This window comes from Yersinia enterocolitica, assembly GCA_002082245.2.
In the GTDB taxonomy this organism is placed as follows: Bacteria; Pseudomonadota; Gammaproteobacteria; order Enterobacterales; family Enterobacteriaceae; genus Yersinia; species Yersinia enterocolitica_E.
This window is the reverse complement of sequence record NBTC02000002.1, coordinates 3,402,613-3,460,283: the sequence shown is the minus strand read 5'-3', so window position 1 is coordinate 3,460,283 and position 57,671 is coordinate 3,402,613. Positions and strand designations below refer to the sequence as shown.

Here is a 57,671-nt window from a genome sequence, read left to right as displayed (position 1 = left end):
GTACAAATCAATGTAACAATATAAAAAATATGATGTTTTTTTATTTTTTCCATGCTTACCTTTCTTCTTATGCCACAATTTGAGAGCAGAAAGGGCATTTAATATGTTTATGACTACTATCTAATATCAGGTATGAAGAAATTACACATATACTTTATTGGTTGGTCGGTCTAGACAGGGTCGTTTTATAAGGGCCAGAATTACCACCATCACAGGGTAAGCCAGAAATAGCGTTGCTTAAATTTTCTGGCTAAGGTAAGTAAAAGACACATATACACTTTTAGGGGATCGCGTATGTTCGAAGACCAAAACACATCGATCCTTGATACCTATTTTGGTACCCATAGCCCTTTTTGGCGACTGGCTTTTGATAGTCAAGCTTTAGAGTTGTCAGCGATTAAAGGGACTACAAATATTGCTATTCCCCTTAATTCAGTTCAAACAATGAAAATTCGGGGCTTAACCGGCATTACTGCCAGTTTAGATATTGAAATCGAGATTTATGGTAATCCACTTCATTTACATCTGGTGGGCCGTAAAGTTAATGACAAAGAATGGGGCGGAACGGCTTCCGCGTACGCGGATACTGAATCAGTAGCGCGCGATTTAGTAATGGGGCTTTCCTTTGCAGAACAAGTGGTTTCTGAAGCTAACTCAGTCATTGTGATTCTCGATAAAGATGGTTATGTACAGCGTTTCAATCACCTTAGCGAAGAATATACCGGTAAAAAAGAACAAGATGTCATTGGTAAAAATGTTTACGACTTGTTTATGACAGCCAAAGAGGGAGCCTCATCACGTAAAAATATTGAGGGCTTCTTCCAGCGCGGTGCATCTTACGAAGTTGAGCGTTGGGTTAATACCGTAAAAGGAAAACGTCTCTTTTTATTCCGCAATAAGTTTGTTCACAGTGGCAGTGGCAAAAACGAGCGTTACCTTATCTGTTCTGGTACCGATATTACTAAAGAAAGGCGTGCTCAAGAGCGTTTGCGGATTTTGGCTAATACCGACATGATTACTGGCCTGCCTAATCGCCACGCTATTCATGAACGTATTAATAGCGCGATCCTAACTCGTGGTGATTCTTCGGTGGGGATTATTTACCTCGATCTCGATAATTTTAAAAAAGTGAACGACCATTACGGTCATATGTTTGGTGATCGCTTACTGAAAGATGTCTCACTCGCCATTTTAAGTTGTTTGGGTGAAAGTGAAATGCTTGCCCGGTTAGGCGGTGATGAGTTTATTGTTCTGGTCGAGAATGCCTCGATGAGCTTATTGGAGGCAACTACACAGCGTATTCTCAACCGCATGAAATTGCCCTTCCGAGTAGGATTGATTGAAGTATATACTGGGTGCTCTATCGGGATAGCACTGTGCCCTGAACATGGCGATACACTAGAGAATATTATCCGTAGCGCAGATACTGCCATGTACACCGCAAAAGAACATGGAAAACAGACCTATTCGATTTTTTCACAAGAGATGAATAAGAAAGTATCTGAATACGTCTGGCTAGATACCAATTTACGTAAGGGTTTAGAACAACATCAATTACAAGTTTTTTACCAACCCAAGATATCTGCCAAAACGGGTAAAGTTCATAGTGTCGAAGCATTAGTCCGATGGTTATCACCTGAGCGTGGTTTAATCGCCCCACTTGAATTTATCTCCTATGCCGAAGAATCCGGGTTGATCGGACCATTGGGAAAATGGGTACTGCAAACCTCAATGCAACAAGCGGTAAATTGGAAAAAACGTGGAATTAACTTGCGGGTGGCAGTCAATGTGTCAGCCAGGCAATTAATTGATGAAGCTATCGTAACCAGTTTTATTGAGTCTCTTGAATCCAGCGAATTAGAATCAAGTTTGGTTGATGTTGAATTAACCGAAAGTTGCTTAATTGATGATGAAGATGCAGCTATCAATATCATGAAACAACTACGTCACTTGGGTGCTCAGGTTCATTTGGATGACTTCGGCACTGGCTATTCTTCACTTTCTCAATTGGCCCGTATCCCTATTGATGCCATTAAATTGGATCAAAGTTTTGTTCGTAATATTGATAATAATCCTATTTCACAATCTCTGGTTAAAGCCATTATCGTTGTCGCTGAGGCACTTAAAATGCGGGTGATTGCAGAAGGTGTGGAAACTAAAGGGGAAGAAGAATTCCTAGATTCTATTGGCATTGATGAAAAGCAGGGATTTCTTTACGCCAAACCAATGCCCGCAGATGAACTGGAGCATTGGCTGGTAACACAACACCCTCACCTTTCATTGGATTAGGTGCATAACGTTATATTGCTTTTGGCATTGCCGAAGTATGCCGGTCTTGTAACGTAACCAACCGTTCGATATAGGCAATATCTTTCGGCTCAATAGAAAATGCAGAATCAACCCAATCCTCAGTGATATCCATCAGTTCTGAACGAGTTAATTGTAAAACACGTTGCCGGACCCTAATCATCGCTCTCATACCATTTAACTTCGGCCTGATCGTATCTATAAAGGTGCGAGTAGCAAGATAAGCATCTCCCGGCTGAAATAACTTATCAACTAAGCCACGACTCTCATACCATTCCGCTGCATGAGACTCACCCGTCCAAATCAATTGTTCAGCTACCCTCATTCCTGCTTTTCTGGCAACAAGCGAATACCCCCCCATGCCAGGAAATAGATTAAATGCAATTTCTGGGAATCCCATTCTGGCTGTAGTTTGTGCCAGAACAAAATGATGGGCTAATGCTGCCTCAAAGCCGCCACCTAACGCGCTGCCCTCAATCATCGCAATAGAGATAGCACCAGTATCAAAGCCACGGGAAGCCGCATGAACACAATCTACGCATGCACGCGCATATGCCATTAACGCTTCTCGTTTGCGGTTTTTGATCATATGCGCGAAAAAGTTTAAGTCCCCCCCTACATTAAACATATTGGGCACCACCGAACCCGTCACCCAAAAATCAAAAGGTAACTTTGATTCTTTAGCAGCTTGCGCGAGTGTCATAATATTTTCAATTAACTCCAGATTAAAACAAGGGCGCGGATGAGCGCGCAACAACATCCACATGGTATTACGCTCTTCTTCGTAATAGGCCGATATTTGAGATAAGTGGCCAGCCTCAGTAAAAGGGCGGCAGCTAGGAAGATTAATCATATTCATATTCCATCCAATGAGTTAGTTAAACACAAATAGTGCTATTTCTGCCGGATCCTCCTTGAGGACGCGCTAAACTTGCCGGAGTGATGGCAACTTAAGCTGGCAGATAAATAGTGAGTCACTCAATGGATAAATGATGAGAAAAGCAGTAAAAATTTTAACAATACGCATGTTTAGAGCTGTGTTAAGGCGCTAAATAGAATATATATTGCCAAGGCGGTAGAATTTCAGATGAAAAAAGCCTGCCGTTATGGATAAAATACTGGCTGAACTTTATCCCTGACGGATTTTTTATGCTGCAAATTCTGCACTTTCTTTTAGCGTTGATGACTATTGCAATACTGGCGTTGTTAGCCAGTCGTGACCGAAAAAATATTAGACTGCGCTATATTTTTCAGTTATTGGTTTTAGAAATTGCACTGGCTTATTTCTTTTTACACTCAGAAAATGGCCTGGGTGCGATAAAGTATTTTGCTGGATTATTCGAAACACTGATGAAATTTGCCTCAGTCGGTACTAGTTTTGTTTTTGGGGGAATGAACGAACAAGGCTTAGCATTTATATTCATGAACGTTCTTTGCCCGATCATTTTCGTTTCGGCACTGATTGGGATTTTACAGCACTTTCGTATATTGCCACTCATCATACGGGTGGTGGGCACGTTGTTATCCAAAGTAAATGGCATGGGGAAACTGGAGTCTTTCAATGCCGTAAGTACATTGATTTTAGGACAATCAGAGAATTTTATTGCTTACAAAGGGATTATTGCTGATATATCACCACGTAGAATGTACACCATGGCAGCAACGGCGATGTCAACAGTGTCCATGTCGATTGTAAGCGCTTATATGACTATGCTTGAGCCAAAATTTGTAGTAACTGCATTAATATTGAATATGTTTAGTACTTTTATTGTTCTTTCTATTATTAATCCTTACCCTGTTACTGAAGAACCCGAATTAAAGCTAAACAAACTTCATGAAGACCAAAGTTTTTTTGAGATGTTGGGGGAATATATTCTGGCTGGTTTTAAAATCGCTATGATTATAGCCGCGATGTTAATCGGGTTTATTGCCATAATTTCTGCTATTAATGCTTTATTTAGTAGCTTATTCAACATCAGTTTCCAAGAAGTGCTGGGATATCTATTTTATCCGCTTGCTCTGCTGATTGGCATTCCTACTCAGGATGCGTTACAGGCGGGGAGTATTATGGCTACCAAACTGGTGGCAAATGAGTTCGTTGCCATGATTGAATTAAAGAAAGTAGCAGCCGAAATGTCTCCACGTGGCTTAGGCATTCTTTCTGTCTTTTTAGTATCTTTTGCTAACTTTGCCTCAATTGGTATTGTTGCTGGTGCCATCAAAGGGCTGAATGAGCAACAAGGGAATATCGTTTCACGATTCGGATTAAAATTAGTCTATGGTTCAACCTTGGTCAGTTTACTTTCTGCCGCCGTTGCAGGACTTATTTTGTAATAAGGCAAGCTTTCATTCTAAGCCAAAAATAGGGCTATCAGCCTTTTATCTCTCGTAAATTGGAGATAAAAGGCTTGAAATGAATGTTAGAAATCTACGCACACAGTAGTATCAACTCGCATGACAGATTCTTGTGAAAACTGCTGTTTATAGCGGGAGCGTAGAGCTTCAATGGCGTATTCTTTGCCATCTTTATGAATAAGGACTAATGCCTTACTGCTTTCTTTGGCAACTTTCCCATCATTTCCCAACCATTGCCCCTTGGCATCAATTACGGTCAAGCCTTCATCGAAGCGGCTAGTCACATCATTATCGACAAAAGACTGCCATTCAGTGATAGAAATAGCGGGGCCATGAGGCCGATTCAAACCGAAGTAGAGTGTGGTTTGTGTCATTGACTCACCTTTAATACAGGTCGGAGGTACAACTTTCACCGCTACAGTGTTTGCATGACCAGCGTTATCAACACAACCGCCCAGTAATACCCCGATAGCAACCATACCGGCAAACAATGCCCCACGATAACGCAACGGATTAACACGATTGTCCATGAACAAATCTCACTGAAATAAAAGATAAAAACTACCATCCCCTGAATGACTCTGCAATCACGCAAGAGGATCATACAAGCGTACTAATGTACTCTCACAGAGCTTTAACCTACTATTTTTACCCTACAATTATTCATGCCTAATTATTAATACATTCTTTTTTTATTTATATTTATTAGATATATAATTAATAAATTGATTAGTTAAAGTAATCTTAAATATATGACTTAGAAAATCTCAGTCGCGACAACCAGCCTTAGTCACTACTCTGCGGCCTTTACTGCCCTTAAGAAATTTGATTCATTATGCTACTCAGTGTTCTTTATATTATTGGTATTACAGCTGAAGCCATGACCGGGGCACTGGCTGCGGGCCGCCGTCAAATGGATATGTTTGGTGTCATTATTATTGCATCTGCAACGGCAATTGGTGGTGGTTCAGTCCGAGATATGCTGCTGGGCCATTATCCGCTGGGTTGGGTTAAACACCCGGAATACATTGTTATTGTCGCCGTTGCTGCAATCGTCACAACTTGGATGGCACCACTAATGAAGCATTTACGCCATTTGTTTTTGGTGCTTGATGCAATTGGGCTGATTGTTTTCTCTATTATTGGGGCACAAATCGCTCTTGATATGGGCCACAGTACGATAATTGCCGCCATTGCGGCCGTCATTACCGGCGTTTTTGGCGGCGTCCTGCGCGATATGTTCTGTAACAGTATCCCCTTGGTATTCCAGAAAGAAATCTATGCTGGTATCTCATTCGCTGCCGCCTGGATCTACATTGCTCTGCAATACACACAACTGTCACATAATTGGGTTGTTATCATTACACTCGTCACCGGGCTAAGTGCACGACTGTTAGCATTACGATTCCGGCTGGGCCTGCCAATCTTCAAATATGACCATTCAGAGCATTAAGTCAGGTACGTGAAGGTTTACTCCTCAAGTTGGAACCCGCTAATATTCTGTTGCGATAAAAAGTCAGCCATAGCTTGCACCTCTGGGTGGTGTAAGAAATGAGTAATCTGTTTTGCTCGAATCGGCCCAATACCCGGTATTAAACTCCACTCGGCGATACTGCGTTGTTGTAGTGACCGCCATTGAGAATTGACAAGTGTACCCTGCGCAAAACCCAATGCCTGTAGCCATTGGGAAAAGGGTTTTTCCCTTGTGCTTTGAAATTGCTAATAAATATTTTCAGCACGGGCTATCCCTATGCCAGGAACATCCGCTATTTGGTCTTTCGTGAGAGATAGCCACCCCACCAAATCATTGATCAGCCCATGATGGATCAGCTCTCGCCAATATCCACTACTAACACTTTGTATATCTAGTCCTTTTTGGCCACTAAGCCATGTCAAACGAGAGAGAAGTTGCGGCTCACATTCAGGAGGGATAAGGCGAAAACAGCTCAATTGATGAAATTGATCCTCTGCTGGAGGAGTGAACGTCTGCCGTTGGCTTACCCGCCAAACAACACTATCCAACCGTGGAATACCATGCCCGGCCAGTGCGATAACGATTTGATCGCCAGATGTAATATCCCACTGCCGCCAACGCGCGACCGAGCCAACATTCACTCGCCGAATCCATTTGTCATCAATTTTTACTGGTGAAACCTGTAAAACGACTGTCACTCTACCAGTGCGGCCTATCGTGAAATGTATATCTTTAATTTCAGCAAGTTGCTGCTGTGGTGGATATTTCCACGCCACAACCCAGTGCCCCGGAACGGCCTGCCAGTAGCGTCCGGCTGGCTCCTGTTCCTGACGGATAACAACGCCATCAGTTACAAAAGGCAGCGGTGTTTGCAACCAGTGTTTGCGAAAGTGTGCAACATCGCGACTTGATACTATTGGTTTGCTGTATTTAGCGGTCAAGGGGAAGCCCATCGCTTGCAATAGTGTCCCTTTCTCCACCATGCTGCTTGGTCCATCAGGCCATGCCCATATAAAAATGCCCAATTGGGGTAGTAATGCCGCTGGAGACTTACGCATAAGTGCGCCAGCAACTGTCGCCCTGGCATTGGCACCACCAGACGATGCTTGTTGATGGTCGTCCATTTGCAGGAATAGCTCCCCTTGCAGCGTTAACCAGGGAGGAGCGGTAGCAATATATTGAGGAATAGCAGTAATAAATGGTGCTTTGTCAGTCCAGTTCTGGCCTTTCAAACCATTTCCTCGACTGAGAAGTTGCATCAGTTTTCCATCCTGATACACCAGTGTTACTGCAACGCCATCTATTTTAGGCTGCACCCAGAGATTTTTCCGCCCCACCATCCAATCAGCCAGTGCAACTTCATTTTTAAGTTTTTTTAGTCCGGTATGCGCAACCGGATGAAGAAACTTCCCATTACCAGGAGTAAGTCTGTTTTCCTGTTTGTCCGGCAATAAATGGCATGACTGCCATAACTGCAATTTTTCCTGCAATTGATCGTAAACATCATCGGCATGCACGCTAATACCTTGCTGATGGTAAGCCACATTCCACTTATCCAGTTGTTTCTTGAGTGAGTTAATTTCAACCGACATTCTTTCTGGCGGCCATTCAGGGCAGATAGCTTCCGCTCTGGAGGACCAATGTATAAAACTGACTATCAACAGAACAAATATTTTTAAATTCAGCATGCTCATAAGTCCCTTTCCTTGGTGGCCGGAAGTAAAACCTGAAATGTCTTATCCGTCGAAGACCAAAAAAATTAAATGCGGGCGCTACCGAAAAATAGTTTTCTGCTTACAGCAACAAATGAAAATTACGCAATCTTCGCCGCAAAATCAGAAAATCGAGCTGTTTACAGACGAAACATTCAGGTGAAATGTGTTGTAACGCTGCATGACGCGTAGCAGCCGTGTATACTGTGCGGAGATTCACACTTCTGCTTTCTATATACACCCAAAGTAATTGGTGTTGCGGATAGGTAGCAAGCGAGCAAATCCTGATGCGCTGACTAAAGTCAGTGTTTTTGGAGAGAGGGCTGCTAGCGCCGTTGCAACGTCAAGTAAGAAGGGTATATCAACCTAATCAACTGAAACGTCATCATGGTCCAAGGCACGCTATACATCGTTTCCGCGCCCAGTGGGGCAGGGAAATCAAGCCTGATTCAGGCTTTGTTAAAAACACAACCGCTGTACGACACGCAGGTTTCTATTTCCCATACCACGCGTGCAATACGTCCGGGTGAGAATCACGGTGAACATTACTTCTTCATTTCTAAAGAAGAGTTTTGCCAGATGATTGATGACGATGCTTTCCTTGAGCATGCCAAAGTATTTGAAAATTACTATGGCACCTCACGTTTGGCGATTGAGCAGGTTCTTGCAACCGGTGTCGATGTATTTTTAGATATTGATTGGCAAGGTGCGCAGCAAATTCGCGCAAAAATGCCCACGGCACGCAGTATTTTTATTTTGCCGCCATCCAAGGAAGAATTGGATCGCCGCTTGCGAGGCCGTGGGCAAGATAGCGAAGAGGTTATCGCTAAGCGAATGGCGCAAGCTGTCGCCGAGATGACCCATTACGCTGAATATGATTATTTAATCGTAAATGATGATTTCAATCTGGCTTTATCTGATCTGAAAACCATTATTCGCGCAGAACGACTGCGTTTAGGCCGCCAGAAACAGCGGCATGACGCTTTAATCACCAAATTATTGGCAGACTGAACCGAGTTTCAGTATCATGCCCCGTCATTTCGTCACCTGTGGAGTAGCAGAATTATGGCACGCGTAACTGTTCAAGACGCTGTAGAGAAAATTGGTAACCGTTTTGACCTGGTGTTGGTCGCTGCTCGTCGGGCACGTCAAATCCAGTCCGGCGGTAAAGACGCACTGGTTCCAGAAGAAAACGATAAAGTTACTGTGATTGCGCTGCGCGAGATTGAAGAAGGCCTGATTACTAATCAGATTCTCGATGTTCGTGAACGCCAAGAACAGCAAGAGCAGGAAGCCGCAGAGATCCAAGCGGTAACCGCGATTGCTGAAGGTCGTCGTTAATTAGACAGCGAGTCTGCCTTGTACCTGTTTGAAAGCCTGAATCTGCTGATTCAACGTTACCTGCCAGAGGAGCAGATTAAGCGCCTCAAACAGGCATATCTTGTTGCACGTGATGCTCACGAGGGTCAGACACGCTCCAGTGGTGAGCCTTATATCACTCATCCTGTTGCTGTGGCCTGTATTCTCGCGGAGATGCGGCTCGATTACGAAACCTTAATGGCGGCGTTATTACATGACGTCATTGAAGATACTCCTGCTACATATCAAGATATGGAGCAGTTGTTTGGGAAAAGCGTAGCCGAGCTGGTCGAGGGTGTTTCTAAACTCGATAAACTGAATTTTCGTGACAAGAAAGAAGCTCAGGCGGAAAATTTCCGCAAAATGATCATGGCGATGGTGCAGGATATCCGCGTTATTTTGATCAAACTGGCTGACCGCACACATAACATGCGAACGCTGGGTTCCTTACGCCCAGATAAACGTCGCCGCATTGCACGTGAAACCCTTGAAATATACAGCCCACTGGCCCATCGGCTGGGTATCCATCATTTAAAAACCGAGCTGGAAGAGCTGGGTTTTGAAGCGCTCTACCCCAATCGCTATCGCGTAATTAAAGAAGTGGTGAAAGCCGCACGTGGTAACCGCAAAGAGATGATTCAGAAAATCTTGGCGGAGATTGAAGGGCGTCTGACTGAGGCCGGTATTCCTTGCCGAGTCAGTGGTCGTGAAAAGCATCTCTATTCCATTTATTGCAAAATGAACCTGAAAGAGCAGCGTTTTCACTCCATCATGGATATCTATGCTTTTCGGGTAATAGTCAAAGAAGTCGATACTTGCTACCGCGTGTTGGGTCAGGCTCACAGCCTGTATAAGCCACGCCCCGGTAGAGTGAAAGACTATATTGCCATCCCTAAGGCTAACGGCTATCAATCGTTACATACCTCATTAATCGGCCCTCATGGGGTTCCGGTCGAGGTACAGATTCGTACTGAAGATATGGATCAGATGGCCGAAATGGGGGTTGCTGCACACTGGGCTTATAAAGAGCAGGGTGAGTCTGGCACCACCGCACAAATTCGCGCTCAGCGCTGGATGCAAAGCTTGCTGGAGTTACAGCAAAGTGCAGGCAGCTCATTTGAATTTATTGAAAGCGTAAAATCTGATTTATTCCCTGATGAGATTTACGTTTTCACCCCAGAAGGGCGCATCGTTGAATTACCTGCCGGTGCGACACCTGTCGACTTTGCCTATGCCGTGCATACCGATATTGGCCATGCCTGTGTAGGTGCGCGTGTTGACCGTCAGCCCTACCCGCTTTCTCAGTCACTGAACAGTGGCCAGACCGTTGAGATTATTACCGCTCCGGGTGCTCGGCCAAATGCGGCCTGGCTGAACTTTGTTGTCAGCTCGAAAGCGCGAGCCAAAATTCGCCAGTTGCTGAAAAACCTGAAACGTGATGAATCGGTGAGCCTTGGCCGCCGGTTACTGAATCATGCGTTAGGAAATGGTCGAAAACTGTCTGATATTTCTGAAGATAATATCAAACATGAACTGGACCGTATGAAACTGGCGACGCTAGATGATTTGCTAGCAGAAATTGGCTTGGGTAATGCGATGAGTGTGGTAGTGGCCAAAAACCTGTTGGGTGACCTATCAACGCTGGCGACCTCTGGCACCCGTAATCTGGCAATCAAGGGTGCCGATGGTGTCCTAATTACCTTTGCCAAGTGCTGCCGTCCTATCCCCGGTGACCCGATTATTGCTCATATCAGCCCAGGCAAAGGTTTGGTTATCCATCATGAGTCTTGCCGTAATATCCGTGGCTACCAGAAAGAGCCTGAGAAATTTATGGCGGTTGAGTGGGATCAAGAGACTGAACAAGAGTTCATTGCTGAAATTAAAGTCGATATGTTCAATCAGCAAGGTGCTTTGGCAAATCTGACTGCGGCAATCAATGCAGCCGAATCTAATATTCAGAGCCTGAATACTGAAGAGAAAGATGGCCGGGTATACAGTGCCTTTATTCGCCTGACTACCCGTGACAGGGTCCATCTGGCTAACATAATGCGTAAGATTCGTATCATGCCAGATGTGGTTAAAGTCAGCCGTAATCGTAACTAACGCCTATGAATCCTCAACGCTATGCGCGGATTTGTGAAATGCTGGCTACCAGGCAGCCGGACCTAACGGTTTGCCTGGAGCAAGTACATAAACCTCATAATGTATCCGCTATCATTCGTACAGCTGATGCTGTCGGTATCCATCAAGTACATGCAATTTGGCCAACGACTCAGATGTATACACGACTCTCTTCCGCGGCCGGCAGCAACAGTTGGGTACAAGTCAAAACACACACTCATATTAGCGATGCCATTGCTCATCTGAAATCACAGAACATGCAAGTTCTGGCAACGCATCTGTCTGATAATGCTGTCGATTTTCGTGAAATAGACTATACCCGCCCAACCTGTATTTTGATGGGACAAGAGAAGACCGGTATATCTGAGGAAGCGTTAGCACTCGCGGACCAAGACATCATTATTCCGATGATCGGCATGGTGCAATCACTCAATGTTTCTGTCGCGTCTGCGTTGATTTTATATGAAGCCCAACGGCAGCGGCAAAATGCAGGTATGTATCAGCGAGCAAAAAGTGTCTTGCCCGAAGATGAGCAGCAACGATTACTGTTTGAGGGGGGGTATCCGGTATTGGCACAAGTCGCCAAACGGAAAGGGCTACCTCAACCACATATTGATGAGCAGGGTCAGGTTATTGCCGATGCACAATGGTGGTCTGCCATGCAAGCCACGGAGTCTTAAATGAAAGGCCGCCTGCTGGATGCAGTACCCCTCAGTACACTTTCCGGTGTTGGCTCAAGTCAGGCTGGGAAGCTGGCTAAAATGGGGTTGGAAACCATCCAAGACCTACTGCTTCACCTCCCACTGCGTTATGAAGATCGTACTCGCCTGTATCGTATTGGCGATTTAATGCCTGGCCTCTCGGTTAATGTTGAGGGCGAGGTTCTACGTTCTGATATCACCTTTGGCCGCCGCCGCATGATGACCTGCCAAATCAGCGACGGTAGTGGTATTCTCACTCTGCGTTTCTTTAACTTCAACGCTGCGATGAAAAACAGTTTGTCTCCGGGCAAGCATGTTATCGCCTACGGCGAAGTCAAACGGGGCAATACCGGGGCGGAAATCATTCACCCTGAATATCGGGTGCATGGCGAGAACATTGGCGTTGAATTACAAGAGTCCCTGACACCCGTTTATCCCACCACCGAAGGGATTCGTCAGGCGACCTTGCGCAAACTTATCGATCAAGCGCTGGCGATGCTGGATACTTGTGTTATTGCCGAATTATTGCCGATTGAGTTAAGCCGCTCACTCATTAGCTTGCCAGAAGCTATTCATACCCTGCATCGCCCACCAGCAAATATTCAGTTGACTGATTTAGATCAAGGCAAGCATCCTGCACAGCGGCGATTAATCATGGAAGAGCTAGTCGCTCATAACCTCAGTATGTTGGCTGTCCGGGCCGGCGCGCAAAGCTATCGGGCATTACCGCTATTGGCAGAGCAACAACTCAAACAACGTTTTCTGGCCGCGCTACCTTTCAGCCCCACGCATGCCCAGCAACGGGTAGTGGCGGAGATTGAGCAGGATATGACCCATAACTTCCCGATGATGCGATTGATTCAAGGGGACGTTGGCTCAGGAAAAACATTGGTTGCAGCCCTGGCCGCGCTACGGGCAATTGCTCACGGCAAGCAGGTTGCTTTGATGGCACCCACCGAATTACTGGCAGAACAACATGCCTCCACTTTTCGCCAATGGCTAGAACCGTTGGGGCTGCAAGTGGGCTGGCTGGCTGGCAAGCAAAAAGGTAAAGCCCGTATAGCACAGCAAGAAGCTGTCGCCAGCGGTCAGGTTGCAATGGTTGTTGGCACCCATGCGATGTTTCAAGAACAGGTGCAGTTCTCTGGACTGGCGCTGGTTATTATTGATGAACAACATCGTTTTGGTGTTCATCAACGGCTCGCTTTATGGGAAAAGGGCGAGGAGCAAGGTTTCCATCCACATCAACTCATTATGACCGCGACCCCAATTCCAAGAACGCTGGCCATGACTGCCTATGCAGATCTTGATACCTCAGTGATTGATGAGCTTCCGCCAGGTAGAACACCGGTGACTACAGTGGCAATCCCTGATACCCGCCGCAGTGATGTTATCCAGCGAGTTAAAAATGCCTGTCTGGAAGAGGGTCGGCAAGCTTATTGGGTCTGCACACTGATTGAGGAATCGGAAGTCCTGGAAGCGCAGGCCGCCGAAGTAACTTGTGAAGAACTGAAAATTGCTTTGCCGGAAATTAAAGTCGGTTTAGTTCATGGGCGCATGAAAGGACCAGAAAAACAGGCAGTTATGCAGGCATTTAAACAGGGTGAGTTGCAGCTATTGGTGGCAACCACAGTGATCGAGGTTGGGGTCGATGTGCCTAACGCCAGCCTGATGATAATCGATAACCCGGAACGCTTGGGGTTAGCGCAATTACATCAGTTACGAGGCCGTGTCGGCCGTGGTGCTGTCGCCTCTCATTGTGTATTACTCTATAAAACGCCGTTGAGTAAAACCGCCCAGATGCGTTTGCAAGTGTTGCGTGATAGTAATGATGGCTTTGTCATTGCCCAGCGAGATTTAGAAATCCGTGGACCGGGCGAATTGTTGGGAACACGGCAAACTGGAAGTGCGGAGTTCAAAGTGGCTGATTTACTGCGCGATCAGGCGATGATTCCCGAAGTCCAACGGGTAGCTCGCCATCTGCACCAGCAATATCCTGAACATGCACGCGCATTGATTGAGCGCTGGCTACCAGAGCGAGCGCGTTACACTAACGCTTAATAAATAAGGGGCAGGTAAACCCACCCCTAAGTGCAGTTACCCTACCACCGCTGGGAATATTGGCAGTAAAAGATACAGCTTAATCACGATCGCATTAGCGATATCAATAAAGAATGCGCCAACCATTGGTACCACTAAGAACGCCAGATGAGATGGGCCAAAACGGTCAGTAATCGCTTGCATATTGGCGATTGCAGTCGGTGTTGCACCCAGACCAAAACCACAGTGCCCCGCCGCCAGTACCGCTGCATCATAGTTTTTTCCCATGATGCGATAAGTGACAAAGATAGCGTACAACGCCATCGCCAGTGCCTGAACTGACAAAATTACCAGCATCGGTAATGCCAGTGAAGCCAGCTCCCAGAGCTTCAAACTCATCAGTGCCATTGCCAAAAACAGTGACAGACTGACATTGCCCAGCACTGATACCGCACGATCAAAGACTTTATAGAAGCCGATTGCCGACAACGTGTTACTGAGGATAACCCCGACAAACAGCACACAAACAAAGATTGGCAGTTCAAACATCGTGCCCTGCAACCAACCCGCAATCACATTGCCTGCCATCAGGCAGATAGCTATCATGGCGATGGTTTCAACTAACACCAACGAGGTGATCATGCGCCCCGCCGAAGGCTTTTCAAATGCGGAAGGGACTTCGCTGTCCTCCGGCGTACCATCGGGTGTGGAAGAGCGCTTCACCAGGTAGCGGGCTACCGGGCCACCAATCAATCCCCCCAGCACCAAACCAAATGTTGCACAAGCCATAGCAACTTCTGTTGCATTTTCAAAGCCATAGCGTTCAGAAAAGAGTTTACTCCACGCAGCACCAGTACCGTGCCCACCTGATAAGGTAATTGAGCCAGCTAGTAACCCCATCAACGGGTCTAGCCCCATCAATTTAGCAAGCGCAATACCAATTGCGTTCTGCATGAGCAACAAACCAATGACCACAAACACAAATACGCTCAAAGCTTTGCCGCCAGCACGTAAGCTAGCCAGATTGGCATTCAAACCAATAGTTGCAAAGAATGCCAGCATCAAGGGATCTTTGAGCGACATATCAAAACTGATTTCCCAGCCAAGAGTCTTTTGCATCAGCAACATCAAGAAGGCAACCAACAAACCGCCGGCTACTGGTTCAGGAATAGTGTATTTTTTCAGGAATGGGACAGTTTGTACGAGTTTTCGGCCTAATAATAAAACCAAGCAGGCCGCGACTAGCGTGCCATAGGTATCGAGATGAAACATCTTGGTACTCCATGCGATTGAAATATCGATTAAAAATATGACGTTAGACAGTTCCTTAAAAACGCCAAAACAGTTAAGGAAGGGATTAGAAGAAAAAACGCCGCCCATTACAAGTTTAGTAATAGAAAAATGCAGGTGAGCACCGAATAGAATTATTTTTAAAAACGCAGCGCAACCGATTGCTTTTGTGAGCCGGATCATTAAAATGCCCTCTTTGCCGATCCGGGAATGCCACTCCATGTCTACGCAATCCGCCGAGCTTGATACTCCACAGCAAGCAGCCACTCGCCCCAGCGAATTGATTTACCGTTTAGAAGACCGCCCCCCACTCGCCCAAACATTGTTCGCTGCTTGCCAGCATTTATTGGCGATGTTTGTCGCAGTGATAACCCCTGGCTTATTGATTTGTCAGGCGCTGGGACTACCAGCGGAAGATACCCAACGCATTATTAGCATGTCGCTATTTGCCTCCGGCTTGGCATCGTTACTGCAAATTAAAACCTGGGGGCCAGTTGGCTCTGGCCTATTATCGATTCAGGGCACCAGTTTTAACTTTGTTTCGCCATTGATTATGGGTGGCCTGGCGCTAAAAAACGGCGGCGCAGATATCCCAACCATGATGGCGGCACTGTTTGGTACGCTAATGGTGGCGTCCTGCACCGAAATTATACTTTCCCGCTTCCTGCATCTGGCGCGCCGCATTATCACCCCACTGGTATCTGGTATCGTGGTGATGATCATCGGTTTGTCATTGATTCAGGTTGGGCTGACATCAATTGGCGGCGGTTATGGTGCAATGAGTGACCATACCTTTGGCGCACCGAAAAACCTGCTATTAGCGGGTGCCGTATTAGTCGTGATTATTCTACTGAACCGCCAGCGCAACCCGTATTTGCGTGTGGCCTCTTTAGTCATTGCGATGGCCGTGGGTTACTTGCTGGCCTGGTCGTTGGGTATGTTGCCAGAGAGCCGCCCGGTGGTAGATACCGCGCTGATCACTATCCCAACACCACTCTATTATGGCCTCTCCTTTGATTGGAATCTGCTGGTACCACTGATGTTAATCTTCATGGTGACCTCACTGGAGACCATTGGTGATATCACCGCGACCTCGGATGTCTCTGAACAACCTGTTCATGGCCCGTTGTATATGAAACGCCTGAAAGGTGGTGTGCTGGCGAATGGTTTGAACTCCATGCTGTCGGCAGTGTTCAACACCTTCCCTAACTCCTGCTTCGGCCAGAACAATGGCGTGATCCAGTTGACCGGTGTTGCCAGTCGTTATGTCGGTTTCGTTGTCGCACTGATGCTGATTGTTCTGGGCTTGTTCCCGGCGGTTGCAGGTTTCGTGCAACATATTCCTGAACCAGTGCTGGGGGGCGCCACGCTGGTGATGTTCGGTACCATTGCAGCTTCCGGCGTGCGTATTGTCTCTCGTGAAACACTCAATCGGCGCGCTATTATGATTATGGCTCTGTCATTGGCAGTTGGTATGGGTGTGGCACAACAGCCATTGATTCTACAATTCGCGCCAGATTGGGTAAAAACGCTGCTTTCTTCCGGGATTGCTGCCGGTGGTATTACTGCCATTGTGCTTAACTTACTCTTCCCACAAGAAAAATAATCTTTACATCAACACGTCAATGAAATGGCCGGTCGTAAACGATCCCGGCCATTTTTTTATCGCCGGATAACTGATTGTCTATTGAGCTCATGGACAAATTACGGCATAAACAGGGTTCCGTATCACCGACAGGCGTGGAAAGACCGGATGAAATTTCTCGGGAAAGTGCTGCTAACGTTATTACTACTACTGGTGCTGTCCGTAGTGCTGTGTTACGTATTGCTCCAAACCAGTTGGGCTGCCGGTTGGCTGAGCCGTTGGGTTAGTGATAATAGTGAATATCGCCTCTCTCTGGGTAAAATAGACCACTCATGGTCCCAACCGGGACAAGTCAGTTTCAGTGATATCACTCTGGGCCGGGCCAATCAGCCTCCGTTTCTTGTTGCCCAACAAGCGCTGTTTGGCCTGAGTTGGCGGCAACTGACCGAGCCTCGTCACCTTCTCAGTCTCAATCTGCAAAATGGTCGTTTAATCCTCAGTAACAGCCCATCACCGCTGCCATTACAGGCTGATACCTTGCAGTTGACTAATATGGCCCTCGATACCACTCTTGAGGCGAAAAACTCAGCAACTCAGTGGAAGATTGCGGGTCAGCAAGTGACTGGCGGTTTGGTGCCTTGGCAGCCACAACCGGGTAATAGCCTTGGCGAAAATGCTCAATTTCAGTTTAGTGCCGGTTCTTTAACCATTAACGGTATTACCGCGCAACAACTTTATCTGCAAGGCTCGATACAGAAAAATGCCCTGACCCTAACCAATTTTGGGGCAGATATCGCGCAGGGTGAATTGACCGGTAACGCCAGCCAAGCGGCTGATGGCAGTTGGCTGGTCGATCGCCTGCGGCTCAGCAATATTCGCCTACAAACACCAGCATCGATAGATGATGTTTGGAATACATTCTTACAACTCCCGCCGATTACGCTAAAACGGTTTGATTTAATTGATGCGCGAGTAGAAGGGAAAAGTTGGGCATTTAATGACCTGGATTTGACGCTAAAAAATATCACGTTTAAACAAGGCGATTGGCAAACAGAGGATGGCGAACTGTCCTTCAATGCCGGTGATATTATCAAGGGTAATATTCATCTGATTGACCCAATAGCAACATTTGCTTTATCTCCGGCTGGCGTCGCAATTAATCAGTTCTCAACCCGCTGGCAGGATGGTCTATTAAGAACTCAGGGGAATTGGGCGCGCGATACTCATCGCCTGCAATTGGATGAACTGACACTGGTCGCGCTGGTTTACACTCTGCCTGCCGATTGGAAGCAACAATGGCAACAAACATTGCCAAACTGGCTATCCGAGGTGTACGTCGGCAAGCTTAGTGCTAATCGTAACTTGTTGATTGATATCAGCCCTGACTTCCCCTTCCAGATTACATCGCTGGACGCCGCAGGCACTAACTTACTGTTGGCAAAAAACCATCAGTGGGGTGTATGGTCTGGCTCATTAATGTTGAATGCAGGTAATGCGACATTTAATAAAAATGATATTCGCCGTCCGTCACTGGCCCTCAATGCCAATGAACAACAGATTACATTTAGTGAGTTAAGCGCATTCACCAAAGAGGGCTTACTGGAGTCCACCGCCAGTATTGACCAAACGCCTGCCCGCGCCTTATCACTGGCGCTGACCGGCCGTTCTGTCAATCTGGATATCTTGCAAAACTGGGGTTGGCCAGCATTACCGTTGCATGGCCTGGGCAACCTAAAATTACAGATAAAAGGAAGTCTGGCTGCCGATACACCATTGAAACCTACTGTTAGCGGCTCTCTACAAGCTACTGACGGCAATGGGCAACAAGTCAATCAAACTATGCAGCATGGTGAAGTGCATAGCGTAGCGGGGCAATAAGGGCGTTTTACACTGCCCTACCAGATTGCTGCTGGGTGACAACGCCGATTACATGATATTTTTCATGTAATCGGCACAGAAGTTTGTCCTACATAAGAGGGAACGAACCCGAATATTCAAAGAAACTCTGCGGCACATAATTATTAATCTTATTTTCATAACAATACTCTATAACCTGCCGTTTACTGGTTACACCGGCTTTTCTATAGATGCTTTGGATTATATTGCAGACTGACTTGGTTGATAAATGGATTTTTTTAGCAATCTCTTTACTTGAGAAAGCATGTAAAATATAAAACAATACCTCCCATTCTCTTTTGGTGAATAATGCAGATGGAGGTGTAAAGATAAGTGATATCGGAACTTTTATTTTATTTAAACGCGTTAACATTATATCTTGTACGGGCCGCCCATGACAAATAACTCCTTGGGATATGCCATGTTCATCTATTAGTGGGTATTTGTCACTAAAATAAGGTGTGAAATATGAACGGCCATCATATAGCTGAATATCAACTGATGCTACGCGGTCCTGTGATAATTCTACCTGACGATCCTGCTGCTGAAATTCGTCCTGAAAATCTGCTGATGGCGTAGGAATCTCACCATCTAACCGACCTTCAAGGTTGTATTTTTCAGGTAAATTGAATAATTTATAAACTCGTCTATTGGCATAAATAAATCTTGATTGATTATCTTTTACCGCCCAAGGTTCAGAACTGTGTTCCCAGAACCGGATTAATATCTCAAGCGATTGCTTTAGGTTTTTTTCCATTTCAATCCTCCCATTATATTTAGTTTTACTTACCCAGCCAGTGGGAAGGAACCCGAGTATTCAAAGAAGCTCTGCGGAACATAATTATTTATCTTATTTTCATAACAATACTCAACAACCTGTTTTTTACTGGTCACACTGGCCTTTCGATAGATTTTTTGAGTTATATTACAAACTGTTCTGGTGGATAAATGGATTTTTTTAGCAATCTCTTTACTTGAGAAAGCATGTAAAATATAAAACAACACCTCCCATTCTCTTTTAGTAAATAATTCTGATGGCGGGGTAAAGATAAGTGAGGTGGGGACTTTTATTTTACCTAAATTTGTTAACAACATATCATGCACAGGTCTTACATGGAAAATAACACCTTGCGATATCCCATCGCTATCTATTAACGGATATTTGTCACAGAAATTAGGCTTAAAATAGGAAAGGCCATCCCACTCATGTATTTCAACCGCTGTTATACGATCCTGCAATAGCTCTACCTTACGGTCATGCTCTTGAAACTCAACCTCAAAATCTGATATTGGAGTGGGAAGTTCGCCATCAGACCGCCCCTCTACACAGTATTTATCCGGTAAAGCTAATAATTTATTGAATCTGTTATTTGCATAAATAAATCTTGATTGATTATCTTTAACCCCCCAAGGTTCTGAACTATGCTCCCAAAACCGTATTAATACCTCAAGCGAGTTTAGTAATGTCTTATCCATCATTACTTTCCCCTTAAATTTACGTTACCTTTCCCCGCAAGCGGAAAAGAACCTGAGTATTCAAAGAAACTTTGTGGTACATAGTTATTAATTTTCTTCTCATAACAATATTCTATAACCTGTTTTTTACTGGTCACACCGGCCTTTCGATAGATATTTTGAATTATATTGCAGACTGATCTGGTTGATAAATTAAGCTTTTTAGCAATGTCAGGGCTTGAAAAAGCATGTAAAATATAAAATAACACCTCCCACTCTCTTTTGGTAAATGACTCTGATGGCGGGGTAAAGATAAGTGAGGTGGGGACTTTTATTTTATTTAAATGCGTTAATATTATATCTTCTACTGGCCTTGCATGAAAAATAAGCCCCTGTGAAATGCCGTTTTTATCTATTAATGGATACTTATCACAAAAGTAAGGTTGAAAATAGGAACGTCGCTCAAATGCATGGATTTCAATCGTTGTCGCACGTTCTTTCGATAATATCGCCTGACGGTCATGTTCCTGAAATTCAGTCTGAAACTCTGCCGTTGGCGCAGGAAGTTCGCCATCTAATCGCCCTTCCACACTAAATTTATCAGGTAAGCCTAATAATGTACCAAACCTATTATTTGCATAAATAAACACTGACTTGTTATCCTTAACCCCCCAAGCTTCCGAACTATTTTCCCAAAATGGTATTAACATTTTAAGCGAGTTTAGTAGTTTTTTATCCATTTGAACCACCCTCTTAACGTTAGTTTTGCCTTACTCTTCGAATAATCATCCGCCCTCGATAATCGATGAACCTACTGGGCCATATCTCTCGAGGGGAAACACCGATAGCGTCTGCAATAATTACTTCTCCCTTGGGCCACGGGCGTGTTAGCGCGTTAGCTAATGTACTTGGCGAAAGCCCGCTCTCTCTTGATAATGCTGCTAGTGAGCCTTTTGCTTTCCGTATTGCAGCTAAAATATCTTGTCTATGCCAATCTCTATCCATTTTAATTCACTCCCATTAAAAAATTTATTATAAATTCCTTAATTAAATGACTCAGACTAGTTTAGATTTATCTATAGTTAGCTATTTAATAAATAATATTAAGGGTTGATTTATATTTATAAATAGCAAACAGCAGATGTTAATTTATTAAATAACGATTACGCTGTATGATCCAGTGCATTAGTTACTCTTTTTTAAAAAAAACCAAATAAAACAACCCTGCATTATTTAGCTAAACATAGATTATAGATAATTTAACGATGATAAATTAAAGAAAAGGTTAAGAAAGGAGGTTTATAAAATCACACTAAAAAATATTGAAGTAAACCGATAAACAACTCGATAGCACCGTTTATCGGTTTACTATTTCAAATTACTCATTAATTAACTAATAACTAGCCATAAACCAACAAATTCATAGCCACTGAGTTGTTCAAAGAGTTCAGCTGTTGGATTACCCCAATCATTATCACGAACTCCGGTGGCGGGATCGTAATAAAGTCCGTCGGAACCACGAGCTAACATGTGAAGAGCTTGCGGGCCGGAAGCCACACAAATCAATTGTACTTGCCCATGAGCCGGCTCTACATAAACAGCATCCGTATGTACATTTGGCTCCCCTACCACCGCCACACAGGCAGCTTGCTCAGCTGGATACAACGCCCCCAAGGCATATAAGCCAGCAGCGGTGATATTCACCGATACCACCCGTGCGAAATCTATCGCCACAGCAGCCATTGCCGCAGGTGAGTTATATCCGCCACCCGCAACGTTTGCCCCACCATCGGGGTTAAGTATCCCAGTCAGACCATAGATCTTATCCTTAGCGTTAATAAAATCATCGTCTTGTTGAATGACATTATTATTTTCTCCATAAGTGATAATGGTACTTTCCGGCCACAGTGCAAATGCAGCCAATGTGGCAGTTAATGCATAAGCACCACACTCATTACTGAGCGGTGGCTGAGTCAGTTGACTAACAGGATTCGGAAATTGGCCCAATAATAGATTTAGCGAAATACTGGTTGTTAGATTAGGCATATAGCCTCCTCATAGAAATAATAAATAGGGGAGTACAGGTACGGCACTGTTGATCAGGCAGGCCGTACACGCGTGTTTTTATCAAGCAGCGCTAACCGTCCAGGTGCCCTGAGGGTTATAAGTAACATTGAATGCGGTCACACCTTGGGTGGTATCACATATCGCGGACCCAACTGAAGACGTAGAGAAGTTAATAACCGTCCCCGCCTGATAGGTACCCGTTTGGACATAAAAACTCAGCACTGGCTGACAATCGATATTTTTGCTTGGTTCTGCATTGATGAAACTCGACAGTACGCTACTGCCACTGGCACTTTGCACCGCCAACCCCGCGTTAAATACATCTGTGACGGGGTTAAATGCAGGAGTGACAATACGATAAGCACCAGGTTGCACCCCCTCGGTATAAGTCGCAGGAGACAGACCAAGAGAAGGATCAACCGACATTACCGTGGTGTTTGCTGTTTGTACTCCAGCGGTAATAGAGGTCAAATCGACAGGCTGGCTTGAGGTGATATATCCTGAATCTTGCCCAACCAACAAGCTTGGTAGTTGAGATTGCGCTCCAGCATAAAATTGCATTAAACATTCAAAGGTCAGTACAGAACCCGAGCTGGCAAAAGGTGATAACACTTCCTGATAAATACTGTTGGAGTAAACTTTAGCGCCACCGGTATAAATCGCCGGTTTTTGGAAGAAAAAGAAATCCTGCGCTGTCGGGCTGTTATTGATTACGTTAATTGTATATAGAGTACTCATAGTGTGTTCCTTATAAATAAGAGGGAGACATCATTAGGTAGTACATCCGATATTCGCTCTACCCACAGTACAAATTGCAACCTGTGTGCCAACTAGATAATCAATTGATTTTTAATAATTAATTAAAATCTAAGGGGTTTAAAAACACCTAGGATGGACGATACTGTCCAAGTGAGAGACGGTGATTGGTCGAAAACGTCCATGCCCCAGAATGCCGCTTCACTCCGGCTTATCCAGTTCAGCCAGCAACTGAATTGCCCGGCTGACAAAAGGTGGAACATGGTGAGAGTCGATGCTTTTCAGAATGGAAGACAGCAAGGCAACCGCTTCAGCTTTTCGTCGCGATTGCCCTAACAAACGAGCCAGTTCACTGGTAGCAATAATTTGTGCGGGAATAATACCCAACGTTTGCGCACTCGCGATGGCGCAGCGAAAGCCTTGTTCAGCGCCAACAATGTCATTCAATGCCAGTCTGGCACGGGCTTTGACGACCATCAACTCACTAAGATAGGCGCGTTCTTGATACTTAAATGCCAAGTCCAATGCCTGTGACATCAGTACATCACATTGTTGCGGCTCACCTGATTGCAGCAATAACTCGCCACGTTTCCATGCCTGGAAGGAGTGAAAAAGCTTTCCTCCTTGGCACAACAGATGGCTATCATAACCCTCAATCATATGCTGTTCAGCCTGAACATAGTCATGCTGCATGAGCAAATAACACCCCTTCAGTACCTTCCCTAACCCCTGATAAAAAGTAAATCCATATTGCTGCGCCTGCACTGCTAATTCGTGGGTCAAGCGACCTAAACTGTCACGGTCTTCGAACAAGCAAGCAAGCCACGCCGCGCCCCGTAAGGAGATAACCCGATGAAAAGCAATAATGTCTTCCCCCATAGCACGTGAGGCCAGTTTTTGGGCTACCTCTCTGGATTTTTTAAATTCACCTAGTTGAAATAAAGCCAGCCCTTTCAGGGTCAGTGCCATGCCAACCAAATCCAATCCTTGTTGATCAGCATACTCGCAAGGGGTAGTCAGTAACTTACTGCGAGCTAAACATGTTAAGACTTCTTGATTATCCCCCAACCAAAATAGGGTACTGGCAAGAGCGATATGTGCTTCACTCCATATTGACGCGGTTTTTTCAGTCAGGCCCCATTGCAGTAACTCCTGAGCCAGAGTGCGGACATGCGGTAAATCAAGGGTCACCAACTGGGCCGACCAACGCCAAAAGAGTAATCCTGCCAGCTCAGACTCATCACCTGCTTTTTTACCTAGCGCGATGGCATCATTATGATATTTAAGCGCATCATGGCTTAACCAACCATAAAGTATTTGATAGCTGATACTGAGTTGGCGATAGAGCTTGTAATGAAGCTGTCGAACCTCTTCATCCAAGGTGATTCCCAGCAGTAGTTGTAACCCTTTCTGTAAATCAACGATGGCTTCATGGTAGGCGGAGCAATTCATTAACCGCATACCTTCCTGCAAGTGTTGTAATGCTATTGGCCGTTTATCCATCCGGCCATGAATTCGCCGTTCCACTGACTTACGACTAATCCCTAATAGTTGTGCCGCTGCTGTTTTATTACCGGTAGTACGCTGCAACGCTCGGTCTATCAATAACTGCTCCACCGCAACGAGCTTATCAGCCCCCGGCAATGCCAGCATGGCATCAGCAAGCAGGTCAGATGACACTTTCACTTCGAGTTGTGAGGTTGGCATAAAGGTATCCAACACCTCACGCGTAATTAAATGGCTATCAGATAATGCCGCAAGCCTGTCGACCAGATTGCGCAACTCCCGCACATTACCCGGCCAAGGATACTGCTGTAAGTAAGACATAGCCTGGGAATTGAAAACTAACGGGTGAGTTTGTAACCCTGAGAAATAGTCAATTAATGCGGGGATATCCTCCCTTCGCTGGCTGAGAGCAGGAATATCCAGAGTAATGACACCTAAGCGGTAATAAAGGTCTTCCCTAAAAACACCACTTTTTACCTGAGCAAGTAAATTTCGGTGAGTGGCAGCGACCACTCGCCCATTAAAGTGGCGAATGTCGCTGCTGCCGATAGGCCGGAAAGTACGAGTTTCCAATGCACGCAATAACTTAGGCTGTACTGACAAAGGCATTTCACCTATTTCATCTAAAAACAGCGTGCCATTACCGACCATTTCCAGATGACCACGCCGATCGCCAGAGGCACCAGTAAACGCACCTTTGACATGACCAAATAGCTCAGCTTCAACCAAATGCTCAGGGATTGCGCCACAGTTGAGATCAATAAATGGAGCTGAAGGATTTTTGCTACGTTGGTGTATCAGTTGGGCAATAACTTCTTTTCCACACCCAGTAGGGCCACAAATCAGTAAAGTTTGTTGTGATGGCGCAACCCGGTCAACTAAACGTAAAAGTTGCTTAAATGCTGCGGATGAACCAATAACATTAATTGATGTTTTCTCATTACATACCATCATAACTCCCTCCTTGACACCAAGGATGGGGAATCAAAATCGAACCATCTGGAGGTGATTGCTGTGATTCAAAAAGAAATAAGACAAGTATCTACGCATGATTTTATTTAATTATATCAATCATATTTAGTATATTGGTCAGTGGGTAACACTGAGAAAATTACTTTTTGATTCGCCTCCAAAAAATGATCAATCAGAAACATGAATATATAACTGTAAGTTATCTATTGAATATTGCACATACCACAGCAAAGAATTCGATAAATTAGTGCGAGGGGTCACAGGAAAAGAATGTATAGATAGAAAGCGGGAGGATAAAAGAAAGTTATAAATGTACACCCGCTCATCTGTTATCAGTAAAGCGGGCATAGCGGAGGGCGTGAATTAACTCACGGCATCCTCTCCAGCAGCAACTGGCAACACCATGTAAGTTCCTGAAAAAACAGCACCAGCATCTTCATCACCGAATAGATTCACGTCTAACTGCACTCTGGCACGACGGCCACGGGCCAATCTATCCAGATCACCACTCAGGGAGCTTAGCTCAGCCACTGCCCGGGGCCGACCAGTAACCGGCGCACTGTAACGAATGTGGGCATCAGCGAGAATAATCGTGCCGCCCAAATGGCGCTCACGCAATAATAGCCAAATCAAGCCCCAGCCCGTCAGGGTCGCCAACGAAAAAAGGCTACCAGCAAATAAGGTATGGTGAGGATTTTGATTACCCGCCTCTGGCATGGTAGTGACAAAACGCTGGCCGGTATATTGGCTGATGCGCACCCCCATTTTTTCACTAAGCGGAATATGGTCGTACCAGGCTTGCTGCAACTGACCGCACCAATCAGGGCGATGCAGAATATCGTCCATGGTCACAACCGGTTTTATCATTAAAAAGTGGCGCACAGGTGTGGTTTGCGGGGCGGTTATTTCCCCCTGGCTGACAAAGCCCAGCTTGGCGAAGAAATCTACCGCATCTTCACGCGCGCTACACACAACTCGCTTCACCCCCTCCTGCCGCGCAACTGACTCTAAGGTCATTGCCACCAGCGTTCCCAAACCTTTGGCGCGCACTGATGGGTCAACGGCCAAAAAACGAATCGCAGCCTCATTATCTGCATTGATATATAACCGCCCAATAGCGACAGGTTTACCCTGCTCATCCACCACCATTTGATGATGGGCCATCGCATCATAAGCATCTTTCTCTGAGCCAACCGGTTGGTGCAACGGCTTGCGTAACATTTCCCAGCGGAATTGATAATAATCTTTGAGTTCTTGTTCTGTTATGGGCACACGCAAGTGATACATAGAAGCATTCTCTCTTTAAAATTATCAATAAAATAACCCTCAGTTTTGGGCACTATTCTGCCTCTAGACCTGTAACCAGAAAGTCACTGGGCCATCGTTTACCAAACTGACTTTCATATCTGCGGCAAATAATCCCGTTTCCGTTTTTACACCACGCTCACGACACTGGGCAACAAAATACTGATAAAGCCGATCAGCTTCTGCCGGAACTGCACCACGGGAAAAGCTTGGTCTCATGCCTTTTTGCGTATCTGCCACTAGTGTAAATTGCGAGACGACTAGCACACTGCCACCAGCTTGCAGGACGTTGAGATTCATTTTATCGTTCTCATCGCCAAAAATCCGGTACCCCAAAACCTTTTCACATAGACGCTGTGCTTTTTGCTCGGTGTCCTCTTGTTCGACCCCCAGCAATATCAATAATCCAGGCCCAATCTCACCGACAATATTCCCATCTACGACAACACTGGCGCTAAGCGCCCGTTGAATCAACGCAATCATAATGCCTTACATCTCCTGACTCTGGTTTTCCTCAATGACCACTTTAGACCGCTGTGCTCGATACTCACCCAAGGTCACGGTGATTTCTGCCCCCAGTAACACGATGCACCAACTCCAGTAAACCCAAAGGAATAAGATGGGGATAACCGCCAGCACCCCGTAAATCAACTGATAAGACGGAAACAGCGTGATATACATCGTGAATCCTTTCTTACCCAATTCGAAGAGCAATGCAGCCACCAGCGCACCAATAAGTGCATCCCGGGCAGGCACCCGTACTGTCGGAACCACACTGTACAATAACCAAAAAGAAACCCAGGAAATCAAGAGAGGAAATAGCCGTAATGTCTCATCAATCATGCTGTCTACCTGGGCATTTGCCAGCCATTGCAATGAAAGCAGGTATGAGCTGATCACCATACTGGCCCCGACGAGAATTGGCCCTAATGTCAGTACCATCCAATAAACGGCAAATGAAAACACCAGTGACCGGTGAACCTTACTGCGCCAGATAATGTTAAGCACACTGTCGACGGAGTAAATCAGCAGCAGTGCTGTCACAATCAAGCCGCAGGTGCCCACCACCGTCATACGATTTGAGTTGGCAACAAACTGCTCAAGGTAGTTTTGGATAATATCGCCAGTGGCAGGCATAAAATTGGCAAATATGAAGGCTTTCAATTTTATGCTGATATCAGCAAACATGGGAAAAGCCGCGAACAGAGCAAAAATCACAGTGACCAATGGCACTAGAGAAAGTAATGACACATACGCCAGATGCCCAGCCAGCATGGTTAACCCATCTTTATCTATTCGGGTGTAAAGCATTCGCCCGAACGTAATGTAGGGTTTTAAAGATGCAGATAAGCGAAAACGCAGAAAACTCGCCATGTTTATCTCTCAGTCAATACCGGTGTTTAGGCTCGGTTATGGGTTAGCGTGATATTTAAGGCTAACCCATTAACGTCTGGAGTAAGAACTTATCAGGGAAAATAAGCAGGAATAACCTTTCGGTCTATGACATGAATTGCGGTGATACCTACAATTCTGGCTGCAACAACATTTGCTTCAACATCATCAAAGAATACCGCCTGCTCCGCCGGGATGTTTTCCGCACTCAGCACATGCTGATAAATTCTCGCTTCCGGCTTGCGCATGCCCAAATCCTGGGACAGATACATATGGTCAGCGGCAGCCACCACTTCAGGGTAATGTTGGGGCCAGTGATTACAATGCAGCCGGTTAGTATTGGATAACACCACCACCCGATGCCCTTCCTGACGCAACTTTTGCATAATGGCGATCACTTCCGGGCGCAAAGCGACAAATACCGCCTGCCAGCCTTCGGCAAACTGTTCAAAACTTAGAGATAGCCCCATCTCATCACTGAGCTGGTGAGCAAACTCTTCATCGCTAATTTCACCGCGCTCATGCTGCTGGAAGACCTCGCCCATGGTAAACCGCTCACTCAACGTCGCCAGCGGGACACTGCTTAATTTGCTCCAAACGCCCAATACGCGTTTGAAGTCGATATCGACAATCACATTACCTAGATCAAAGATATACAGCATGGCGCTCTCCCAATTAGATGGTGAGTTTCACTGTAACGGGAAAAGGGAAAACTGAACAGAGAGAGGAAGAAAAAGGAGGGGTCAGTCAGGAAAAATAATATTTTTATAACAATGGCAAAAAAATAGGATGTATCCTCAAAAACCTTGGAGTTGCAACAAGGCAGCAAGTGAACTTATCCCGATGAGCTTACTCAGGTAAGTGATTCGGGTTAGTAAGCGAAGCTAACACAGTTGCAGCTTCAAGGGTGCGGCGAATAGAACTCAGGGCGCAGCTAGCGCCCTAAGTATCAGCAGTACCAAGAAGAATTAACCTTCTTTAGGACCACGACCTGCACGCTTACGATCGTTTTCCGTCAAGTGACGCTTACGGATACGAATTGATTGCGGGGTAACTTCTACCAATTCATCGTCATCGATGAATTCCAGTGCCTGTTCAAGAGTTTTCTTCAAGAAAGGAACCAGAGTGGTTGCTTCGTCAGTACCGGATGCACGCATGTTGGTCAGTTGCTTACCGGTCAGGCAGTTTACAGTCAGGTCGTTAGAACGTGAGTGAATACCGATGATCTGGCCTTCATACACTTCAGTCGCGTGACCAATAAACAGCTTGCCGCGGTCTTGCAGTTTGTACAGTGCGAATGCCACAGCTTTACCCTGACCGTTAGAGATCAGTACGCCGTTTTGACGTTGGCCGATCTCGCCTGGACGCACATCATCGTAGTGACTGAATGTGGAGTACAGCAGACCAGTACCAGAAGTCATAGTCATGAATTCAGTACGGAAGCCAATCAGGCCACGGCTTGGGATCATATAATCCAGACGAATACGACCTTTGCCGTCTGGAACCATGTCCTTCACGTCACCCTTACGCTCACCCATGGCTTGCATTACTGCGCCCTGGTGCTGTTCTTCGATATCCAGAGTTACGCTTTCAAATGGTTCTTGATTACGGCCGTCGATAACACGGTTGATAACTTTAGGACGGGAAACAGCCAGCTCGAAACCTTCGCGGCGCATGTTTTCGATCAGAACCGACAGGTGAAGTTCACCACGGCCTGATACGCGGAATGCGTCAGCATCTTCAGTTTCTTCAACACGCAGTGCTACGTTATGAATCAGCTCTTTGTTCAAACGGTCAAGGATCTGACGTGAAGTCACGTACTTGCCTTCTTTACCACAGAACGGAGAGGTGTTAACGCAGAAATACATAGTAACAGTTGGTTCATCAACAGACAGTGCTGGCAATGCTTCAACAGCATTCACATCACAGATAGTGTCAGAGATGTTCAACTCGCCCAAACCGGTGATAGCAACGATATCACCAGCTTCAGCCATAGTTGCTTCGATACGTTCCAGACCCATATGGCCCAGTACTTTAGCGATTTTACCGTTGCGGGTCTTACCTTCGCTATCGATAACAGTAACTTGCTGGTTAGGCTTAACAACACCACGTTTGATACGGCCGATGCCGATAACACCTACGTAGTTGTTGTAGTCCAACTGGGAGATTTGCATCTGCAATGGACCAGTGCTGTCTACGTCTGGTGCAGGCACATGGTCGATGATTGCCTGATACAGCGGAGTCATGTCTGCCGACATATCATTGTGGTCTTCGCCCGCAATACCCATCAATGCTGATGCGTAAATGATAGGGAAGTCCAGTTGTTCGTCAGTGGCATCCAGGTTTACGAACAGGTCGAACACCTGATCGACAACCCAATCTGGACGCGCGCCAGGACGGTCAACTTTGTTGATAACCACGATTGGTTTCAGACCATGAGCAAAGGCTTTCTTGGTCACGAAACGGGTCTGCGGCATCGGGCCATCCATTGCATCGACGACCAGCAGCACAGAGTCAACCATAGACATTACACGCTCAACCTCACCACCGAAATCGGCGTGTCCTGGGGTATCCACGATGTTGATGCGGTAGTCTTTCCAGTTAATGGCGGTATTTTTCGCGAGGATGGTTATCCCACGCTCTTTCTCCAAATCGTTGGAGTCCATTACACGTTCAGTTGCTTCAGCACGTTCACCGAACGTACCAGATTGTTGTAGCAACTTATCAACCAGGGTAGTTTTCCCATGGTCAACGTGCGCAATAATGGCGATGTTACGCAGATTCTCGATCACAGCTTTTTTGCCTCAGGCATTTAGAAATAGCGCGCTATTGTACACGTATTAAGCGAGGGACTAAACAAGATCACAAACTTCTCTTATAAACAACCTGACGGCGGTTAGTTTGTGATCCCTTTCACGGTGCAAAAATAGCCTCTCGGCCCACCTTTGCACCAATACAGTGCCCAACGACGCAAATGAAGCACCAAAATAGTGCAATATAACTATCCTGGTGCATACTGAATATCAGCAGACCCCTATGATATGGCATAAACGGGGCGTTTGGAAAGTTGGCATAGATTTCGCAACAGACTTTATGACGCAGTTTAGCATGAATAACGGTCATGAAAAATCAGCATGAGCGTTAGCCTGAATAAAAAGATAACTGAACACCCAAACGATAATCGTTCCACGACGACTATGACAAATCCAGGAGATATAAGTATGTCCGCTGAACATGTTTTGACGATGCTGAATGAGCACGAAGTGAAATTTGTTGATTTGCGCTTCACCGATACCAAAGGGAAAGAGCAGCACATCACTATTCCGGCTCATCAGGTCAACGCTGACTTCTTCGAAGAAGGCAAAATGTTTGATGGCTCCTCGATTGGTGGCTGGAAAGGCATTAACGAATCCGACATGGTACTGATGCCAGACGCCAGCACCGCTGTTATGGATCCGTTCTTCGAAGATTCCACACTGATTATCCGTTGTGACATTCTTGAGCCAGGTACCCTGCAAGGCTATGATCGCGACCCACGTTCAATCTCAAAACGCGCAGAAGAATTCCTGAAATCTTCAGGTATTGCAGATACCGTGCTGTTTGGGCCAGAACCAGAATTCTTCCTGTTTGACGATGTTCGTTTTGGTAGCAGCATCCGTGGCTCTCATGTCGCTATCGATGACATCGAAGGCGCATGGAACTCCAGCACCAAATACGAAGGCGGCAACAAAGGCCACCGTCCGGCAGTGAAAGGCGGTTACTTCCCAGTTCCTCCGGTTGATTCTTCACAGGACCTGCGTTCTACCATGTGTCTGACCATGGAAGAAATGGGCCTGGTAGTAGAAGCGCATCACCATGAAGTGGCTACCGCAGGTCAGAACGAAGTGGCTACTCGCTTCAATACCATGACCAAGAAAGCCGATGAAATTCAGATCTACAAATATGTGGTGCACAACGTGGCACACGCATTCGGCAAAACTGCGACCTTTATGCCAAAACCAATGTTTGGTGATAATGGTTCAGGCATGCACTGCCATATGTCGTTGTCCAAGAACGGTACTAACCTGTTCGCCGGTGACAAATATGCTGGCCTGTCTGAAATGGCGCTGTTCTACATCGGCGGTATCATCAAGCACGCAAAAGCAATTAACGCCTTGGCTAACCCAACGACTAACTCCTACAAGCGTTTGGTCCCAGGCTACGAAGCTCCGGTCATGTTGGCATACTCTGCCCGTAACCGTTCAGCTTCTATCCGTATTCCAGTGGTTGCCAGCCCGAAAGCGCGTCGTATTGAAGCACGCTTCCCGGATCCAGCCGCTAACCCATACTTGTGCTTCGCAGCACTGCTGATGGCTGGCCTTGATGGCATCATCAACAAAATTCACCCAGGTGATGCGATGGACAAAAACCTGTATGACTTGCCACCGGAAGAAGAAGCAGAAATTCCAAAAGTTGCAGGTTCACTGGACGAAGCTATGGCTGCACTGAACGAAGACCGCGAGTTCCTGACCCGTGGTGGCGTGTTCACTGACGACGCTATCGATGCTTATATCGAACTGCGTAAAGAAGAAATGGACCGCGTTCGTATGACTCCGCACCCAGTTGAGTTCGAACTGTATTACAGCGTTTAATTTTAGTTTACCCAATAGATTTCAAGGTGTAGGAAGGCGGCAAGCGAGAGAATCCCGATGAGCTTACACCAGTAAGTGATTCGGGTGAGTGAGAGCAGCCAACACACCTACAACTTGAAAGATGAAGGGTTGTTGCCGTGGAAACTTTTGGCCCATCTTCGGATGGGCTTTTTTCTCCACTTTTCGTTTTCGTCATATTTCCTCTGGCTCAGTCACGACTGAACCGATTAGGATGTATTCACCAAAAGAGTGCAGGAGTCTGCGTAATGGCAACAGGCACGCTGCCCGATGCTGGGCAGATCCTTAATTCTCTCATTAATAGTATTCTGCTATTAGATGATGATTTGGCTATCCATTATGCCAATCCCGCTGCGCAGCAACTTCTGGCGCAAAGCTCTCGTAAACTTTTTGGTACACCCCTGCCCGATTTATTAGGCTATTTTTCTCTTAACATCGACCTGATGCGGGAAAGTCTGATCGCCGGTCAAGGTTTTACCGATAACGAGGTGACCGTAGTTGTTGATGGCCGCGCGCATATTTTGTCGCTGACAGCACAATCACTGCCAGAAGGTTTTATATTGCTGGAAATGGCGCCGATGGATAATCAGCGTCGGTTAAGCCAAGAACAATTACAACATGCACAGCAAGTCGCAGCCCGTGATCTGGTTCGTGGGCTGGCTCATGAGATTAAGAACCCGTTAGGTGGCTTACGGGGGGCAGCACAATTATTGTCTAAAGCATTGCCTGATCCGGCATTGTTGGAATATACCAAAGTGATCATTGAGCAGGCAGACCGCTTGCGTAACTTAGTTGATCGCTTATTAGGCCCACAACGGCCCGGTCAACACATCACACAAAGTATCCATCAGGTTGCTGAACGGGTTTGTCAGTTAGTCTCGCTGGAAAAACCAGATAATGTGACGTTAATCCGTGACTATGACCCAAGCTTGCCTGAACTGGCCCATGATCCAGACCAAATTGAACAAGTGTTGCTGAATATCACTCGCAATGCATTACAGGCTTTGGGGGGAGCTGGCGGCACTATTACGCTGCGCACCCGTACTGCGTTTCAGATAACACTGCATGGTATGCGCTATCGTTTGAGCGCTCGCATTGATATTGAAGATGACGGTCCGGGCGTTCCAACGCAATTACAAGATACCGTGTTCTATCCGATGGTAAGTGGTCGCGAGGGGGGAACTGGCCTTGGCTTGTCTATCGCCCGTAATCTTATCGATCAACATTCGGGTAAAATTGAATTCAACAGTTGGCCGGGACATACCGAATTCTCGGTTTACCTGCCTATTCGCCAGTGAGGTTTCTATGCAACGAGGGATAGTCTGGATCGTCGATGACGATAGCTCCATCCGCTGGGTGCTTGAACGTGCACTGACTGGAGCAGGTCTGAACTGTGCAACCTTCGATACCGGTAACCAGGTGTTGGATGCACTCGCGACACAAACCCCGGATGTGTTGTTATCGGATATTCGCATGCCTGGCATGGACGGATTAGCCCTGCTGAAACAGATTAAGCAGCGCCACCCGATGCTCCCGGTCATCATAATGACGGCACATTCTGATTTAGATGCTGCGGTCAGTGCCTATCAGCAAGGGGCTTTTGATTACCTGCCTAAACCTTTTGATATTGATGAAGCCGTAGCTCTGGTTGAGCGGGCTATCAGCCATTATCAGGAGCAGCAGCAACCGGCACGCAGCCAACCAGCCAGCGGCCCAACCGCTGATATCATTGGCGAAGCACCGGCGATGCAAGACGTTTTCCGTATCATCGGCCGCTTATCTCGTTCTTCTATTAGTGTGCTGATTAACGGTGAGTCGGGTACCGGTAAAGAGTTAGTGGCCCATGCGTTACATCGCCACAGCCCACGGGCTAAAGCGCCGTTTATCGCGCTGAATATGGCGGCGATCCCGAAAGATTTAATTGAATCTGAATTATTCGGCCACGAGAAAGGTGCCTTTACCGGCGCGAATCAAGTGCGCCAAGGTCGTTTTGAACAAGCCGATGGCGGCACACTGTTTTTAGATGAAATCGGTGATATGCCATTGGATGTACAGACCCGCCTGCTACGCGTGCTGGCTGATGGTCAGTTTTATCGCGTCGGGGGTTACGCACCGGTCAAAGTAGATGTTCGTATTATTGCCGCTACCCACCAAAATCTGGAGCTGCGTGTTCAGGAAGGTAAATTCCGTGAGGATTTATTCCATCGTCTGAATGTGATTCGGGTACATCTGCCACCGCTGCGTGAACGTCGTGAAGACATTCCGCGTTTGGCTCGTTACTTCTTGCAAGTGGCGGCTAAAGAGTTAGGTGTGGAAGCCAAAAATCTGCACCCTGAGACCGAAGTGGCGCTAACCCGTCTGCCTTGGCAGGGTAACGTGCGCCAACTGGAAAACACCTGTCGCTGGCTGACGGTGATGGCTGCCGGGCAGGAAGTACTGACTCAGGATTTACCTTCTGAATTGTTTGAAACCAGCACGCCAGATGCTTCAGGTCAGCGGACACCGGACAACTGGGCAACCCTATTGGCACAATGGGCTGAACGCGCCCTACGTTCTGGTCATCAGGATCTGTTATCTGAGGCACAGCCGGAAATGGAGCGCACGCTGTTAACCACGGCATTACGCCATACTCAAGGTCATAAGCAAGAAGCGGCACGTCTGCTGGGTTGGGGCCGCAACACCTTAACGCGGAAGTTAAAAGAGCTGGGAATGGAGTAGTTGGGAGAAACAGAGTAATTCCTGCCTAAATTCCCCCTCAAGGTAATGTTGACCATTGAGGGGGACATCATCAGATCACGCGTGAAAACTGCTGCTTGCGCGCCTGTTTCCGTAAATAGATATCGAAACACATACAAATATTACGAATCAGTAAGCGCCCGCGCGGTGTTACCCGAATGCCTTTATCATCCCGCTCCACCAGCCCATCGTGTTCGAAAGGCGCTAGTAGCTCAAAATCTTCAGCAAAATAATCTGCAAAACGAATACCATACTGCTGCTCAATCGGCTGATAACTGATTTGGAAATTACAAATCAGCGTTTTAATCACATCACGGCGCAAGCAATCATCTTCAGTCATCGCCAAACCACGCCACAGCGCATTGCCACGCTGCTCCACGCAGGAATAGTAAGTCTTCAAATCTTTTTCATTCTGCGCATAGCTGTCACCCAACATGCTGATAGCAGAAACCCCCAAACCGAGTAAATCACTGTCGCCTTGGGTGGTATAACCTTGGAAATTACGGTGTAATTCACCTTCACGCTGCGCAATGGCTAATTCATCATCTGGCCGGGCAAAATGATCCATACCAATAAATTGATAGCCAGACTCAGTTAAGAAACTGATGGTGTGCTGCAAAATATCTAGCCGCTGTTCGGCGCTCGGCAGATCGGCATCTTTAATTTTACGTTGAGCAGCAAACAGACTCGGTAAATGTGCGTAATTGAACACACTCAGGCGATCAGGATTCAGCTCTGCCACCCGTTTGAGGGTAAAAGCAAAACTCTCTGGTGTCTGTTTTGGCAAACCATAAATCAAATCGATATTGGTTGAGTTAAAACCAAGGGCTTTAGCGCGGGCAATCAGGGCAAAGATAAAATCCTCATCCTGCTCACGATTAACCAGCCGTTGAACCTCTTTATTAAAATCTTGCACCCCCATGCTTAGGCGGTTAAACCCCTCAGCACGCAGGTGATCAAGGACATCCAGTTCAATTTCACGTGGGTCTACTTCTATTGATTGCTCAGCACCGGGCAGGAAATCAAAGTTTTCACGTAGCAGATTCATCAGGTGGGTAATTTGTATTTTATTCAGGTAAGTGGGCGTACCACCGCCCCAGTGCATCTGGCTAACCTGACGCCCAACAAATAACGCCGCACGCTGGCGGATCTCTTTTTCCAAGACCGCCAGATACTCATCAGCTTTATGCTGTTGCCGTGTCACCAGCTTATTGCAGCCGCAGAAATAACACAGCTTATGGCAAAACGGGATATGCACATACAGCGACAAAGGCCGTTGTGGGTAACGCTTCACTGCCTGCTGAAAAGCAGATTCATTATAATCTTCACTGAATTCAAGCGCAGTGGGGTACGACGTATAGCGCGGCCCTGAATAATTATATTTTTGAATCAGGGATAAATCCCAAACTATAGCCTGCTCAGACATGTTCATTCCTTCCGATATTTGCGCCTACCGGGCCGGTTAGAGGGCAGATGTTTTCGTTGTCTGGCCGCAGTAGCACTGCGCAACCGCTTTCTTCGTTGCGACAGTAGCCATAGTTTACCCAATAACCACACTAGATAACATGTAAGCAGTAGGGCTATTATCAGGATCACCCAATTCATGGTTTAAAATGTATCTTTTGGGTTACCGCGTTTCAGCAATTGCAAAATGTCTTCCTGCTTTTCTTCTGGCGCTTCGTCATCTTCATCGTCGCCCAATTCAATACCCAATTGTTCCATTAGGGCATCAATACGATCCAACGTCAGATCAACATAAGCCTGATCTTCTTTGCTCAATACTTCATCATTATCCAGACGATCCAGCAATGCATCCAGACGCTCATCGTTTTCCAGCTTAGACAGCTCTTCTTCCGGCGTCAGACGTGGCTTAGCTTCAACTTTAGCCACCGGCTTAGTGGTTGGCTTAGCTTTAACCTTACTCTCAACCACCAGCGGCACGGGTACTTTACTGCCGATACGTGGATCTTTCTCTTGAGTCTCGGACTGGCCCTTCTTATTGCTGCCTTCTACATTGGTTCTCGCCCCTGAGCGATTGCCACTATGTTTCTTCTGACGTTTACGCTCGCGAGCTTCAATATCAAGCTCTACACGGGTCTTTCTAATACGCTTAGGCGTCGCGGTACCTTTCGGGGCCGCAATATTCGCGCGTGGTGCTTTATTTGGCTGCTTCATAACCTGTGCTCTTAAATGGGTAAATAAGTATGGGATCGGATTTAGTATAGGATTGGGCCGGAATCTAGCAGAAAGAAGAGAAAGAAAAAAGGCGGCAGATTAACCTGTCGCCCTTTTTCGCATCTTCTGCGGAAGGATATCCTTACAGCACACTCCCTGCACTGACATAACAACCGGATATCTCCCTCCTGCAATGCGCCATCCTTGCCATATCTGCGGCCCTCAAGGCAACTCAACCAGCGCGCCTGCCAGTATACCTGAACCCTGTTACTTGAAGGGTATAAAAGATAAACCCCCTTTTTTTTGCCTGATGCAGTTATAATCGCTGCATGTAAGCTATCTCTCACGGAGACGACAAATTTTGACTATTAGAAACTATAACTATCACATGACCCACTTCGTCATCAGTGCTCCGGATATCCGCCATCTGCCACGTGATGAAGGTATTGAGGTGGCATTTGCTGGCCGTTCAAATGCCGGTAAATCGAGTGCACTTAATACGTTAACTAACCAGAAAAGTCTGGCCAGAACCAGTAAAACACCCGGCCGTACTCAGCTAATTAACCTATTTGAAGTCGTTGACGGTATTCGTCTGGTTGACTTACCGGGCTATGGCTATGCTGAAGTCCCGGAAGAGATGAAACTCAAATGGCAACGCGCGCTGGGTGAGTATTTGCAAAAGCGTAACTGTCTGAAAGGATTAGTTGTGTTGATGGATATTCGCCATCCACTGAAAGATTTAGATCAGCAGATGATTACCTGGGCGGTTGCGGTTGGCACCCCGGTTCTATTATTGCTGACCAAAGCGGATAAGCTGGCTTCGGGCGCCCGTAAGGCTCAATTGAACATGGTGCGAGAAGCGATTATTCCATTTATGGGTGATATTCAGGTTGAAGCTTTCTCTTCTTTGAAGAAGATTGGCGTCGAAAAACTACGGGAAAAACTGGATACCTGGTTTAGCGAGATACCACCAGAAGTTATGATTGATGATTATGACGATGAAGGTGAGTGAATAAGCGCTAACAGCAGCCCGCAAGGGCTGTTATCCCCAAGGGTGATGTTTTATATCGCCCTGAGTTAATACCTGGCAATACCACTTCCCCCTAGAGTAAAAAAATCATCAACCCGTATTTTCACGGGTAATGCTGGGCTGTTTTCCTATCGGTTCGCGAAAAGTGCTCACAAATCCCAATAAAAAACGCCCCAGTCAATAAATGACTGGGGCGGCTAATATATAGCCAAATCCGATTACGTGAAGTAAAAGGTCTGAAAGATAGAACATCTTACCTCTGTACCCTACGTCTGTAACTCTACATCATTTTTTCGCGGGGCAAAAGAATTTTTTGTTGTATAGTTACACAAATTGGCACGATTCAGCGCACATCTTCCCCGCATAATGGCGGATAAATGTAGCTTAATTACATAAAATGCTTTATTTATCGCCACTTACCCACAAAGCTAGTGAGCCTGGTCCCAGTTATCACCAACACCGACATCCACCTTCAGTGGTACCGCCAGTTGCATACTCTGCTCCATCAGTTCACGAATCTTTTGTTCCGCGCTTTCCAATACACTTTCATGCACTTCAAACACCAATTCATCGTGTACCTGCATGATTACCCGCACCAATGGTTCTGGTTCCTGTTGTAACCAGGCATCCACTGCAATCATTGCCCGTTTGATAATATCAGCGGCGGTACCTTGCATTGGCGCATTGATAGCTTCACGTTCAGCAGCTTTACGGCGAGTTGCATTACGAGAATGAATGTCTGGCAAATAGAGGCGACGGCCATCCAGCGTGGTGACATAACCTTGATCGGCGGCTTGCTTACGTGTGCGCTCCATGTATTCCAACACACCGGGATAGCGCTCAAAATAGAGATCCATGTAGCGCTGCGCCTCTCCACGGGGAATGCTTAGCTGCCGCGCCAGACCAAAAGCGCTCATACCATAAATAAGACCAAAGTTAATCGCCTTGGCACTGCGGCGTTGTTCAGTTGTGACCTTTTCTAGTGGCATACCAAAGACTTCCGCAGCTGTCGCACGGTGGATATCTTTTCCCGCAGCAAATGCAGCTAATAGCCCTTTATCCTGCGACAAGTGCGCCATAATACGCAGCTCAATCTGTGAGTAGTCAGCCGCCATAATGCGATAGCCTTTAGGCGCAATAAAAGCCTGCCGTATACGACGCCCTTCTTCATTCCGCACTGGAATGTTTTGCAGGTTAGGATCACGTGAGGACAAACGCCCTGTCGCGGTCACCGCCTGGTGATAAGAGGTATGGACCCGGCCCGAAATTGGGTTAATCATCAACGGCAGCTTGTCGGTATAGGTACTTTTCAGCTTAGCCAGACCACGATATTCAAGGATCACCTTCGGCAACGGGTAATCTAATGCCAGCTCAGCCAACACTTCTTCATTAGTTGACGCGGCCCCGCCAGGGGTTTTCTTCAAGATGGGCAGTTTTTGTTTTTCGTACAAGATGGTCTGAAGCTGCTTAGGTGATGCCAGGTTGAACGGCTCTTCAGCCAATTCATGAGCCTGTTTTTCTAACTCATCAAGGCGGATAGTCAGCTCTTTTGAATGTGCGGCCAAGATATTCTGGTCAATCAAGACACCAGTACGCTCGATGCGAGACAGAATTGGCAATAGCGGCATCTCAATTTCCTGGAATACCCGCTTTAACCCTTCACTTTGTTGCAGTTTTGGCCACAGCACCAAATGCAACTGTAGCGTAACGTCGGCATCTTCTGCGGCATAAGGGCCTGCTTGTTCCAACGCAATTTGATTAAAGGTCAGTTGGTTTTTACCCTTACCGGCGATCTCTTCAAAGGTAATAGTTTTGTGGTTGAGATAACGTTCTGCCAGACTATCCATATCATGGCGACCAGCAACACTGTCTAAAACGTAAGATTCCAGCATAGTATCGAAAGCGATACCGCGCAGCTCAATGCCATAACGTGCCAGCATGCTTTGGTCAAACTTGAGATTCTGGCCAACTTTAAGGGCTTTATCGTCTTCCAGTAGTGGTTTTAGCGTGGCCAAAACCCAATCCCGGTCGAGCTGTACAGGAGAGTCCAAATAATCATGCGCCAAGGGTAAATAAGCGGCTTCGCCTGGTGCAACGGCAAAAGAGATACCAATTAAATTGCTGCTAAGCGTATCCAGGCCGTCAGTCTCAGTATCAAACGCGAAAACCTCTGCTTTTTTGAGGCGCTCAATCCACTCTACTAAGGATTTCTCATCCAAAATGGTCTGATAATTTTCTTGTGATAGTACTGCGGTGACCTCAACCGCATCAGCTGGCTCTACTGCCACAAAAGCTTTATTACTTGTTTGTGCCGTTGGCCGATCTTTTTTACCGTCCAGCCATTTGCCCGCTTCTACATCCACTAACCAGCGCTTAAATTCATAACGGCTGAATAACTGATGTAATTGATCATCATCTGGGGGGGAAACTTTTAGCTCATCACAAGTCACATCCAATTCAACATCTGTTTTAATGGTGGCTAATTTATAGGAGAGATAAGCAACATCTTTATTCTGCTCTAACTTGGCTGACATGGTTTTGGCACCACGGAATGTCAGTGTGGATATTTTATCCAAATTACTGAACAGCGCATCCAGCCCACCCAAACCTTGCAATAAAGCTTGTGCGGTCTTTTCGCCAACACCTGGAACCCCTGGAATATTGTCTGAGGAGTCCCCCATTAGTGCTAGAAAATCAATAATCAATTCAGGAGGTACACCATATTTTTCACAGACTTCCTGTGGCCCCAAAATAGCGTTATTCATTGTATTGATTAAAGTGATATTTGGCGTAACTAATTGCGCCATATCCTTATCACCGGTACTGATTAATACAGCATGACCTACTTTTTCAGCTTCCTGCGCTAAAGTACCAATAACATCGTCGGCCTCAACACCGGAGACAACCAATAAAGGTAGCCCCATTGCCTTAACCATTTGGTGCAACGGCTCAATTTGAGCTCGCAAATCATCTGGCATCGGTGGCCGGTGGGATTTATAGTCAGCGAAAAGCTCATCACGGAATGTTTTACCTTTAGCATCGAATACTACCGCTACATGGCTAGGACGATATTGCAGCAATAGACTGCGCAACATGTTCAACACGCCGTACATCGCACCCGTTGGTTCACCGCTGCCGTTGGTCAGTGGTGGGAACGCATGGTAAGCACGATAGAGGTAAGAGGAACCGTCAACGAGGATCAATGGGTTTTCTGCAATCTGGGCCATAGGGTTTCTTCATCTTTATTCAGCAAGGTCTAACGCTAAGAATGCCATAGCTGGCGACAAGAGACGAATTTTAGCGTCCATTGTTGTGCGAAAGAGAGCATTTTTACGTAGTGATCCTGAAGATCCAATCTGTGGATAACTTTGTGAGTAAAAGCATGTGCAGATTATATCTGCTCTACTTATTTTTTAGAGGTAATATTTAAAATTATAATAATCATATAGTTACATTCATTGTTTTTTTATTTTACTGTCATTTTTTCTTTATCTAAATTGTGGATATTACTTATTCAGTTACAGTCTTAAGGTAAATAAATTCCACGGGTGGATAATTTAGTGTTCTCTCTTTTTTATTACCCACCATCAAGTCGTTTTCTCTTTTTAGCATCGCTAATATCCGTATTTATCCATCACTGAAATAAATAAATCTATCGAAAACAACATGGAAAAAAATATAAAATCAGTATTTAGTCGTATTACTGTCACATTAGTAAATATGATGATTCCGTGGCAGAGATAGATACAGAATTGAAGTGCTGATGACAATGTAGGTATTGGATAAGTGAAAGAGGAGCTAACAAAAGCCAGCTCCTCCTTTTGTACAATTACTTTTGGGTCAGTAGGAACTTAACGACATCCGCATACTGTTTAACATAGGTATCCATTGAGCTGGTATCCATGCCATCATTCTTAATCATATATTTGCCATTAACAAACATGGCTGGCACACCACGTAATTGTAAATCTTCAGCCGCTTTTTGTTGTTGAGCAACCAGTGATTTAACGACAAAACTATTTAATGCTGCATCATAATCTTCGCCACTCACACCCGCTTTAATAAAGACATTACGAATATCATCAGGGGTTTGAACAGTTTGTGTTTTCTGTACACCTTCAAACATCAGTGGGGTGATTTTTTCCTCAACACCCAATGCCATGGCAACAGCCCATGCCTGAGTCAATTGCTTACCTAATGGCCCAAGGAACTCAACATGGTATCGAGTCATTTTTGTCCCTTCTGGCAGTGCTTTTTTTACTGCCTGAGGGATATGATAAACTTCTTCAAACTGAAAGCAGTGCGGGCAATAGAAAGAGAAAAACTCTAAAACCTGAGGCTCACCCGTTACTGGTTTATTTAACGTCTGGTACTGGGTTCCATCCGTAAACTGTGCGGCAGATGCACTGAATGCCATCACCATGCCAACGAGAGCTAACCATACATTTTTCATACTATAACAATCTCCATTATCTTAGCTTTAGTACATTGGCATCAGCTGCAAAGGGGGTACCTGCAACAGCTTAACCTGTTCTGTAAATGATGCAGTCTGCTGTAACCAAAAATCAGACTCCGCCATCCACGGAAAACTTTTCGGAAATGCAGGGTCCTGCCAACGTCTGGCGACCCATGCAAGGTAATAAACCATGCGCATTGCGCGTAAAGGTTCAATCAATGCAAGTTCACGCTGATCAAAATCAGCAAATTCACCATAAGCTTCCAGCAAGATATCCAACTGGATCAATTGCTCTCTGCGCTCGCCGTGTAATAACATCCACAAATCCTGAACCGCCGGACCATTTCTGGCATCATCCAAATCGACGAACATTGGCCCATCACGCCACAAAATATTACCAGGATGGCAATCACCATGTAGCCGCAACGGCTGCCAATCGGTGTGCCAATACTGCTTAATGGTGGCGATCAACAGATCGGTTGCCGCCAGAAACTTGTCTTTCTGTTTTGCCGGCACTAACACACTGCTGGCCAGTAACTGACGTGGCTCGGTCAGATATTCCTCAATACCCATCGTTGGCCGGGCAACAAAAAGTCCATCGCTACCCACCTGATGAATTCTGCCGAGAAAACGGCCCACCCACTCCAGTTGATCAAGATTGTCTATTTCATATTGCCGCCCACCGACACTTGGGAACACAGCAAAGAAAAAGCCGCCATGAGTATGCAAAGTTTCGCCGTTTAGCGCTAATGGGGCGATAACCGGAATCTCAGATTCTGCCAAATCAAGCGAGAACCGATGTTCCTCGATAATTTGTTCACTGCTCCAACGCTCGGGACGATAAAACTTCACCACATACCGTTTACGATCTTCATCCATAAACTGATAGACGCGGTTCTCATAACTATTAAGCGCGGTTAACCCTGAATCCACCCGTAATCCTACAGCCTCAAGGGCGTCCATAATCAGGTCTGGAGACAAAGTCTGAAAATTAAAAGCAGAATTGTTCATAACAACATTCAGTCTGTATAAGTAACAGCGGCGCGCTGAGAATAAGAAATAGTATCATTAAAGCCCCCTCCCTACGCAGACAGGAGTGTGACTAATCTTTAATGATGCCACGAGCTCTCAATAATGCTGTTTTAAAATCCTCTTCATAATCCTTTTTCAGTCCTGGAATCACTTCCGTTGATGCCGAGCCACGCATTTTCAGATGATAAATAAGAATATCGTCTGTCAAATCTGCGAAATTACCTTCAAAACCAGCTTCCTCTGACAATTTTTGTAAAAACTGCACCAGATTTAAATCAGGTTCTTGCTGCCAGGCCGGATGTAAAAGCTCAATCAGTTCATTAACACGATGACATTTCATAGCGAAGTTATCCTATTCAAAAATATGCTGACAAAGTAGCAGGGATATTCACACAGGGAAAGAGAGCCTATTGTCAATAAAAGTAAATCCTGACCTGTTCACCTATTTGAAGATACAATCCCATAGTCAGTTTAATACCGTGGAGTGATAGAAATGCGACCTAATATTACAGGCGTTATTCTTGCTGGAGGCCTTTCGTCCAGAATGGGCGGAAATGATAAAGGATTAATCTCCCTAAATGGAAAGCCACTGTATCGACATGTGATTGATAGGTTAAGACCTCAGGTTGAGAATTTACTGATTAATGCTAATCGTAACCAAGCCCTCTATCAACAAAGTGGCGTTCACGTCATTAACGATATCATTACTGGCTTTGTAGGCCCATTGGCTGGCATGCATGCTGGATTAAGCCATTCAACTACCGAATGGGTTGTCTTTGCTCCCTGTGACGTTCCTATGCTTCCACTTAATCTGGTTTCTCAACTCTGGCAGTCAAAAGGGCAGGCTCTTGCTGCTTATGTTAGTGATAACGAGCGTGAGCATCCAACATTAGCTTTAATGCATGTTAGTCTTAAACCAACGCTAGCAACGTATCTGGCAAAAGGGGAGCGTAAGTTAATGATATTTATGACGAGTATCAACGCGCAAAGAGTGGTATTCGATGAACAACCCAATCAATTCAGTAACCTAAATACTCCCGCAGATTGCGAGTTATGGGAACAAACTAAAAGAGAGCCATTATGAGCAGCAAGACGCCCCCGTTACTCGGTATAGCCGCGTACAGTGGTACAGGAAAAACAACCTTACTAAAACATCTGATCCCCTTACTTCAACAGCGCCAAATCCGCGTTGGCTTAATCAAACATACTCATCACAATATGGAAATTGATACGCCGGGCAAAGACAGTTATGAATTGCGTAAAGCTGGAGCCCATCAAACGTTAGTTGCCAGTGATTGCCGCTGGGCATTAATGACAGAAACACCAGAACAGCCTCCGATGGATCTTCACTATCTGGCTAGTCGATTAGATACATCAACTATCGATTTGATTTTGGTTGAGGGCTTTAAGCACGAGCCGATCAGCAAAATTGCTCTTTATAGAGCAGTTGTAGGTAAGCCTTTCGCTGGTTTGATTGATGAATACGTTATCGCTTTGGCAAGTGACGAGCCGATAGATACTGTAGTAAAGCAATTAGATATTAATCAACCAGATCAGATCGCAGAGTTTATTTATAGCTGGCTCAAGATGGATCAGTCAGAGCTATAAAAACAAAAAAAGCCACCTATCAAGGTAGCCTTTTGTTTTATTCATCGCTGTGACGGCCGGATTTGACTCACCTGCCCCTGCAATATTTGACTCGTCTGACTATGAGCCCTGCGACGCAACCACTCTAAGGTCACTATTTATACCTATTTCACTATTCTGCCCATAGCAAAAACCCCACGCTTTTGGCATGGGGTCTCGGCTTTATTTGATGCCTGGCAGTGTCCTACTCTCGCATGGGGAGACCCCACACTACCATCGGCGCTACGGCGTTTCACTTCTGAGTTCGGCATGGGATCAGGTGGGACCACCGCGCTATGGCCGCCAGGCAAATTCTGTCTAAACTAACCCGCTATGCAATCCTGCACACAGCCAGCCAGCCCAATCTCGGAACTTCGCTGAAAATTTCTATCTCTCAAATCTAAAACACCTTTGGTGTTGTAAGGTTAAGCCTCACGGATCATTAGTACTGGTTAGCTCAATGCATCGCTGCACTTACACACCCAGCCTATCAACGTCATAGTCTTTAACGTTCCTTCAGGGGGCTTAAAGCCCCAGGGAAGACTCATCTCGAGGCAAGTTTCCCGCTTAGATGCTTTCAGCGGTTATCTCTTCCGAATTTAGCTACCGGGCAATGCCATTGGCATGACAACCCGAACACCAGTGATTCGTCCACTCCGGTCCTCTCGTACTAGGAGCAGCCCCTCTCAATCTTCCAACGCCCACGGCAGATAGGGACCGAACTGTCTCACGACGTTCTAAACCCAGCTCGCGTACCACTTTAAATGGCGAACAGCCATACCCTTGGGACCTACTTCAGCCCCAGGATGTGATGAGCCGACATCGAGGTGCCAAACACCGCCGTCGATATGAACTCTTGGGCGGTATCAGCCTGTTATCCCCGGAGTACCTTTTATCCGTTGAGCGATGGCCCTTCCATTCAGAACCACCGGATCACTAAGACCTACTTTCGTACCTGCTCGAGCCGTCACTCTCGCAGTCAAGCTAGCTTATGCCTTTGCACTAACCTCACGATGTCCGACCGTGATTAGCTAACCTTCGTGCTCCTCCGTTACTCTTTGGGAGGAGACCGCCCCAGTCAAACTACCCACCAGACACTGTCCTCACCCCGGATCACGGGGCCGAGTTAGAACATCAAACATTAAAGGGTGGTATTTCAAGGTTGGCTCCATGCAGACTGGCGTCCACACTTCAATGCCTCCCACCTATCCTACACATCAAGGCTCAATGTTCAGTGTCAAGCTATAGTAAAGGTTCACGGGGTCTTTCCGTCTTGCCGCGGGTACACTGCATCTTCACAGCGAGTTCAATTTCACTGAGTCTCGGGTGGAGACAGCCTGGCCATCATTACGCCATTCGTGCAGGTCGGAACTTACCCGACAAGGAATTTCGCTACCTTAGGACCGTTATAGTTACGGCCGCCGTTTACTGGGGCTTCGATCAAGAGCTTCGCCTTGCGGCTGACCCCATCAATTAACCTTCCAGCACCGGGCAGGCGTCACACCGTATACGTCCACTTTCGTGTTTGCACAGTGCTGTGTTTTTATTAAACAGTTGCAGCCAGCTGGTATCTGCGACTGGCTTCGGCGCCGGGAGCAAGTCCCATTACCTAATGCCAGCGTGCCTTCTCCCGAAGTTACGGCACCATTTTGCCTAGTTCCTTCACCCGAGTTCTCTCAAGCGCCTGAGTATTCTCTACCTGACCACCTGTGTCGGTTTGGGGTACGATTTAATGTTACCTGATGCTTAGAGGCTTTTCCTGGAAGCTTGGCATCAACTACTTCACCACCGTAGTGGCTCGTCATCACACCTCAGCGTTGATAAGCAACCGGATTTACCAAGTCACTCCGCCTACATGCTTAAACCGGGACAACCGTCGCCCGGCTAGCCTAGCCTTCTCCGTCCCCCCTTCGCAGTAACACCAAGTACAGGAATATTAACCTGTTTCCCATCGACTACGCTTTTCAGCCTCGCCTTAGGGGTCGACTCACCCTGCCCCGATTAACGTTGGACAGGAACCCTTGGTCTTCCGGCGTGCGGGTTTTTCACCCGCATTATCGTTACTTATGTCAGCATTCGCACTTCTGATACCTCCAGCAACCCTCACAGGTCACCTTCAACGGCTTACAGAACGCTCCCCTACCCAACAACACCTAAGTGTCGCTGCCGCAGCTTCGGTGCATGGTTTAGCCCCGTTACATCTTCCGCGCAGGCCGACTCGACCAGTGAGCTATTACGCTTTCTTTAAATGATGGCTGCTTCTAAGCCAACATCCTGGCTGTCTATGCCTTCCCACATCGTTTCCCACTTAACCATGACTTTGGGACCTTAGCTGGCGGTCTGGGTTGTTTCCCTCTTCACGACGGACGTTAGCACCCGCCGTGTGTCTCCCGTGATAACATTCTTCGGTATTCGGAGTTTGCATCGGTTTGGTAAGTCGGGATGACCCCCTAGCCGAAACAGTGCTCTACCCCCGAAGATGAGTTCACGAGGCGCTACCTAAATAGCTTTCGGGGAGAACCAGCTATCTCCCGGTTTGATTGGCCTTTCACCCCCAGCCACAAGTCATCCGCTAATTTTTCAACATTAGTCGGTTCGGTCCTCCAGTTAGTGTTACCCAACCTTCAACCTGCCCATGGCTAGATCACCGGGTTTCGGGTCTATACCTTGCAACTAGACGCCCAGTTAAGACTCGGTTTCCCTACGGCTCCCCTATTCGGTTAACCTTGCTACAAAATATAAGTCGCTGACCCATTATACAAAAGGTACGCAGTCACCCAACAAAGTAGGCTCCCACTGCTTGTACGTACACGGTTTCAGGTTCTATTTCACTCCCCTCGCCGGGGTTCTTTTCGCCTTTCCCTCACGGTACTGGTTCACTATCGGTCAGTCAGGAGTATTTAGCCTTGGAGGATGGTCCCCCCATATTCAGACAGGATGTCACGTGTCCCGCCCTACTCATCGAGTTCACAGCAAGTGTGTTTTGGTGTACGGGACTATCACCCTGTACCGTGCGACTTTCCAGACGCTTCCACTAACACACAAACTGATTCAGACTCTGGGCTCTTCCCCGTTCGCTCGCCGCTACTGGGGGAATCTCGGTTGATTTCTTTTCCTCGGGGTACTTAGATGTTTCAGTTCCCCCGGTTCGCCTTGCATGGCTATGTATTCACCATGCAATAGTGCAACGAATTGCACTGGGTTTCCCCATTCGGGTATCGTCGGTTATAACGCTTCATATCAGCTTACCGACGCTTTTCGCAGATTAGCACGCCCTTCATCGCCTCTGACTGCCTAGGCATCCACCGTGTACGCTTAGTCGCTTAACCTCACAACCCAAAGGTGTTTTTCGTTATTGGTGTGGCTGTGAACACACTCTGCTATGTTGTGCAGTGCGCGCAATCCTCATGAACGTTAAGTTCACTCCGGTTGCTGTGCGCTGTACGCCTTGCTGAGTGTCTTCTCGCTCACACTGCAACAATGATTACCCATTGGCATTGCGATTATTTGAGAGACTCTATTACAGGTTACTCTTTATCTCAGTACATCTACGGAGAGATAAATTTCGGCTGTAATGTTTCAATTTTCAGCTTGTTCCAGATTGTTAAAGAGCAATATCTTAAACACGACTCGTTAAAGTCATCTTTAAGATATTCAGTTGATAATGTCTTTCACACATTATCGGAGTGGCGTCCCCAAGGGGATTCGAACCCCTGTTACAGCCGTGAAAGGGCAGTGTCCTAGGCCTCTAGACGATGGGGACACAAAAATTTCTACTGAATCACTGATTCAGTATTTTTGTGTAAAGGTGAAAATGTGGTGACACATTCGAACGACTGATGCAGTAAAAACTCGATACCGAGGTCTTATTACACAATCATCACCCTCATCAACAGGTGCTCTTGCTCATTTACATTCATCAGACAATCTGTGTGGACACTACGCAATGCGTATCGTTAGGTAAGGAGGTGATCCAACCGCAGGTTCCCCTACGGTTACCTTGTTACGACTTCACCCCAGTCATGAATCACAAAGTGGTAAGCGCCCTCCCGAAGGTTAAGCTACCTACTTCTTTTGCAACCCACTCCCATGGTGTGACGGGCGGTGTGTACAAGGCCCGGGAACGTATTCACCGTAGCATTCTGATCTACGATTACTAGCGATTCCGACTTCATGGAGTCGAGTTGCAGACTCCAATCCGGACTACGACAGACTTTATGTGGTCCGCTTGCTCTCGCGAGTTCGCTTCACTTTGTATCTGCCATTGTAGCACGTGTGTAGCCCTACTCGTAAGGGCCATGATGACTTGACGTCATCCCCACCTTCCTCCGGTTTATCACCGGCAGTCTCCCTTGAGTTCCCACCATTACGTGCTGGCAACAAAGGATAAGGGTTGCGCTCGTTGCGGGACTTAACCCAACATTTCACAACACGAGCTGACGACAGCCATGCAGCACCTGTCTCACAGTTCCCGAAGGCACCGAAGCATCTCTGCTAAGTTCTGTGGATGTCAAGAGTAGGTAAGGTTCTTCGCGTTGCATCGAATTAAACCACATGCTCCACCGCTTGTGCGGGCCCCCGTCAATTCATTTGAGTTTTAACCTTGCGGCCGTACTCCCCAGGCGGTCGACTTAACGCGTTAGCTCCGGAAGCCACGCCTCAAGGGCACAACCTCCAAGTCGACATCGTTTACAGCGTGGACTACCAGGGTATCTAATCCTGTTTGCTCCCCACGCTTTCGCACCTGAGCGTCAGTCTTTGTCCAGGGGGCCGCCTTCGCCACCGGTATTCCTCCAGATCTCTACGCATTTCACCGCTACACCTGGAATTCTACCCCCTCTACAAGACTCTAGCTTGCCAGTTTCAAATGCAGTTCCCACGTTAAGCGCGGGGATTTCACATCTGACTTAACAAACCGCCTGCGTGCGCTTTACGCCCAGTAATTCCGATTAACGCTTGCACCCTCCGTATTACCGCGGCTGCTGGCACGGAGTTAGCCGGTGCTTCTTCTGCGAGTAACGTCAATCAACCGTGCTATTAACACGACTGCCTTCCTCCTCGCTGAAAGTGCTTTACAACCCGAAGGCCTTCTTCACACACGCGGCATGGCTGCATCAGGCTTGCGCCCATTGTGCAATATTCCCCACTGCTGCCTCCCGTAGGAGTCTGGACCGTGTCTCAGTTCCAGTGTGGCTGGTCATCCTCTCAGACCAGCTAGGGATCGTCGCCTAGGTGAGCCATTACCCCACCTACTAGCTAATCCCATCTGGGCACATCCGATGGCGTGAGGCCCTAAGGTCCCCCACTTTGCTCTTGCGAGGTCATGCGGTATTAGCTACCGTTTCCAGTAGTTATCCCCCTCCATCAGGCAGTTTCCCAGACATTACTCACCCGTCCGCCGCTCGCCGGCAAAGTAGTAAACTACTTCCCGCTGCCGCTCGACTTGCATGTGTTAGGCCTGCCGCCAGCGTTCAATCTGAGCCATGATCAAACTCTTCAATTTAAGATTTGTTTGATTTGCTGCTAATAAAAGCAGCGATGCTCAAAGATTACTTTCTGCAAATATGCATTCGAACCGAAGTTCAAATGTGTACTGCTTTGGTCACTCTTCAAGACTTTGATATTTCTTCTGCCTGCCGAAACAGGCTTCGATATCGTCTTGCGAGTGCCCACACAGATTGTCTGATAAATTGTTAAAGAGCGTTCGTTACCCGTTTGCCTTTCGGCGAATCTTACGGTAACGCGGGAGGCAGATAATACGCTTTCCCGCTGAAGAGTCAAGAGTTTCTTTGGTTTCTTTCGAAGTCAAAATCATTCTTTTCGCTTCCTGACCCGGCGAAGTCTGTTTCGTTGTTCCCGGTCAGTGGAGGCGCATTATAGGGAGTTCCTGACAGCCTGCAACCCCTAATTTGAAAAAACTTTTCAACCGCGTTTTATTTCAGCAAAAATAGGCTAAAAGACCAATGTTTAAACAATTATTAAGCTAAACATTCACTACCAGTGTTAAACAGTAGAGTAAAATAGATATATAAGAAGACAGATAGGACAAATCACCATGCAACTAAATACCCAACAACAGGCCGCCCAGCGAAATCTCTCTTACCTGTTGGCTGAGAAGATTGGCCAGCGAATTCTCGCCGGAGAATATGCAGCCGGCAGCATACTGCCTGGTGAGATAGAGTTGGGGGAGCAATTTGGTGTTAGTCGTACTGCCGTTCGTGAAGCAGTAAAGATGCTGGCAGCAAAAGGGATGTTATTACCCCGCCCACGCATTGGTACCCGAGTGATGCCACAAACAAATTGGAACTACCTTGATCAGGAGTTACTCACTTGGTGGCTGAACAGAGAGAATTTCGATCAAGTGATGCAACACTTCCTTATATTAAGAACCTCACTTGAGCCTCAAGCCTGTTCATTGGCAGCCATTAATGCCAATGAGCAACAGCGAGCATTGTTAGCATCACTGATTGCAGAGATGCGTGCGTTAGATACTCACTTTAATCGTGAAAAATGGATTCAAGTGGATGCTCAATTTCATCAGTTAATATATGAAGCCAGTGGTAATCCGTTTTTGACCTCTTTCGCCAATTTGTTCAGTTCGGTTTATCACAGCTATTTTCGCGCCATTACCGGCGATGAAGTGATTAAGCTGCAATACCATCAGGATATTGTTGATACAATTTTGGCAGGTGACAGTCAGGGAGCCTTGCTGGCATGTCAGGTATTATTAACAGATAAAAATTAACGGCTAGCTGTTCTATCTATATATATAAAGAAGGTGCTCACACTCACCCCTATAATCAGGACGAACAATGATAAAATCTGCACGCAGTATGGCGGGCCTTCCTTGGCTAGCTGCCATGGCCTTCTTTATGCAGGCTTTGGATGCCACCATACTGAATACGGCACTCCCATCAATTGCTGAAAGCCTTAACCGCTCACCACTGACCATGCAGTCAGCAATTATCAGCTATACCCTGACGGTCGCGATGTTGATTCCAGTGAGTGGCTGGCTAGCGGACCGTTTTGGTACCCGACGGGTATTCATTCTGGCTGTATCTCTATTTACGCTAGGGTCATTACTGTGTGCACTTTCAGATTCATTGGCTTTTCTGGTGGCCTCCCGAGTTATTCAAGGGGTGGGTGGCGCAATGATGATGCCTGTGGCCCGGCTTGCGCTGATCAGGGCTTACCCACGCAGTGAATTATTGCCGGTTCTGAATTTTGTCACTATCCCAGGGTTAGTCGGCCCGGTGATGGGGCCACTATTAGGTGGATTACTGGTGACCTATACCACTTGGCATTGGATCTTTATCCTTAATATTCCTATCGGCTTACTGGGCATCTTTTATGCCCGTAAATATATGCCGGACTTCACCATGCCTAAACGTGCCTTTGATATTATCGGTTTCCTGCTATTTGGTAGCAGTTTGGTCCTGATATCCGTAAGTCTGGAGATAATGGGCCGACCGGATATCGCCAGCTATCTGCCAGTCACGGTGTTACTGAGTGGTTTATTGATGTTGCTCTTCTATATATTCCACGCCAAAGGTCATCCAAATCCATTGATTGGTTTACCGCTATTTAAAAACCGAACATTCTCGGTTGGGATTGCCGGTAACGTGGCCTCGCGTTTAGGGACTGGCTGCGTTCCTTTCCTAATGCCACTGATGTTGCAGGTCGGATTTGGCTATTCCGCTATTATTGCCGGTTGTATGATGGCCCCAACCGCCATTGGTTCGATGATGGCAAAATCTGCCGTTACTCAAGTATTACGTTCACTGGGTTATAGGACTGTATTGGTAGGTATTACGGTTATTATCGGAGTGCTGATTGCGCTATTTGCGCTGCAATCACCGGGCATGTCGCCGTGGATGATGATATTGCCGCTGTTTGTCTTGGGGATGGCAATGTCGACACAGTTCACTGCGATGAATACCATCACACTGGCTGACTTAACCGATAACAATGCCAGCTCAGGTAACAGTGTTTTGGCGGTAACCCAACAACTGGCCATTAGCTTTGGCGTTGCCATTAGTGCGGTGGTATTGCGGTTTTATGATGGGTTATCGTTTGGTGGCAATGTCGATCACTTCCACTACACCTTTATTACAATGGGAATAGTGACATTACTTTCATCCATGGTGTTCTTATTACTGAAACCAAATGATGGCGACAATCTAATTCAAGGCCGTAATAGCAAAAAAGCCACACAACCTGCGGAGAGTGAAGTTTAACAACTGACCACCGATCCCCGCTCGATTAGCTCGGGAGTGAGAATCAGAACTTGTGGTTCCGCTTCCGGGTTATTCAATCGATGAATCAGTGTATCAATAGCCAGTTCACCAAGGGAGTCTTTTGGTTGATGGATAGTGGTCAATGGCGGTGTCATATATTGTGCGATTTCAATATCATCGTAACCAATAACCGCCATATCTTGTGGTATCGATAACCCCGCCTGATGCAATGCCTGATAAACCCCAACAGCCATCGCATCATTACTGGTAAATACCGCTTCTGGCGGTTCCGGTAGCGCAAGCAACTGTTTCATGGCGACTAAACCGCCACAAAATTCAAAATCACCGGCAACTTCATAACCGGATGGAATAGGTAAACCTGCGCGATCCATAGCCTGACGGTACCCTTCCAAACGTTCTTTGGCAGGGGTTTTATCTTGTGGGCCAGCAATACAGGCAATTCGGGTATAGCCTCTGGCAATCAAATATGAGGTTGCCATTTCGCCACCCAATAATGAATTATCCTGAATCACGTCATTGACGCCCTCAAAGGGTGCCCAATCCATCATGATTATCGGTAATGACGGGTAGCAACGCAGAATATCTTGAGAAGGGCGGTGATTTTCAGTGCACATCAGTAGCAGACCATCGACGCGCTTTTGCATCAGAGTTTCAATGCTACGGCTCATGCGATCGATATCGCCTTCGGTATTGCATAGAATCAAACTGTAACCACGCTCATAGCAACTGCGCTCCACGCCACGGACTACTTCAGCATAAAATGGGTTGCTACTGGCGGTAACCAACATACCAATGGTACGGGTTTGATTGAGTTTCAAACTACGAGCCAGTGCTGAAGGGGCATAGTTGAGCTGTTTGATAGCAGCCAGCACTTTGTCGCGAATAGGATCACTGACAAAGCGGTTTTTATTAATAACATGTGAGACTGTTGACGTAGATACACCCGCCAGGCGGGCGACGTCTTTCATGGTGGCCAAAGTTATACCTGGCCTTGTAGGAAACTGTCTATCTCTGCACGCCACGGAATAGAGGGCTGCGCGCCGGGGCGAGTCACCGCGATAGCGGCTGCTGCGTGAGCAAAACGTACTGCTGAGTCCATTATCTGACCTTCCAATAACGCAGTTAATAATGCGCCATTGAATGTATCACCAGCAGCAATAGTATCTACGGCGTTAACCTTGAACCCGGCAACCAATTTCCCTTTACCTTGTTCACTAAGCCATACGCCACGGCTACCCAATGTAATGATTACGGTAGCGATGCCTTTATCATGCAGAATTTGCGCTGCTTGCGCTGCGTCATCATCCTGATCAATATGAATCCCCGTTAAACGCTCGGCTTCTGTTTCATTCGGAGTAATCATATCCACCAGCGTTAATAGCTCGTCCGGTAATTCACGAGCTGGTGCCGGATTAAGAATAACCTGTGTTTGATGCAGCTTCGCCAATTTAGCGGCAGCAATAACTGTCTCAAGTGGTGATTCCAGTTGCATCAATAATGCATCTGCATCGATAACTTGCTGCTGGTAGCGACCAAGATATTCAGGTGTAACTGCCGAGTTAGCACCGGCATTGATACCAATGACGTTTTCGCCTTCACCATTCACGAAAATCAAAGCAACACCGGTTGTGGTATCCGCTACAGCCTCGATTGGCGCAGTATCAATGTTATCGTTGGCTAATTGCTGGCGCACCCGGTCACCAATATCATCTTTACCCACACAGGCAATAAACGCGATGTTTGCTCCGCTACGGCCAGCAGCTACCGCCTGGTTAGCACCTTTGCCACCAAACGCCACTTTATACTGCTTCCCGATCACCGTTTCACCTGGGCGCGGAAACTGCTCAACATTCAGAATATGGTCGGCATTGATGCTGCCCAAGACCACCAGTTTGCCTGTTTTCATCGTATTTATTCCTTTGTGAATGACACCGCCACCCGTAACGTTTTGTTTTCCGTTTTAGGGTAGCGGCGTTATATGCCCTGCTTTTCGATATTATTTAGTCACTAATTTCAAATCAACCGGGATAACGGCCTGCACTTTCTCGCCTTTCAATACTTTATCAGCGGTTTGCACGCCAATAACACCAATCTGGTCAGGGCGTTGAGCGATAGTTGCGCCCAGTTTGCCGCCTTGAACGGCTTTAAGACCGTCGTCGGTGCCATCAAAACCAACCACTAGCACATCGGCTTTACCGGCTGTTTGCAAGGCACGCAGTGCGCCCAGTGCCATCTCGTCGTTCTGTGCGAATACAGCCTGAACATTCGGGTGGGCGGTCAGCAGGTTCTGCATCACATTCAAACCTTTAGTACGATCAAAATCAGCAGGTTGGCTGGCTAACAGTTGGAATTTATGTTGATCCATTGACTGCTTGAAGCCTTCACCACGTTCACGGGCCGCAGACGCCCCCGCAATCCCTTCCAACTGAATCACTTTGGCATCATTACCCAATTTTTTGGCAATGAAATCACCGGCCATTTTGCCACCAAAACGGTTATCGGAGGCAACGTGACTCACCACAGTGCCAGAGTTTGCCAAACGGTCGAGTGTGATAACCGGGATATTGGCCTTATTTGCCATTTTGACTGCGTTACCGACTGCATCGGAATCAGTTGGGTTAATCAGCAACAGTTTGGTGCCGCGAACCGTCAGATCCTGCACGTTAGCCAGTTCTTTCGCTGGGTTATTTTGAGAATCCAATACCACCAGGTTATAGCCGAGTTTATCCGCTTCTTTTTGCGCGCCGTCTTTCATTGAAACAAAGAACGGATTATTCAACGTGGAAACTACCAGTGCGATGGTGTCTTTTGCCAGTGCGTTAGCACTTACGGTGGCGCTCAGGGCAACAACAGAGATCAAGGTAGCTAGTTTCTTCATTTTCATGGTCGCAATTCCTGTAGGGAGTTAGGAGGTTATTTGCTGCTTTTATTGTCTACCAATACCGCCAGCAGGATAACCACTGCCTTTACGATCATTTGGTAGTAAGAGGAGACACCCAATAAATTCAAACCGTTATTTAAAAAGCCGAGGATTAACGCGCCAATCAGGGTGCCGACGATCCGCCCCTTACCCCCAGCAAGGCTGGTACCCCCAAGAACCACGGCTGCGATTGCATCCAGTTCATAGCCAGTACCGGCTGTAGGTTGTGCCGACGACAGGCGGGCCACTTCGATAATCCCAGCCAGTGCCGCTAACAATCCACATAATGAATAAACAATAATCTTAACTTTATCTACGCTAATACCAGAGAGCCGTGTTGCTGACTCATTGCCACCCAATGCGTAGATATAGCGGCCCAGGCGAGTGTGGTGCAACATGTACCACACAGCAATAAAGACGATAGCCATCAACCAGATTGGTGTTGGTATACCCAATGGGCGCCCGATACCGAACCAGCCAAAAGTATCAGCCACAT

General features: G+C 46.6%; 45 protein-coding genes, 1 tRNA gene, 3 rRNA genes and 3 pseudogenes (1 of these 52 running past the window's edge). 19 read left to right on the top strand and 33 right to left on the bottom strand.

Annotated elements, in window-relative coordinates; all coding sequences use genetic code 11:
* The first annotated feature begins 294 nt into the window (after positions 1-294).
* Positions 295-2,289, top strand: a complete 1,995-nt coding sequence (locus tag A6J66_017260; GenBank protein ID PNM25770.1) for a cyclic di-GMP phosphodiesterase — start codon at positions 295-297, stop codon at positions 2,287-2,289.
* A 10-nt stretch (positions 2,290-2,299) separates the two neighbouring features.
* On the opposite strand, the gene A6J66_017255 is transcribed toward A6J66_017260, so the two are convergent.
* The gene (locus tag A6J66_017255; protein ID PNM25769.1) at positions 2,300-3,166 is read right to left on the bottom strand and encodes an enoyl-CoA hydratase; all 867 of its coding nucleotides are present in this window, start codon (positions 3,164-3,166) and stop codon (positions 2,300-2,302) included.
* Positions 3,167-3,456: 290 nt separating this feature from the next.
* Between A6J66_017255 and A6J66_017250 the strand changes: the two genes are divergently transcribed.
* Entirely contained in the window at positions 3,457-4,641 is a 1,185-nt protein-coding gene (locus tag A6J66_017250; protein ID PNM25768.1) for a NupC/NupG family nucleoside CNT transporter, read from the top strand.
* A gap of 86 nt (positions 4,642-4,727) precedes the next feature.
* On the opposite strand, the gene A6J66_017245 is transcribed toward A6J66_017250, so the two are convergent.
* A complete protein-coding gene (locus A6J66_017245) occupies positions 4,728-5,192 on the bottom strand; it encodes a DUF3574 domain-containing protein (GenBank protein PNM25767.1) in 465 nt (154 codons plus the stop codon).
* A gap of 305 nt (positions 5,193-5,497) precedes the next feature.
* On the opposite strand from A6J66_017245, the gene A6J66_017240 reads away from it, so the two are divergent.
* Positions 5,498-6,115 (top strand): trimeric intracellular cation channel family protein, encoded by a 618-nt coding sequence (locus A6J66_017240; GenBank protein PNM25766.1) that lies wholly within the window; start codon positions 5,498-5,500, stop codon positions 6,113-6,115.
* 17 nt (positions 6,116-6,132) lie between these two features.
* On the opposite strand, the pseudogene A6J66_017235 reads toward A6J66_017240, so the two are convergent.
* Positions 6,133-7,830, bottom strand: a pseudogene (locus A6J66_017235) (NAD-dependent DNA ligase LigB).
* Between the two features lie 405 nt (positions 7,831-8,235).
* Between A6J66_017235 and A6J66_017230 the strand changes: the two are divergent.
* From A6J66_017230 to A6J66_017210, 5 genes are read left to right on the top strand one after another with little or no spacing between them, the layout of a single operon-like run.
* Positions 8,236-8,859 (top strand): guanylate kinase, encoded by a 624-nt coding sequence (locus A6J66_017230; protein PNM25765.1) that lies wholly within the window; start codon positions 8,236-8,238, stop codon positions 8,857-8,859.
* A gap of 54 nt (positions 8,860-8,913) precedes the next feature.
* Complete coding sequence (locus A6J66_017225; GenBank protein PNM25764.1) at positions 8,914-9,189, top strand: DNA-directed RNA polymerase subunit omega; 276 nt, start codon at positions 8,914-8,916, stop codon at positions 9,187-9,189.
* An 18-nt stretch (positions 9,190-9,207) separates the two neighbouring features.
* Positions 9,208-11,310: a guanosine-3',5'-bis(diphosphate) 3'-diphosphatase gene (locus tag A6J66_017220; protein ID PNM25763.1), complete on the top strand. Its 2,103-nt coding sequence runs from the start codon at positions 9,208-9,210 to the stop codon at positions 11,308-11,310.
* 5 nt (positions 11,311-11,315) lie between these two features.
* Positions 11,316-12,008: a tRNA (guanosine(18)-2'-O)-methyltransferase TrmH gene (locus tag A6J66_017215; protein PNM25762.1), complete on the top strand. Its 693-nt coding sequence runs from the start codon at positions 11,316-11,318 to the stop codon at positions 12,006-12,008.
* Positions 12,009-14,090 carry an ATP-dependent DNA helicase RecG gene (locus A6J66_017210; GenBank protein ID PNM25761.1) on the top strand — a complete coding sequence of 694 codons (2,082 nt, stop codon included), beginning with the start codon at positions 12,009-12,011 and terminating at the stop codon, positions 14,088-14,090.
* A gap of 36 nt (positions 14,091-14,126) precedes the next feature.
* Here A6J66_017210 and gltS read toward each other — a convergent pair whose 3' ends face one another.
* Positions 14,127-15,341 carry a sodium/glutamate symporter gene (gltS, locus tag A6J66_017205; protein ID PNM27056.1) on the bottom strand — a complete coding sequence of 405 codons (1,215 nt, stop codon included), beginning with the start codon at positions 15,339-15,341 and terminating at the stop codon, positions 14,127-14,129.
* A gap of 238 nt (positions 15,342-15,579) precedes the next feature.
* On the opposite strand from gltS, the gene A6J66_017200 reads away from it, so the two are divergent.
* Positions 15,580-16,965, top strand: coding sequence for a xanthine permease XanP (locus A6J66_017200; GenBank protein PNM25760.1), 1,386 nt, complete (start codon positions 15,580-15,582; stop codon positions 16,963-16,965).
* A gap of 147 nt (positions 16,966-17,112) precedes the next feature.
* The gene (locus A6J66_017195; protein ID PNM25759.1) at positions 17,113-18,822 is read left to right on the top strand and encodes an AsmA family protein; all 1,710 of its coding nucleotides are present in this window, start codon (positions 17,113-17,115) and stop codon (positions 18,820-18,822) included.
* Between the two features lie 88 nt (positions 18,823-18,910).
* Here the strand turns inward: A6J66_017195 and A6J66_017190 are convergent, their stop codons facing one another.
* The 12 genes from A6J66_017190 to A6J66_017135 all read right to left on the bottom strand — a co-directional run bounded on the left by A6J66_017190 (position 18,911) and on the right by A6J66_017135 (position 31,085).
* Complete coding sequence (locus A6J66_017190; protein PNM25758.1) at positions 18,911-19,597, bottom strand: helix-turn-helix transcriptional regulator; 687 nt, start codon at positions 19,595-19,597, stop codon at positions 18,911-18,913.
* Between the two features lie 29 nt (positions 19,598-19,626).
* The gene (locus A6J66_017185; protein PNM27055.1) at positions 19,627-20,316 is read right to left on the bottom strand and encodes a helix-turn-helix transcriptional regulator; all 690 of its coding nucleotides are present in this window, start codon (positions 20,314-20,316) and stop codon (positions 19,627-19,629) included.
* Between the two features lie 2 nt (positions 20,317-20,318).
* On the bottom strand, positions 20,319-21,035 hold the full coding sequence (locus A6J66_017180) for a helix-turn-helix transcriptional regulator (GenBank protein PNM25757.1): 717 nt from the start codon (positions 21,033-21,035) through the stop codon (positions 20,319-20,321).
* Between the two features lie 19 nt (positions 21,036-21,054).
* Complete coding sequence (locus A6J66_017175; GenBank protein PNM25756.1) at positions 21,055-21,300, bottom strand: transcriptional regulator; 246 nt, start codon at positions 21,298-21,300, stop codon at positions 21,055-21,057.
* Between the two features lie 384 nt (positions 21,301-21,684).
* The gene (locus A6J66_017170) at positions 21,685-22,341 is read right to left on the bottom strand and encodes a hypothetical protein (GenBank protein ID PNM25755.1); all 657 of its coding nucleotides are present in this window, start codon (positions 22,339-22,341) and stop codon (positions 21,685-21,687) included.
* 81 nt (positions 22,342-22,422) lie between these two features.
* Entirely contained in the window at positions 22,423-23,100 is a 678-nt protein-coding gene (locus A6J66_017165) for a hypothetical protein (protein PNM25754.1), read from the bottom strand.
* A gap of 219 nt (positions 23,101-23,319) precedes the next feature.
* Positions 23,320-25,578: a sigma-54-dependent Fis family transcriptional regulator gene (locus A6J66_017160; GenBank protein PNM25753.1), complete on the bottom strand. Its 2,259-nt coding sequence runs from the start codon at positions 25,576-25,578 to the stop codon at positions 23,320-23,322.
* A gap of 381 nt (positions 25,579-25,959) precedes the next feature.
* Complete coding sequence (locus A6J66_017155) at positions 25,960-26,883, bottom strand: GNAT family N-acetyltransferase (GenBank protein ID PNM25752.1); 924 nt, start codon at positions 26,881-26,883, stop codon at positions 25,960-25,962.
* A 63-nt stretch (positions 26,884-26,946) separates the two neighbouring features.
* Positions 26,947-27,384: a D-tyrosyl-tRNA(Tyr) deacylase gene (dtd, locus tag A6J66_017150; GenBank protein ID PNM25751.1), complete on the bottom strand. Its 438-nt coding sequence runs from the start codon at positions 27,382-27,384 to the stop codon at positions 26,947-26,949.
* Positions 27,385-27,390: 6 nt separating this feature from the next.
* Positions 27,391-28,275, bottom strand: coding sequence for a YihY/virulence factor BrkB family protein (locus A6J66_017145; GenBank protein PNM25750.1), 885 nt, complete (start codon positions 28,273-28,275; stop codon positions 27,391-27,393).
* A 92-nt stretch (positions 28,276-28,367) separates the two neighbouring features.
* Positions 28,368-28,955: a glucose-1-phosphatase gene (locus A6J66_017140; protein ID PNM25749.1), complete on the bottom strand. Its 588-nt coding sequence runs from the start codon at positions 28,953-28,955 to the stop codon at positions 28,368-28,370.
* A 306-nt stretch (positions 28,956-29,261) separates the two neighbouring features.
* Positions 29,262-31,085: a translational GTPase TypA gene (locus A6J66_017135; protein ID PNM25748.1), complete on the bottom strand. Its 1,824-nt coding sequence runs from the start codon at positions 31,083-31,085 to the stop codon at positions 29,262-29,264.
* 429 nt (positions 31,086-31,514) lie between these two features.
* On the opposite strand from A6J66_017135, the gene glnA reads away from it, so the two are divergent.
* A complete protein-coding gene (gene glnA, locus A6J66_017130) occupies positions 31,515-32,924 on the top strand; it encodes a glutamate--ammonia ligase (protein ID PNM25747.1) in 1,410 nt (469 codons plus the stop codon).
* A 7-nt stretch (positions 32,925-32,931) separates the two neighbouring features.
* On the opposite strand, the pseudogene A6J66_017125 reads toward glnA, so the two are convergent.
* Together A6J66_017125 and A6J66_017120 are read right to left on the bottom strand one after the other, a co-directional pair.
* Positions 32,932-33,048: pseudogene (locus tag A6J66_017125) on the bottom strand (23S rRNA (guanine(745)-N(1))-methyltransferase).
* A complete protein-coding gene (locus A6J66_017120) occupies positions 32,988-33,104 on the bottom strand; it encodes an AAA family ATPase (protein PNM25746.1) in 117 nt (38 codons plus the stop codon). The pseudogene A6J66_017125 and the gene A6J66_017120 overlap by 61 nt, the downstream one beginning before the upstream one ends.
* Positions 33,105-33,190: 86 nt before the next feature.
* Between A6J66_017120 and A6J66_017115 the strand changes: the two genes are divergently transcribed.
* Both A6J66_017115 and A6J66_017110 read left to right on the top strand, forming a co-directional pair.
* Positions 33,191-34,240: a nitrogen regulation protein NR(II) gene (locus A6J66_017115; GenBank protein PNM25745.1), complete on the top strand. Its 1,050-nt coding sequence runs from the start codon at positions 33,191-33,193 to the stop codon at positions 34,238-34,240.
* A gap of 7 nt (positions 34,241-34,247) precedes the next feature.
* Positions 34,248-35,660, top strand: coding sequence for a nitrogen regulation protein NR(I) (locus A6J66_017110; GenBank protein ID PNM25744.1), 1,413 nt, complete (start codon positions 34,248-34,250; stop codon positions 35,658-35,660).
* Between the two features lie 70 nt (positions 35,661-35,730).
* On the opposite strand, the gene hemN is transcribed toward A6J66_017110, so the two are convergent.
* The 3 genes from hemN to A6J66_017095 are packed head-to-tail and all read right to left on the bottom strand — an operon-like array spanning position 35,731 to position 37,853.
* Positions 35,731-37,104 carry an oxygen-independent coproporphyrinogen III oxidase gene (gene hemN, locus A6J66_017105; GenBank protein PNM25743.1) on the bottom strand — a complete coding sequence of 458 codons (1,374 nt, stop codon included), beginning with the start codon at positions 37,102-37,104 and terminating at the stop codon, positions 35,731-35,733.
* Between the two features lie 2 nt (positions 37,105-37,106).
* Complete coding sequence (locus tag A6J66_017100) at positions 37,107-37,274, bottom strand: high mobility group protein Z (protein ID PNM27054.1); 168 nt, start codon at positions 37,272-37,274, stop codon at positions 37,107-37,109.
* Positions 37,275-37,286: 12 nt separating this feature from the next.
* Positions 37,287-37,853, bottom strand: coding sequence for a Der GTPase-activating protein YihI (locus A6J66_017095; protein PNM25742.1), 567 nt, complete (start codon positions 37,851-37,853; stop codon positions 37,287-37,289).
* A gap of 361 nt (positions 37,854-38,214) precedes the next feature.
* Between A6J66_017095 and A6J66_017090 the strand changes: the two genes are divergently transcribed.
* Positions 38,215-38,865, top strand: a complete 651-nt coding sequence (locus tag A6J66_017090; protein PNM25741.1) for a YihA family ribosome biogenesis GTP-binding protein — start codon at positions 38,215-38,217, stop codon at positions 38,863-38,865.
* A gap of 446 nt (positions 38,866-39,311) precedes the next feature.
* On the opposite strand, the gene A6J66_017085 is transcribed toward A6J66_017090, so the two are convergent.
* The 4 genes from A6J66_017085 to A6J66_017070 all read right to left on the bottom strand — a co-directional run bounded on the left by A6J66_017085 (position 39,312) and on the right by A6J66_017070 (position 44,711).
* Positions 39,312-42,110 (bottom strand): DNA polymerase I, encoded by a 2,799-nt coding sequence (locus A6J66_017085; GenBank protein PNM25740.1) that lies wholly within the window; start codon positions 42,108-42,110, stop codon positions 39,312-39,314.
* A gap of 602 nt (positions 42,111-42,712) precedes the next feature.
* Positions 42,713-43,336 carry a thiol:disulfide interchange protein DsbA gene (locus A6J66_017080; protein ID PNM25739.1) on the bottom strand — a complete coding sequence of 208 codons (624 nt, stop codon included), beginning with the start codon at positions 43,334-43,336 and terminating at the stop codon, positions 42,713-42,715.
* Positions 43,337-43,363: 27 nt separating this feature from the next.
* Positions 43,364-44,350, bottom strand: a complete 987-nt coding sequence (locus A6J66_017075) for a serine/threonine protein kinase (protein ID PNM25738.1) — start codon at positions 44,348-44,350, stop codon at positions 43,364-43,366.
* Between the two features lie 91 nt (positions 44,351-44,441).
* Positions 44,442-44,711 (bottom strand): DUF1040 domain-containing protein, encoded by a 270-nt coding sequence (locus A6J66_017070; GenBank protein ID PNM25737.1) that lies wholly within the window; start codon positions 44,709-44,711, stop codon positions 44,442-44,444.
* A gap of 144 nt (positions 44,712-44,855) precedes the next feature.
* Between A6J66_017070 and A6J66_017065 the strand changes: the two genes are divergently transcribed.
* Both A6J66_017065 and A6J66_017060 read left to right on the top strand, forming a co-directional pair.
* Positions 44,856-45,455: a molybdenum cofactor guanylyltransferase MobA gene (locus A6J66_017065; GenBank protein ID PNM25736.1), complete on the top strand. Its 600-nt coding sequence runs from the start codon at positions 44,856-44,858 to the stop codon at positions 45,453-45,455.
* Complete coding sequence (locus tag A6J66_017060; GenBank protein PNM25735.1) at positions 45,452-45,979, top strand: molybdopterin-guanine dinucleotide biosynthesis protein B; 528 nt, start codon at positions 45,452-45,454, stop codon at positions 45,977-45,979. Before A6J66_017065 ends, A6J66_017060 begins: the two co-directional genes overlap by 4 nt.
* A gap of 210 nt (positions 45,980-46,189) precedes the next feature.
* Here the strand turns inward: A6J66_017060 and rrf are convergent.
* From rrf to A6J66_017040, 4 genes are all read right to left on the bottom strand, one after another.
* Positions 46,190-46,305: ribosomal RNA gene (gene rrf / locus A6J66_017055) — 5S ribosomal RNA — on the bottom strand.
* A gap of 92 nt (positions 46,306-46,397) precedes the next feature.
* A 23S ribosomal RNA gene (locus A6J66_017050) occupies positions 46,398-49,335 on the bottom strand.
* Between the two features lie 349 nt (positions 49,336-49,684).
* A tRNA-Glu gene (locus A6J66_017045) sits at positions 49,685-49,760 on the bottom strand.
* 195 nt (positions 49,761-49,955) lie between these two features.
* Positions 49,956-51,500 (bottom strand): 16S ribosomal RNA (locus A6J66_017040).
* The 16S, 23S and 5S rRNA genes sit together here with 1 tRNA gene alongside, the layout of an rRNA operon.
* A 5-nt stretch (positions 51,501-51,505) precedes the next feature.
* On the opposite strand from A6J66_017040, the pseudogene A6J66_017035 reads away from it, so the two are divergent.
* The 3 genes and pseudogenes from A6J66_017035 to A6J66_017025 all read left to right on the top strand — a co-directional run bounded on the left by A6J66_017035 (position 51,506) and on the right by A6J66_017025 (position 54,234).
* Positions 51,506-51,683: pseudogene (locus A6J66_017035) on the top strand (hypothetical protein).
* Between the two features lie 369 nt (positions 51,684-52,052).
* A complete protein-coding gene (locus A6J66_017030) occupies positions 52,053-52,742 on the top strand; it encodes a FadR family transcriptional regulator (GenBank protein ID PNM25734.1) in 690 nt (229 codons plus the stop codon).
* A gap of 67 nt (positions 52,743-52,809) precedes the next feature.
* Positions 52,810-54,234 (top strand): multidrug transporter subunit MdtD, encoded by a 1,425-nt coding sequence (locus A6J66_017025; protein ID PNM25733.1) that lies wholly within the window; start codon positions 52,810-52,812, stop codon positions 54,232-54,234.
* Here the strand turns inward: A6J66_017025 and A6J66_017020 are convergent.
* The 4 genes from A6J66_017020 to A6J66_017005 form a co-directional block, all read right to left on the bottom strand.
* On the bottom strand, positions 54,231-55,232 hold the full coding sequence (locus A6J66_017020; GenBank protein PNM25732.1) for a transcriptional regulator RbsR: 1,002 nt from the start codon (positions 55,230-55,232) through the stop codon (positions 54,231-54,233). The two genes, A6J66_017025 and A6J66_017020, sit on opposite strands and share 4 nt — an antisense overlap.
* A gap of 2 nt (positions 55,233-55,234) precedes the next feature.
* Positions 55,235-56,161, bottom strand: a complete 927-nt coding sequence (locus tag A6J66_017015) for a ribokinase (GenBank protein PNM25731.1) — start codon at positions 56,159-56,161, stop codon at positions 55,235-55,237.
* Positions 56,162-56,251: 90 nt separating this feature from the next.
* The gene (locus tag A6J66_017010; protein PNM25730.1) at positions 56,252-57,139 is read right to left on the bottom strand and encodes a ribose ABC transporter substrate-binding protein RbsB; all 888 of its coding nucleotides are present in this window, start codon (positions 57,137-57,139) and stop codon (positions 56,252-56,254) included.
* Positions 57,140-57,168: 29 nt separating this feature from the next.
* Positions 57,169-57,671 carry the 3' portion of a ribose ABC transporter permease gene (locus A6J66_017005; GenBank protein ID PNM25729.1) on the bottom strand. Its footprint extends 466 nt past the window's final position, so the window shows 503 of its 969 coding nt (coding positions 467-969); the start codon falls outside the window, past its right edge; the stop codon is at positions 57,169-57,171.

Coding starts and splice junctions, on each gene's coding strand:
- A6J66_017260 (PNM25770.1), top strand. CDS start 295: ATGTTCGAAGACCAAAACACATCGATCCTTGATACCTATTTTGGTACC.
- A6J66_017255 (PNM25769.1), bottom strand. CDS start 3,166: ATGAATATGATTAATCTTCCTAGCTGCCGCCCTTTTACTGAGGCTGGC.
- A6J66_017250 (PNM25768.1), top strand. CDS start 3,457: ATGCTGCAAATTCTGCACTTTCTTTTAGCGTTGATGACTATTGCAATA.
- A6J66_017245 (PNM25767.1), bottom strand. CDS start 5,192: ATGGACAATCGTGTTAATCCGTTGCGTTATCGTGGGGCATTGTTTGCC.
- A6J66_017240 (PNM25766.1), top strand. CDS start 5,498: ATGCTACTCAGTGTTCTTTATATTATTGGTATTACAGCTGAAGCCATG.
- A6J66_017230 (PNM25765.1), top strand. CDS start 8,236: ATGGTCCAAGGCACGCTATACATCGTTTCCGCGCCCAGTGGGGCAGGG.
- A6J66_017225 (PNM25764.1), top strand. CDS start 8,914: ATGGCACGCGTAACTGTTCAAGACGCTGTAGAGAAAATTGGTAACCGT.
- A6J66_017215 (PNM25762.1), top strand. CDS start 11,316: ATGAATCCTCAACGCTATGCGCGGATTTGTGAAATGCTGGCTACCAGG.
- A6J66_017210 (PNM25761.1), top strand. CDS start 12,009: ATGAAAGGCCGCCTGCTGGATGCAGTACCCCTCAGTACACTTTCCGGT.
- gltS (PNM27056.1), bottom strand. CDS start 15,341: ATGTTTCATCTCGATACCTATGGCACGCTAGTCGCGGCCTGCTTGGTT.
- A6J66_017200 (PNM25760.1), top strand. CDS start 15,580: ATGTCTACGCAATCCGCCGAGCTTGATACTCCACAGCAAGCAGCCACT.
- A6J66_017195 (PNM25759.1), top strand. CDS start 17,113: ATGAAATTTCTCGGGAAAGTGCTGCTAACGTTATTACTACTACTGGTG.
- A6J66_017190 (PNM25758.1), bottom strand. CDS start 19,597: ATGGAAAAAAACCTAAAGCAATCGCTTGAGATATTAATCCGGTTCTGG.
- A6J66_017185 (PNM27055.1), bottom strand. CDS start 20,316: ATGGATAAGACATTACTAAACTCGCTTGAGGTATTAATACGGTTTTGG.
- A6J66_017180 (PNM25757.1), bottom strand. CDS start 21,035: ATGGATAAAAAACTACTAAACTCGCTTAAAATGTTAATACCATTTTGG.
- A6J66_017175 (PNM25756.1), bottom strand. CDS start 21,300: ATGGATAGAGATTGGCATAGACAAGATATTTTAGCTGCAATACGGAAA.
- A6J66_017170 (PNM25755.1), bottom strand. CDS start 22,341: ATGCCTAATCTAACAACCAGTATTTCGCTAAATCTATTATTGGGCCAA.
- A6J66_017165 (PNM25754.1), bottom strand. CDS start 23,100: ATGAGTACTCTATATACAATTAACGTAATCAATAACAGCCCGACAGCG.
- A6J66_017160 (PNM25753.1), bottom strand. CDS start 25,578: ATGATGGTATGTAATGAGAAAACATCAATTAATGTTATTGGTTCATCC.
- A6J66_017155 (PNM25752.1), bottom strand. CDS start 26,883: ATGTATCACTTGCGTGTGCCCATAACAGAACAAGAACTCAAAGATTAT.
- dtd (PNM25751.1), bottom strand. CDS start 27,384: ATGATTGCGTTGATTCAACGGGCGCTTAGCGCCAGTGTTGTCGTAGAT.
- A6J66_017145 (PNM25750.1), bottom strand. CDS start 28,275: ATGGCGAGTTTTCTGCGTTTTCGCTTATCTGCATCTTTAAAACCCTAC.
- A6J66_017140 (PNM25749.1), bottom strand. CDS start 28,955: ATGCTGTATATCTTTGATCTAGGTAATGTGATTGTCGATATCGACTTC.
- glnA (PNM25747.1), top strand. CDS start 31,515: ATGTCCGCTGAACATGTTTTGACGATGCTGAATGAGCACGAAGTGAAA.
- A6J66_017115 (PNM25745.1), top strand. CDS start 33,191: ATGGCAACAGGCACGCTGCCCGATGCTGGGCAGATCCTTAATTCTCTC.
- A6J66_017110 (PNM25744.1), top strand. CDS start 34,248: ATGCAACGAGGGATAGTCTGGATCGTCGATGACGATAGCTCCATCCGC.
- hemN (PNM25743.1), bottom strand. CDS start 37,104: ATGTCTGAGCAGGCTATAGTTTGGGATTTATCCCTGATTCAAAAATAT.
- A6J66_017095 (PNM25742.1), bottom strand. CDS start 37,853: ATGAAGCAGCCAAATAAAGCACCACGCGCGAATATTGCGGCCCCGAAA.
- A6J66_017085 (PNM25740.1), bottom strand. CDS start 42,110: ATGGCCCAGATTGCAGAAAACCCATTGATCCTCGTTGACGGTTCCTCT.
- A6J66_017080 (PNM25739.1), bottom strand. CDS start 43,336: ATGAAAAATGTATGGTTAGCTCTCGTTGGCATGGTGATGGCATTCAGT.
- A6J66_017075 (PNM25738.1), bottom strand. CDS start 44,350: ATGAACAATTCTGCTTTTAATTTTCAGACTTTGTCTCCAGACCTGATT.
- A6J66_017070 (PNM25737.1), bottom strand. CDS start 44,711: ATGAAATGTCATCGTGTTAATGAACTGATTGAGCTTTTACATCCGGCC.
- A6J66_017060 (PNM25735.1), top strand. CDS start 45,452: ATGAGCAGCAAGACGCCCCCGTTACTCGGTATAGCCGCGTACAGTGGT.
- A6J66_017030 (PNM25734.1), top strand. CDS start 52,053: ATGCAACTAAATACCCAACAACAGGCCGCCCAGCGAAATCTCTCTTAC.
- A6J66_017025 (PNM25733.1), top strand. CDS start 52,810: ATGATAAAATCTGCACGCAGTATGGCGGGCCTTCCTTGGCTAGCTGCC.
- A6J66_017015 (PNM25731.1), bottom strand. CDS start 56,161: ATGAAAACAGGCAAACTGGTGGTCTTGGGCAGCATCAATGCCGACCAT.
- A6J66_017010 (PNM25730.1), bottom strand. CDS start 57,139: ATGAAAATGAAGAAACTAGCTACCTTGATCTCTGTTGTTGCCCTGAGC.